Origin of the sequence: Ohtaekwangia sp., assembly GCF_036568665.1 — a bacterium.
GTDB lineage: Bacteria > Bacteroidota > Bacteroidia > Cytophagales > Cyclobacteriaceae > Ohtaekwangia.
Genome location: NZ_DATCSD010000050.1, coordinates 1 through 57671 on the forward strand (window position 1 = coordinate 1; position 57671 = coordinate 57671).

The following is a 57671-nucleotide window of genomic DNA, read 5'->3' on the forward strand; positions in this document are numbered from 1 at the left end:
GCTCCCCATGTACCAGTCCATACGTTGTGATCGTCTTCCAACAGAACGGACATGATATCGTCTATATCTAAACCGTTAGATTCATTATATGCCTTTACTTCATTATGATCGAAGAAATATAAACCACTCCAGCTTACAAACCAGATATTTCCTTTTGAATCAAATTGAAAATCACCTGCCGCCCAGACTCTTGCTCCGTTTAAATCTTTCACATGCGTAATCTCATCGCCATGCATTTTGATCAGTCCAAAAGTTGAAGACATCCATATATCCCCTGTAACAGGATGCTCTAAAATCTTATAGATCGTTGGCGGAAAAGGAAATGGATCTTCCGGGTCTTCTATATTTACCTCGCTGATAACACCATTCTCAAATTTATTAAGACCTTCCAATGTACCGATCCACATGGCTCCATTGGCATCCTGATAGAAAGCATATACATAATTCGATAGCAGGCCATCGCCTTCTTTATAGTTAACTTGTGTATTGTCGTCAAAAACCGTTACACCGGCTCCGTATGTACCGGCCCATTTCTTTTTATCCTTGTCAACATAGATGGCATTTATGCGTGTTGACTGAGCAATCTCTATCGCGGGATAATAGTCGGCAGTTAAATCTTTATACCGGAAGATTCCATTTTCTGTGCCGAACCAGAATATACCGCTTCCAGGTTCTTCCGCTATATCCAATACACCGGCTTCAAACTGACTAGAAAAAGGTTTCGACTGAGGAATCACCTCCCGGTTGTTATCCAGTATACTATATCCCGTCCATGTACCTATATAATATCGGCCATCGGTACCTTTAATCATTTTCCAAATGAGATTTCCCTTGATCTCATTTTTCGGCAGCACTTCATTCCAGTTCTGCCCCTGCTGTATATATAGATGCTCACTTCCGATCCAGAGATGATTGTTCTTGTCCCGAAAAGTAATGTTAGCCTGGTGCTCGGTTGGATAATTGGTAAGTATACCATTCTGCATGACGGTATAGCCCCCTTCTGCACCAAAATATAGTGTCCCTTTATCCTCGCTGGTTGTTATGCGATCGTAGATAGTAAACAGCACTTCATTCTTCTCCCAGCTATAATGTTTCCAGGTTGTATAAGCCGATATTTTTGCAATTCCGCCATAGCCTAATGTTACCCATATATTTCCATCTTTGTCGCCATTGATATCTTCAAAACCGAAGGGAGAAACCCAGGACGGATTGCTAAGGTTTGTCCATTTTGTTCCATCAAAAAAGCTTACAGAAAAAGTGGAGATAACCCACACAACATCATTCGTATCGACATATACTCCTTTGATAAAATTATTACCCAGCCCGGTGGTTGCATCATAGAGCGTCCAGGTACCATTGGTATATTTATATAATCCGGACGATGAACCTACCCATAATGTTCCGTGACTATCTGTAGCAATCGCATTAAATATATTGGGCTTATCTATAAACTCCCAGTGAAGTCCGTCATAGCGTGCAGCCCGGTTAGCCGAAGCCATCCACAGGTTCCCTTGTTTATCTTTCACCAGGTCAGTCGGGATTAATCGTTCAAACGAATCGTCATCAGCAAATCGTTTCAAAACATTGCCTTCCAGGTCTGCCAACACAATCCCTCCGCCTGTGGTAATCCAGAGTGTGTCATGATAAAATTCGATGTCTTCAACATCTCGTATGGAATAGATTTTCTCCTGGAGACACTGCGCTGTTAACGAAAGAGAACACATCATCAACAGAACAAAAGCTAACACGGGGGTAATTACTTTCATGGATAACAGGGGGATAGCCGGATAAAGATTAAGGGTATATCGATCTAAGATACAAAAATGAAAAATCAAAAAGAGATTTGCTAACGCATTACGATGCAAATGATCTATGGATGGCGAAAGAAAATTGAATTATGGAAACAACGAATGGATAAAACGGGCATACCTTTTTAAGATGCACCATGCTGTAACGACCGATGATCAAAGCTTTCATCCCTTGTGGTAAAGTATAATTACCGGTGAACGCTTCTATCACGTAATTTTAGGTCTTTGTTTTCCATGATTGCCAAGACACTTCGCGCTTTTCAGAGTAGAAATTACCGGCTATATTTTTCAGGGCAATCGCTGTCGCTGATCGGAACATGGATGCAGCGCACGGCTGTGTACTGGCTGGTTTATGAGCTTACCTCGTCTGCGTTTATGCTGGGGCTTGCTGCGTTCGCGGCCCAGTTTCCTTCGTTTATGTTTTCGATCATCGGTGGGGTTATCTCCGATCGCTTTAACCGCTATAAAGTTTTATTGCTTACGCAGATAGCATCGCTGGTGCAGGCTGTTATTCTTACTGCGCTGGTTTTATCCGGCCACTATACCGCGTGGCAGATCTTGATACTGAGCGTTGTGCTGGGAACGATCAATGCCTTTGATGTACCCGCGCGGCAAGCATTGGTTTACGACATGGTTGATAACAAAGAACATTTACCCAACGCCATCGCGCTAAATTCTTCGATGGTACACCTCGCGCGACTGATAGGCCCTGCGTTGTCGGGTATTGTGTTGCACCAGTTCGGAGCTGCCATCTGTTTTTTATTGAATGCTTTCAGCTTTATTGCTGTGATTACCTCGCTCCTCTTTATGAATCTGCCGCCCTATAAAAAGCCGGAGCGTCTCACCAACGCCATGACGGATCTGAAGAACGGATTTATATACCTGAAGAACACTCCATCAATCAGTACCATTATGCTGATGCTGGCATTGGTAAGTCTTTTCTCGTTGCCCTATATAACGCTGCTGCCTATCTATGCCAGGGAGATCTTTCACGGAAAGGCTACTACCTTTGGTTATCTCAATAGCATGGTTGGCCTGGGTGCGTTGGGCGGTGCTATATTTCTGGCTTCGCTTAGCCCGGGCGTTGGTTTGAAACGTATATTGTTTGTGAATACAATTCTCTTTGGCGTGGGCCTCATGTTGTTCTCTCACCTTACCACACTCCATTTTGCTTTGCCTTTCCTGGTAATTGTCGGATTCGGAATGATGTCGCAGACGACCATCAGCAACACATTAATTCAAACCATGGTAACGCCAGCTATGCGCGGGCGTGTACTCAGTTATTATGCCATGGCATTCTTTGGCATGCAGCCTATTGGTGCACTTATGATCGGGGCGCTGTCGCACTATATCGGAGCGCCTAATACATTTCTGATACAGGGTATAATTACCTGCCTCATTGCGTTGTTGTTCAGTCCTTATCTTCGTCAGCGTGCGTTAAAGCAAACGGATAAGATGAAGATCGGACAACTCGAAGAACGCTCTGCCGAAACTACCTGATATATACTTTGCAGTATCTATAGGCATTCCATCAAATTATCTTTGCAGCTTCTTCCTTTTATAGGGAATAATTATTCCCTACCCGAACATCTGGTCCCTGTCTTGATCAGCGATTATTCATGATTGATTTTTGTAGTGTCATTCTCGCGGGATGAAAAAACAAACACATTTAACTACAGATTTATGACAGAGAAAGCTTATATACCATCGGCCTTTACGAATTACGTAACCGGTGTGGATAAGAAAGACGTTGCCGGGATCGCAGCATGCTTTACACCGGATGCAGTTGTGCAAGACGAAGGTCATGTATATACCGGCAGAGAAGCTATCAGAAATTGGGTTGCCCGGGGTTTCGAAGAGTATCAATATACATTGGCGGTGAAAGATATACAGGAGAAGAAATCAGAATGGATTGCCACCACCCTTGTAACCGGAACGTTTGACGGAAGCCCGATTCAACTGCGGTTTATCTTTACATTGAAAGATGCCCTGATGGCAACATTAACCATTCGATCCTGATCAGGTATATATCTATGCAAAACGTAATGAACAATTATGCTACCGAACTTTCGGGTAAGAGAGTTCTGGTTACGGGTGGAACAAAAGGAACCGGCAAAGCCATTGTACAGCGACTACGCGCAGCCGGTGCAACGGTGATGGCTACTGCACGTTCTGTGCCGGCAGACCTGACTTCGTCTGAACTATTTATACCGGCTGATATAAGTACGATAGAAGGTGTTGAAGTGGTTGCACGTGAAGTCTTAAAATACATGGGCGGTGTAGATATACTGGTGAATAATGTAGGCGGTTCTTCTGCTCCTGCCGGTGGCGCACTGGCATTAACAGATCACGACTGGATGCAAACCATCAACGCTAATTTGCTGGCTGCCGTACGACTCGACCGGGCGTTGCTGCCTTCTATGTTGCAGCAAGGTAAAGGTGTAATTATACATATATCTTCTATTCAACGGGTGTTGCCATTGCCCGATGCTACGCTGGCGTATGCAGCGGCTAAAGCAGCATTGAGTAATTATAGCAAGGGGCTTTCAAAAGAAATGTCGCCACGGGGTATCCGGGTAAATTCAGTTGCTCCCGGTTTTATCCAAACTACCGCTGCCGATAATCTTATTGATCGCATTGCGCAGAATGCCAACACCGATAAAGATGGCGCACTCAAATTATTGATGGATTCATTGGGAGGTATACCAATGGGACGACCGGCAAAGCCGGAAGAAGTTGCTGAGCTTGTTGCTTTCCTGGTATCCGATCGTGGCGGTTATCTCAGTGGCGCAGAGTATATAATTGATGGTGGTACGATTCCTACTATCTAAATATAGTATAAATGTAAAAGGGCTCTTGTGAGCCCTTTTATTGTTCATTGTTTTAAATGTTCCGGCAATCGCTCGCCCTTTAAAATTACTTCCTGTAATTTAGTTTTGTTGTCGTCTCCCCACTTTCCCATTTCTGCTATTACGGGTATAATACTTTCTCCGAGTGGTGTTAAGCTATATTCCACCCTGGGCGGCATTTCGGCAAAGATCTTTTTGCGGATCAGCTCGTGTTCTTCCAGTTGAGACAATTGCATGTTGAGAACTCTGCGTGCTGCATCGGGTATCTTTCTATGAATTTCGTTCGGGCGTTTTACACCCTCTGATATATAGTATAGGATACTGATCTTCCATTTTCCATAGAGAACTTCTCGGATAAGATCAAGGCCGCAGTTAAGCGTGATGGGTGTCTTTCGGGTATACATAGTCTGGAGGGGGATGTGTTTGTGTATACATTTGCCGCAGCGAAGGTGCTCCGGTGGTATCGAAGTTACGCTTTTCGTTGGCAAATAAAAAAGAGCCCTGCATGGCAAGGCTCTTCTTTATATATAACTGTTATAAATTAATGCGTGTCGTGCGCAAGGTCTGTAGCAGGTGTTTTGGGTTTGTTTTTGTAGGCGATCTTCGTAATGAATACGAATAATACAGGCACTACAAATATAGCCAGCGAACTTGCCGCGACCATACCTCCCGCCACTGTCCAGCCAATTGTTTTACGCGCTTCCGCTCCTGCACCGGCAGCAAATGCCAATGGCAACACACCGAGGATAAACGCCAGCGAAGTCATGATGATTGGTCGCAAGCGCAGTGAAACTGCTTCGAGTGTCGCTTCCACAATTTCCATTCCACGGTCTACACGTTCTTTGGCAAACTCCACGATCAGAATCGCGTTCTTGGCCGCAAGACCAATCAGCGTTATCAACCCGATCTGTGCATAGATATTGTTTGTCAGATTCGGTAACAGTGTCAAGGTAAGAATTGAGCCAAAGGCACCGATCGGTACAGCAAACAATACTGAGAATGGCACTGACCAGCTTTCATATAGTGCAGCGAGGAACAGGAATACGAATATTACAGATATACCGAAGATAAGACCCGTACTGTTACCAGCCTTGATCTCTTCACGGCTCATACCACCAAACTCGTAGCTATAGCCCACAGGCATAGTCTGCGCAGCTACTTCTTTCAAGGCATCAATGGCTTGTCCGCTACTATAGCCAGGTTTCGCTACACCCATAATTTCCGCAGAGCGGTATATATTATAGTGCGATACCACAGCCGGAGTCTCGATCATTTTGGAAGTGATGAGCGAACTGAGCGGGACCATGTTGCCTGCACTGTTGCGTACAAAATATTTACCTATATCCTGGATGTTTTTTCTGTAAGAAGTATCCGCTTGTGATACCACGCGGAAATTTCTTCCATAGATATTAAAGTCGTTCACATACGTACTACCGAGATAAGTCGATAGTGTGCTATAGGCATCGGATACAGAAACACCGAGTTTCTTCGCTTTCTCTTTATCCAGCTCTACCTGGTAACTTGGTGTGCGTGCCGAGAAGAATGAATAAGCCATGGCTATTTCCGGACGCTGGTTAGCAGCCATCAGGAACTTGCGCATAACGCCTTCAAACTGTTTTATATCATCGGTACTGGTAGTTTGCTGTAACTCGAATGTAAATCCGGATGATTGCCCGAGACCCGGTATAGCGGGCGGAGCAATGGTAAGTATACGTGCTTCTTTAATATCAGCCGTACGCTTCTGTATCTCTCCCATTACAGCCTGCACACTTTCTGTTTTCAGATCGCGTTCATTCCAGTGCTTCAGGTTTACGAAGAGTGTTCCTACGTTAGACTTGTTTGAGAAAGTCAAAATGTTCAGACCGGCAAGACCACCCACTACCTGTACTGCATGTATAGACTCAATGCGCTTCTGGATCTCAAGTTGCATCTCGATGTTACGCTTGGTCGAAGTACCTTCCGGCATTTCGTAGGTAACATACATACGCTTCTCATCTTCTGTTGGTATAAAGCCGGTTGGTTTATGTTTGAAGAGCCAGAACAAACCAACGAACAAACAGATCATCATGACCAATACATACGGTGTACGTTTTATCCAGGTGTTCACACCACGGGTATAGGAACCGGTAACTTTGCCAAACCAGTTGTTAAAGCTATCGAAGAAACGATCGAGTATATTTTTCCTGGTCTCTCCGTTGTGCGGCTTCAGCAGCAACATACTCAGTGCCGGTGTAAGTGACAATGCTACGAAAGCCGAGATCACTACCGATACGGCAATGGTAATAGCGAACTGCTGATAGAGTTTACCTACTATACCGGGTACAAATCCTACTGGTACGAATACGGCCGCGAGGATCAAGGCGATAGCAATTACCGGAGCAGAAATCTCTTTCATCGCACGGCTCGTTGCTTCCTTAGGCGATAGTTTATAGTGATCCATGTTATGCTGGATCGCTTCCACCACCACAATCGCATCATCCACCACGATACCAATCGCCAACACAAAGGCAAACAATGTCAGTGTGTTGATGGTAAACCCAAACGGTATAAAGAAGATGAATGTACCAATGAGTGATACCGGTATAGCAAGCACAGGTATCAATGTAGCGCGCCAGTTCTGCAGGAAGAGGAACACCACCAATACCACCAGTGCGAGTGCTTCCAACAGCGTATGCACCACTTCTTCAATAGAGATCTCTACCACCGAAGTTGTTTCGAGTGGCACAAGGAAGTCTACATCTTTCGGGAAGCCTTTCTTCAGTTCAGCCAGTGCTTTGGTTACACCTTCGTTTGTTGCCAGCGCATTGGCACCCGGTGCTAAATATAGCAGCATGAAGGCGGCCGGCTTGCGCATTACAAACGGGTTGTTACCATAGTTAAACTTGGCCAGCTCTACGCGTGCTATATCTTTCAAATATACCAGGTTGCCCTGTTGTGGATTGTTGCGTACTACAATGTTCTCAAAATCTTCTACGCGGTTGATACGGCTATTGGTAAGTACGTTGTACTCAAATGCCTGCAGGCGTGGCTGCGGACTGGCACCGATAGAACCGGCTGCTATCTGCAGGTTTTGTTCTGCCAATGCTGCATTTACTTCTGCGGGAGTTATACCCAGGCTGGCAAGCTTCTCCGGGTTAAGCCATATACGCATACCAAAGTCGTCACCCACCATTACGATATCCCCTACTCCGCTTACGCGCAGCAAGGCATCTTTCAGGTATATATTTCCAAAGTTACCCAGGAAGGTTGCATCGTGTGTGCCATTCGGAGAATATAGCGCGAGCGCCAGAAATATACTGGGGTTACGCTTGCGCACCGTGATACCGAGACGTTTTACAATCTCGGGCAATGCAGGTTCAGCAACACTTACGCGGTTCTGTACATCCAGCGTGGCAATGTTTATATCCGTTCCTATATCAAAGGTTACGGTAATAGCACTGGCTCCACTGCTGGTACTGTTACTCGACATGTACGACATGCCGGGAGTACCGTTGATCTGCGCTTCGATGGCGGTGGTTGTAGTCTGTTCAACCGTCTGCGCATCGGCACCTATATAGGTACTGTTAACGTTCACCGTGGGCGGTGTAATATCAGGATATTGCGAAATAGGCAATGTCGTCATCGCAATGATACCCACAAGTACAATTACTACGGATACCACGATAGACGTAACAGGCCTTTTTATAAAAACATCTGAGATCATTTGTTCTCGGTTATAAGATGAATGTTATCGGTTATTTTTTAGCAGCTTGCGGGGCATTGCCTGCCGGTGCCGGAGGTGCTATATTGATCGGTGTGCCCTCGCGAAGATTCTGTATACCTTCGGTAATGATCACATCGCCTTCTTTCAAGCCTTCGCGTATAATGATGTTGCGACCTATCTGCTTGCCCAATTTTATCTTTACCTGTGTGGCTTTAGCACTGTCGGCTACATATACATAAAATTCACCCAGTTGCTCATTCACAGCTTTGTAAGGTATAATTACCGACTTGCTTGTAGTGGACTGCACCAGCAATGTACCGCTCATACCAGAGCGCAGGCTATGATTCACGTTCGGAAATTCGATACGCATTTTTATAGTACCGGTTTGCGGATCAACAGCACGGTCTATTACACTGATCTTGCCGGGATAGGGGTATAATTCTCCTTTGAATGACAAGCGGAATGTTGAATCACCTTTGGAAACTTTTCTCCCCAGTAATTCGGTGAAGCGGTATATTTCCTGTTGATCAACCGTGATATCTACAGCGATCGGATTATCGGAAGATATAGTATTCAATACCGTCTGACCAGGTGTAACGGCTGCACCTAAACGCACAGCAGATATACCAATGGTTCCATCGAACGGAGCAACAATGGTAGCATAGCGCACGCTGGTTTGTACCGAACGCACTGCTGCTTTGGCTGCTTCTACTTGTTTCTCGGCAGCAGCATACGTTGCTTCAGCATAATCAACCTGTTGTTTCGCGATAGCATCTTTCTTGTCGAGCTCGCGGTAACGATCTACATCGCGCTTTGCTTTGTCGAGGTTAGCTTCCTGTACAGAAAGATTGGCCAGTGCCTGATTATAGTTAGCAGAAGTTTGCTGCGGATCGATCGAGTATAACTTCTGTCCTTTCTTTACCTGTTGTCCTTCTGTAAAGTGAATGCCGGTAATATAGCCACTCACCTGCGGGCGCAGTTCTACTTCCTGCAAGGCTCTTACAATAGCCGGGTACTCATCATAATACGCGGCATCGCCTGTTGATACAGTTTGCACGGCAACATTTACAGGTGGCGGCCCCTGCATACCCTGCTGGTTTTTATTTCCGCAGGCGAATGCTGCAAGCAACAGCGTTACAGAGGCATACGATAGTATATTCTTCAATGACATAGTGTAATAGTTTCTGAATTAGTAATTGATTTGTCCAAGTACACGCAGCACATCCATTTTGCTGGCCAGTACCAGGTTAAGGGCGTTGAAGTAATTGATGCGGGTAGTACGCAGATCGGTTTCTGATACTGTTACATCAAGATACGGACGCACACCATTTCTGTATTGCAGGTTAATGATGTCGTATACCTCCTGTGCGAGGTCTACATTTTCCTTCTGCGCCAGGTAGTTGCTCAGGTTGCTTTTATAGGCCGCGAGTGCGCGTACATACTCGGTGTTCAGCGAGTTCTCCATATTCTTCAAACTCACATCGATGCGCTTCTCCGCCCACTTCTGCTCCTGTATCTTCGCGATACGTTTTCCTCCCTGGAAAATCGGAATAGCGAGCGTTGCTCCTACATATGAGTATGGATACTTCTTGTTATAGAGCTCACCGAAATTGTTGTTCTGATAGTTGAGTATATAGGAACCGAACGCGTTGAGTGTTGGCAGGAAAGCCCAGCGACTATATTTCACGTTGGCATGCTGTAACTCTTTGGATATAAAGAGAAGTTTATAGTCGATGTTCTGCGAGAAGTTGATCTGCTGCAGTGTATCAAAAGGAATTTCGCCTTCCATTTGTGCGGAGTCGTACTGAACAGCCAGATGACTATGTACGGGATACCCCATTAACAACTTGAGATATTCCTCTTTATAGAGTAATTGTTCCTGTGTTGTTTTAAGAGATGCTTTGGCATTGTTCAGCGATATAGTAGCACGCTTATAGTCAGTCTTGTCTGCCACGCCACTGGTATAGCGGCTATAGGAATCTTTCAGACTTCGCTCGAGACGCACGATGGATTCTTCGTTTACCTTTATCTGCTGTGTAGTTGCCAGCAGGTCATAGAAGGCTTTGGTAACATTTACCACCACATCGATTTTACTCTTGGCGGTATTCTGTTCTGCCTGTATCCTTACTTTGGATGCTGTGCTGCTGGCCAGCAGTACATCGCGGTTAAAGATCGTCTGTGTAGCATTGATCTGTCCGGATGATGTATTATCAACCCCGAATCGGATGATGTTCCCTCCTATCACGCTCGACTGCAAGTCGAAGTAACGCTGATAGTTATAGGTGAAGTTTACTTGTGGGTACCAGTCCGCAAGTTTACCCTTGATTACTTTGTTCGTGATTTCCTGATCGATGATCGCTTGTTGAACAGCAGCCTGGTGCGTAAGCGCATACTGAACAACTTTGTCAAGCGTGGCGACCTGCAATGTGCTGTCCGAAGACGCATCCTGCTTTTGGGCACGACTTATCAACGGGAGAACAAGTGCAATCACGACAATCCATGGAAAGCTTTTTCTTTTGGTTAAGGTCAATTGCATAGTGTGTTTAAAATATGTAAGTAAATGCGGGGTGATTGGTTTTTTAAGTGGCTTGATTTTATCAACCACTACGGTGATTGTCGGGGAAAAGGTTCAATCAGATTTCTATCATGCAAAAAAAATTAGTTAAGGTTATGGAATTATAGTTTGGTTATATAATGTCAGGAGTAGTGTCGTCACGTCCGGTATAATATTGTGTCGTTTACCTAAACCTTTTCCGGACACAACTGGTGTTATTTTCTTTTAACAAATTTGTTAACACAAAGTAACGCCAATAGAGTTCAATAATCCCAAAGAAAAATCATCATTTTAAACAAACCATTGCATATGCAAAGGTTTGCATACATGCATCATTGTGTACGTTGAACACAAGAAATATACTGACCCTGTTATCTTTAGATAGGATTTGCAGTAAGTAACAGCAGAGTAATTTTTGACACGTAATGATGCGCCAGGTATAGGCTTGCGTTCACCAGATAAGAGTAGCGCCTGCGTTAAAGGCAAGATGTTCTTTTCGTTTAACATAACCTAACTGGTTTGTTATCAACGAAGTGTCACCAATCTTAAACGCTGGCACAGGCTGATGGTGATGTCCATAGATCCAATAGTCAGCGTGAGAGTTTTCGATCAGCTCAAACAGTTCTGTAGCAAAAGCTTCATTTAGTATACTTTCTCTATATCGTTCAGGATAATGAAGAAAGGTTGGGATGTGATGTGTTATCACAACCGTCTTGCCCGCTGCTGATTGTTGAAGCGTCTCTGTCAAGAATTGACGACAGTGCTGATGTTGCTCATTATAGTGATGCGCCGTAAAGGGCTGACTTCTATATTGAATGGTATGAAAGTCAAACATCCCTCGCTGAATCTCCCGTTGGTTTACCGGAGATATATGTGACCAAAGTGTACTGAATATAAACCTGACGGATTCATGTTCTATTGCTAAATTGTTTACCAGAAAAATGTTATCGCGGATTTTCTCATGTATACATCCACTTCGTTCTGCGAGGTCCGAACCATAGTATTCGTGGTTGCCCGGTAGCCAGTACGTTGTATGATAGTGATCGGACAGGAAATCGAAAAAAGTTTTATGTTTTTTCATTTCTGCGAAAGGAACAATATCACCGGCCAGTAACAGAACATCACTACCGGTTTGTAACGGGTGTTCCTGCAGATAACGTGCATTGTCGCGAAACTCGATGTGAAGGTCCGAACAATGTTGAATTGTCATGACTATATACAGGATGGTGCGGACCTATACGTAGCGCTAAAGTTTTTGATACATGATATAGGCATTGGTGAGCCCGCGGGTTTTATGCCTGAAGGCCTCGGGTATTTCTCCAATGATAGTAAAGCCCAGTTGTTGCCACAGCTTTACGGCACGCTCGTTGGTTTTGATAACGATGTTGAACTGCATGGCCGTATAACCTAAACGCCTGGCTTCGTGCAGCGAGAACTCTCCCATTGTTCGGCCAACGCCCTGGCCATACGCACGCGGAGACGTCATATACCCGGCATTGGCGATATGCGAACCGAGATCAGGCTGATTGTCCTTCAGAAAGAATGTGCCAACCACTTCATCATTTTGCCATGCGGTATAGGTGTGCTTGTCTGCACTGCACCAGAAGGCCAGCATCTTCTCGCGCGAAGATGCCGGGTCAAACACATACGTATCACCGGTTGCTATAACTTGCTGAATGATCTCCCAGAGAGCATCGTGATCTGCGGGCAACGTCTTTCGAATCTGTATCATAAGTAAGCAAGATACAATAACCAACTGGTATATTTACTTCTTTACAGCCACCACTATACCGGTAGCCCATGCCTGGCGTGTCAGTATCAAATCACTTCGTGAGTCAAGAACCTTTAGCAGGTTGGTTGCTTTTTCGTGGTGACCTTCGGGCCAGTTGGGTTGTGGCAGCATGTCGTCAATTATATACAGGCCACCTGCGTTGAGCATGGCGAGCACTTCATCCAGCATCAGGTATTTACCGTGCCAGGTATCGGCAAATATATAGTCGAACTTGTTATCAAGATTGTTGTTTACCCATTCGCCTCCGTCAGATGCTATAAGCTCCAGGCGATTGTCTGTTCCAAGATAGGTCTCCGCTATATTCAGAAATGTTTTGTCATTATCAACCGAAAGCAACGTAGCTCGATCATCCATGCCATCCAGTATCCATGAGGTTGATAATCCGGTGCCTGTGCCGAGTTCCAGAAATTTACCGCCCGGCTTGGATGCAGCCAGTGTACGCAACAGTGAGCACGTAAGTATATCCGATGCCATGGTAAAACCGGAAGCTTCCGTTGCCTGTTGAATCTGCGTGTAGGCATACGGTAGTGGCTGATTGATTTCTTCTGTCATGTTTGGGTTGTGGTTTGATTGTAGTTTTATCGAACGTTAGTTTTTTCGTTGCGTTAGTCAACAATAAACATAGATACACAAATAATTTTCAAATGATACGAATGACTATATATTTTTCTTCAAACTATATATATCGCAAAGCGAACGTTCGCTGTTGATCGTGTCGATACGCTTCAGGAAAGTATATGTTTTATGGCGGGTATTCTATATCTTTCGTTATACAAACTATATATCAATGCCCGTATTATCAGCCGGATTGTTAATGTGTCGCAAGACTACCCGTGATGTGGAATTCTTCCTGGTGCATCCGGGCGGACCATACTATATAAAGAAGAATGAAGGTGCCTGGAGTATCCCCAAAGGTATAGCAGATGCAAATGAAGATCTGCTGGCAGCAGCACAACGTGAGTTCAACGAAGAAACAGGATTGACTTCTTTGCCTCCTTTTCATTCGCTGGGTACAATCAAAACAAAGGGAGGTAAAATTGTACATGCCTGGTGTTTTCTGGGAAGCTGGGATGAGCAACATCAACCCATTGTGTCCAATACGTTTGAGATGGAGTGGCCACCGCGTTCGGGTAAATATATGGCTGTGCCCGAAGTGGATTGCGCTGCATGGATGTCGTTTGAACAAGCATCGGTCATGATCAATCAACAACAATTGCCTTTTCTGGAGCATGCACAGGCTATATATAGTCGCTAGAATATTATTTTACCATTCCTCTAAATGCAGTCGATCGTATTTATAGATACACCCCTAAGCGCTATAAAATTGGCTGCGTATTGCAGTCGACAAATGTCATTTTTTTAAGAACTGAATCCGGTTAATTTTGCTTTATCGTTCACTTGATACCGGAATGAATTGCAGTAAGGCTTTTGCGTTTTTGTGTTTACTCGGTTTACTATCCGGTAATGCGTTTGGCCAGTCGAAATTAACAGACAGCCTTGAAAAACGTCTTCCTATCGTAAACGGAACCGAAAAGGTTGATCTTCTCAATCAACTTACTTACGAGTTTATCACCAACGACAACGCCCGGGTTATCCGGTATAACAATGAGTCTGTATCGCTTAGCCGGCAGATCGGGTATATAAAAGGTGAAGCAGTTGCGCACACGTATCGCGGTGTATACGATTATCTCTCCGGACAATTTACGCTTGCTCATCAGGATCTTCATAAAGGGCTCTCGATGTCTATACAGGCGGGCGACCGTGCGAACCAGGGATATACCCTGCTTCAACTCGGTGTATGTGCCCTGGAAGAAGTGGAAGATGACTCTGCCCTATTCTATTTCACAAAGTCATACGAGATATTTAAAGACAGTACCAACGCGTTAACGTTATCTAAAATATACCGTAACCTGAGTGCGCTATATGGGCAACGCTACCAGTACGATAAACAACAGCTATATCTTGATCGATCTATCGTTATACGCAGATTATTGCCCGATAAAATGCTGCTGGCAGATGCGCTCGTTCTCAAGGCAGGGAATGTGCTTACATCCGGTGATCTGGCAAAAGCAGAGACCATTTTAAGTGAGGCCGAAGTTCTTGTAAAAGATCATCATAACGATGAAGAAGACCTGAATGATGTGCGTTATCTGCGCGCACTTATACTCTTTCGAAAAGGGCGATTTGAAGAAGCGGTAGTGTTGGTTGATTCTGCGCGTGCGTATTATTTCAGAAAATCGTTGATCCGCAAGTATGTTACATTACTCACCGACATGGGTAAAATATTTTCCGATCGTGGTGAATACGAACTGGCGCTGAACAATCTATACGATGCCTTGAACGTAAGTAAAAGGCAAGGTTTTGAAGCGGATATCTATACTATACGCAATCGCATCGGTTGGGTAAATTTTCATTTGGGCGATACACGGCAGGCGCTGCGTCTTGCCAACGAAGCATTAAAGAGCGGTCCGAAGCGACAGTTACAAGGCGATCAGGCAGATGCGCTCATGCTGAAAGGTGCAGCGCTTACGGAGTTAAATGATTTTTCTTCTGCACATACATGCCTCGATTCTGTTTATGCTATATATACCAGGCTGGATGACGATCGCGGTGTAAGCGATGTGCGATTATACCAGGGTATACTCGGTGTGCGACAAAAGAAATTCCGTGAGGCGCTTGCATTCTATGATGAGAGCATACAACGCGCTGTGGCTTCTAATTACGCGTATGGTCTTGCATGGGCTCAATGGGCAAAAGGCGATCTGTATGTAAAGCTGGGTGATGCAGCCCATGCAGCACAACTGCTCGATCTGTCAGAACAATTCAGTCATCGTGCACACGCGTATGAGTTGCTGATACGAACCTATAACACACGCAGAGATTTACTGGCTTCACAAAGTCAGTATAAAGAATCGCTCAAGTTCTCTATGCTGGCGAGTGTGTTAAAGGATTCTATACATCGTACTGACCTCGCGCGGAGATTTGTGAATCTGGAGAAGACACAAGAGATCGAGCAACGCGATCGCGACATAAAAGTGTTGCAAAAGGATAAACAGTTGGCGCAGGATAAAATTCATTTACAGGAATCCAGATTACGACAACAATTCATTTTGCTGATCGCAGGCATGGCAGTTATTACGTTACTCGGTATACTGGCCTTTTTATACTATCGTTTCTATGCACGTATTAAAACGCTTAACATTATCATAACCGATAAGAACAAGCGTATACAGGCACAGGCAGACGAGCTTCAGCAGATGAATGCAGAACTGAAACATCTATACCGTGAAGTTTCAGAACAGAATGAAGAGATCCAGGCGCAGGCAAACAAGCTGGCGGAAAGTAATAAAGACATCAGCGATCTGAATCGAGGTCTTGAACGGATCGTAGCCGAGAAGACACTGGAGCTGCGCACTACCAATGAAGAGCTGGTAAAGCATAACAATGAATTGCTGCAATTCTCCTATACCGTGTCGCATAACCTGCGCGGACCTGCTGTGCGCTTGATTGGCCTCTCGGAATTAGCGCAGGCTGAAAAAGATATAGAGCAGGTGCAACGCTGGGTTGAACTTATTTCAAAGACTGCTTCCGACCTCGATCTGATCATTAAAGATCTGAACAAGGTGCTTGATCTGCGGAATGAACCCGATCAATACCTGGAGGTAGCGGAATTTGAAAAAGAATGGAAGCAGTGCATCAGCCTTTTACAAGACAGCCTTACCGGTGAAGAAGAAATTATAGTAGACTTCCACGCATTGCCCAAAATAATTACGGTTAAGGCAATGCTGCAAAGCACACTCTATAACTTGTTGAGCAATGCCATCAAGTTTCGTTCGCCTGACAGGAAGCTTAACGTTACGGCTACCAGCCACGCTATAGATGGCAAAGCGATTATTGAGATAAGTGACAATGGTCTTGGTTTCGATACACAACTTCATAAAGAAAAGATCTTCAAGCTCTATAAACGATTTCATACGCACGTGGAAGGACGTGGTATAGGGCTATACCTGATCAAAGCACAGATCGAGGTTCTGCGCGGTACTATCGATGTGGAATCTGTACCGGGCCATGGCTCACGCTTTCGTATAGTGCTGCCGTTGATCCTGGAAGAATCATTACGCCATAGCGGACATTCCGAGCAATCCGACTCTGGTATATCGTCTGATATAAAAAAGTAATCCCATTGCCGCGCTCACTATGTGCAGCACGACAATGGGATTTGTACTTCTGAACGTACTCTGTATTAAAAACTATATCTGACACCTAACTGTCCTTGCCAGCGAGAACTGAATTGATCGATGGAATAAGATGTTGTAGGTCTGGTGAAGGTATAGGCAGGTTGTGCTGTTGAATTGTTAGCACGGGTTACACGAAGGCCCATATCAACCGAAGAGTTCTGGGTGTTCGGTGTAAAATATACTCTTCCCCAATTTTTGTTCAGCATGTTCGAGAAGTTGATCACATCAAAAGTTATCTGTAACTGATGTGTCTTCTGCCCTACTTTGAAATTCACGTCTTGCATCAAACGAAGATCAAGTAAATTATTCCAGGGAGTTCTGGCTGCATTGCGCTCGGTAAATTCTCCTTTGTGTTTGCTCAGGTATGGATCTTTGTTTATAAAGTCAGCCAGGTCAGCATATTGTTGTGCTGCAGTGGTAATAGAACCGTCTGCATTCTTCTTGTCAACGAGGTTTATCTGATCAGCGGATGCCGGTATAAACATCAGGTCTACCTGCTGGCCTGAACGCGACAAGTTGCTGTTCGCTGTATTTACCCATGTGAAAGGGGAACCGGACTGATTGGTAGAGATCAACGAAATATAGGATGTAAGTTTCTCGTTCCACGATTTCTTATACTGCACGGTTGCTACGATGCGATGACGAATATCAAAGTTAGAATACGTTAAGCCCGGATTGTTTGGATTCAACGCCTGGTTCAACTGCCACCCTGATTCCGGTGAGTTGCGTATACCGTTCAATATATCTTTCGATTGTCCGTAAGTATAGGCCGCCATAAACCCTAAGCCAAATGGATATTGCTTGGAGAGTTGCGCAGTTAATGAATACCGTTGGCCTTTAGTTGTGTTCGTGATCAGGTATATACTGGAGAAGTTATTGCTCACGCGGTTGCCTGTTGAGCCGCCTGACAGATATAGCGGTTGCTGATGATTAATATCGGTAGCCGCATAGTATACAGAGTCTTTCAGGTTGATCTGTTTGATCTGTACGTCTTTCAGCGTCTTGGTATATAAAGCTTCCAGTGTCAGTTTATAGCCATTGCCCAACATTATATCCGCGGCAAAGCTGCTTCTCCACATGCGTGGCATCTGGAAATTCTTGTCAATAAGATCAAGTTCGTTTCTATTGGCTGATCCGTTGGCTGCAGCAAAGTTCTTGAATTGTGTAGGGTCTGTTGGTATCGGTGTTCCTGCTTTTGGCGGGTTCAGATCCAGTGCCGAGTATGTTTTGCCATCGTTCACATACGCATATCCCAGCCACGCAAAAGGTATACGGCCGGTAAACACACCGCTACCACCACGCAACACCAGCGACTTATCGCCTTTCACATCGTAGTTAAATCCGATACGAGGCGATATATATACTTGCCCGAAAAACTTGTTGTTGTTTGTAGCTACCGGGTTATTGTAGGTATAGGTGGTACCGTAGTTGGCCGGAGGATTAGGGAACAAAGCATGAGAATCTGTTGGCGGTGTGTTCGGCATGATCGTTATATCTGCACGAAGTCCGTAAGTCAGTACCAGTTTGTTAGTGGCCGCAAATTCATCCTGTATATATATGCTGTTCATCGAGATGTTGAACTTTGCCGGAGAATTAGCCAGGTTATTGCTCAGGCTGTTATCACCGGGGTTATATATAGCGCGCATGCGTGAAGGGTTGTCGGCTAAGAAGTCAGCTAAACTGGCATAATCAAAACGACCGTTGTAAGAGTTGATGAATGTATAGTCAATCTTGTAAAATTCATTGTGTGTACCGAGTGTAAACGAGTGGTTGCCGGTAAACCAACGCAGGTTATCCGTAAACTCAAAAGTTCTCTGGCGCATGTTGAATACGGCTGCTTCGCGGTTTGTTCCGAGTAGCGCATGGCCGCTTCCTATCCCGTTGATCTGAATCTGCGGGAAAATTGTTCCCGTAGGATTACGGCGATCAGTTATATCGGTATAGCCTAATATCAAACTGTTGCTGGTTGTATTTCCGAAACGACTTTTCAATTCAGCCACGGTGCTGATGTTGTGGTTCTTCTGAATGAAGTCGTAGTTACCAAATTGAAATTCTGTTGTGGAGCGTTCCAGGTTGCTGGCTTCGGATATAACAGAGTTATTGCGTATAGCCAGTGAGTGATTTTTGTTGATCACCCAATCCAGACGGTTAAAGAATTTCACACTCTTGGAGTATATATTATAGTCTTGTGTTGCACCCGGATCATAACCTCCTGCCGGATTATAGATTGATGCAGGAAGCGTTTTAAGTTTGTTGATGATCTGGTTGGCTATATCAGTCGTCATGAAATAATTAGGTGCACCTGCCGGGAAAAATACCGGTATCTGGCTGCGGGTAATTTCTTCGTTGGTGAACCAGAACAATTTGTCTTTTACCAACGGGAAGCCTACACGGAAACCGGTTTGATAATCGTGATACGCATTGCTGATAGAGCCATCTCCTACTTTGTCGTTGCCTTTATATTTACCAGTGATCGCAGCGTTTCTTCCAAAGCCATATACCGAACCGGTAACATTGTTGCTACCACTTCGTGAAACGGCATTGACACTTCCTCCGGTAAAATTACCCAGCGTTACATCGTAAGGTGCTAACTGTACCTGCACCTCTTGTATAGCATCCAGACTGAATGAATTGGTGCGTGTACTGCTACCGGGTTGATTGGCTGTGCCGCTCACACCACCAAGTGAAGGGCTGAATCCGATAGCATCGTTATTGATAGCACCATCCAGTGTAATGTTGTTATAGCGAAAGTTAGTACCGGCAAAAGAGTTGTTGCTGGCTTGTGGTGTAAGTCTTGTAAAGTCTGAAAAGCTGCGGCTTAAAGTAGGCAGTGTTTGTATCTGCTCTTTGCTTACGCTGTTACTCGCGCCTGTTTTATTCAGGTCGAGTATATTATCCGCCACTACTTGTACTTCCTGCAGTGTGGTTGATTCTTCTTTTAACTGAACATCCAGTTTTAATGTCTCGCCAAGTTTAAGGTTGATGTTTTCAAGCTTCTCCACCTGGTAGCCAATAAAAGTTATCGTGGCATCATACGGTCCGCCAGGATTCAGATTTCGTAAGGTATAGCGCCCGTCAGCGTTGGTAGATACACCATAAACAGTATTGGTTGGTTTATATACCAATTGTATAGTAGCACCCGGAAGATCTTCACCTTTGGCATCGGTAATTTTACCGCTAATAGAGCTGGTCGTTATCTGGGCATGTATCAGTAAAGGAGTAAATATAAATAAGCAAATAGATAATAATATCGTTCTCATTGAAAGACGAGTTTTGTGATCATAAATAAAGTATACTTTTGAAAGTGTCTGCGAGCGGGGAATGCAGACTATAGCACCGATTGAAAATCAGGCATCGGAATTTACAGCTACTTCTGCAGGAGTAGTGCTATAGCACCGTGGTTCGTGCTGGCTGCTGTTTAACGTGAGTGTTTTATCAGATATAGTATCGGGAGCGACTTGTATAGGTGCTGCCCACGGTCTTCGCCCAACCTGGATTGACAGTTCGTGCGCTGTCTCCAATGCTATATCATAAAATTCAACTTCGTCCTCTTCCAGGCACTGGCTAAAATCTATATTGAGCAGACAGGCGTCTGTTGCAACGAAGAGGATAAGCGCATACAGGAATGGTTTCACTTCTCTTTGAAAAATCTGCCCCAAAGGTCATAAAAAGAATGAAGGCTGTGTGTTGCTAAATCGTTAAATGAGACGAAATGCTTAATATTAAAATAACATTCAATCCTTTACGGAAAGGCGATAATTACCAGTAACGATAGCACTGCATTTTTGAAATACGCTAAATTCCAAAGCGTGAATGACTCAGAACTCAGGAAAAATTTATACGATACAGGGAACGCTCCTGATAAAGGTATAGTTATGCTGTAATTATAAATTCAGACACACTCACACACTCACTTCCTGTACTTAGGGGAGCCGGTAGTTTTTGAAAATAACACGACAACTATTTTTGATGATTGAACTTTACGCTATTTATACTCTATGTCTGAACCGTTGAAAGAGAGACGGTTGGGACTCTTGCAAGCCACCGCGATCAATATGACCGACATGGTAGGGATCGGTCCCTTTATAACCCTGCCCATGGTGATTGGCATCATGAATGGTCCTTATTTTTTATATGCATGGCTGGCCGGTGCTATACTTTCTATTATCGATGCATTAGTATGGAGTGAGTTGGGCGCTGCCTATCCCCTTGCCGGTGGATCCTATAATTTTCTGAAAGAAGCTTTCCCTTCCCGAAAGGTAGGCAAAGTCATGAGCTTCTTGTTTGTATGGCAAACGCTTATACAGGCTCCGTTGGTAATTGCATCGGCAGCGATCGGGTTTGCTTCGTATTTCTCATATCTCACTCCGCTCACTCCGTGGGAAAGTAAAATGGTGAGTGGTGCTGTTGTAATTGTTATCGTGGTTCTGCTGTTCCGTAAAATTGAAGACATCGGTAAGATTAGTGTGCTGTTGTGGATCGTTGTGATCGGCACCATCCTCTGGATCATCGGACAAGGTATGACGCACGGAAATTTTCTATTGCCGCTGCAAACAATCAATAACGGTATTACACTCAATCATGGTTTTGCAGCCGCTATCGGTTTTGCTTCTGTAAAAACAGTGTATAGTTACCTGGGCTACTATAACGTTTGCCACCTGGGGGGTGATATTATAGACCCTTCGCGAAATATACCCCGGAGTATGTTGATGTCGATTGCCGGTATATTTGTGCTTTACATGTTAATGAACATCAGTATCGTTAGTGTTATACCCTGGCACGAAGCGATGCAGAGTGAGTATGTTATCAGCTTGTTCATGCATCGCCTGGGCGGTCCGTTGGCGGGCAAGATCATTACAGCACTCATTTTACTGGTTGCCTTTGCATCGGTGTTCTCCGCTACATTAGGCTATAGTCGTATACCGTATGCCGCAGCAGTAGATGGCGCTTTCTTTAAAGTATTCGCCCGTGTGCACCCACGGGGAAATTTTCCATATGTATCTATCCTGTTCCTGGGCACAGTAGCATTTATATTCAGTTTGCTCTTCCGGTTAAGCGATGTTATCAGTGCTATTCTGGCCATGCGTATACTCGTTCAGTTTATCGGACAGGCGGTAGGACTGCTGTTGCTGGCTAACAATAAGCGCAAACACTTCCCTTATAAAATGCCTTTCTTCCCTGTGCCGGTGTATATAGCTATTGTCATGTGGTTATGCATTCTGATTTCCACCGGTATAAAGATGGTGGCGGCCGGTGTTGGTATTATTACACTGGGTTTACTGGTATATTTTATAAAGGACAAAATGCAACGCCGTTAAGGTCGCTTCCGGAAAGACAAGAGTGTAATAGAATGCTGATTGATTTGAAAGGCTTTATACTTCTGCCAACGGTTCACTAATTAAAGGTTGCAACGTATTTGCTACACGCAATTTGGAACAACGGAGAAGTTCAGTGGTAATTCATTATAAACTGCACCCTGCATTTAGCAGCATCTGCAGTTTTCAATGTTCCAACAATCTGGCTTAACGAGTCCCATAGATTCAGATAATCGAGGATAATTCCTCTTTTACTCCGCTCCCGTTCTTCCGGAGTTTGATTGATCTCATCGATATCGCCCAAATCCTGAAGCAAATAGACAGGGCATAATTTACTTAGCTTGGTTCGGATCTTTTCAAAGAAGTCGATAGCAACAGTAGCTGGTGCAATGGCTGATATAGTTTGCATCTGATCATCGTCATCGTCAGGGAGAAACGCTGCGAAATAGCCACGCTCATCATCCGTCATAATCGACTCAAGCGAAAAAGGAATGCTGGTATATTTAACCAACTCAGACCCGAGCAGGATACTGGCTATAGAATTGTCTTGTTCGGAGATACCGATCTCTGTTATTGACTGAGCGAACTCATCCTCGCCCCAAGATATTCTAATAGTAATTGCTACATCTGCCATATAATTAACGTGGTGGTTTCTCGGTTCAGTTAATATGGAGTATACGTACCCCAGTTGAAATGAGTTTAACTAAAAGTACTACAACGTAAATTATTTTCTAAATAGTATATAGAGATTATAAAGGTTTAATCTGTATCTAATAAATAGATCATTTTACATTAAGAAAATATTAAGATTATATACCTAACTATGGGGGATATAAATTTTCATACCAACACAGTTGTCCGTTGCCGCACAAGTACATCCCAAAACCGGGAAACGGTCAACAACACCACTCATAGCACTATAATTTTTCATTCATCTGAATGAGTACTTATTACGGTATACCTTAAATCAGACAGAGGGTTACAACCCGGAAAATTATTTTTATATAACCAGATATTTATGGATAAAAAGACACCATCAACCTCGATGCCTCCTATACGATTGGAAGGTATTCAACCCATTTTGTACGTGAAGAGCATGGCGATGAGTCGAGCTTTCTATGTTGGTGTGCTCGGCTTTACGGAAGCACCTTGGGGTGATGACAGCTTCACCAGTGTTAATCGGGATGGCACTGGTATCTACTTGTGCCAGGGTGCGCAGGGCAATCCGGGTACCTGGTTGTGGATTGGCTTCGATGGAGATATAGAAGAGCTATATAATTACCTCCGGAAGAATGACGTAACCATACGAATGCCGCCCGGAAATTTTTCATGGGCACTGGAGATGCACATAGAAGATCCGGACGGACATATACTTCGCTTTGGTAAAGAACCTGACTCTTCCCAACCCTTCCTGGATCGACCATCCAGATAATTTTTCAGCGTTATCCTGCTATATTTTTTAGGCTATGCGGATTTGTTCTTATACTCTGGCTGCGGGTAGTTTTCGTTATACCCGGGTTGCTTGAGCAGATGATAGGTTGTTTCCTTCTTTTTCTTTTGTGTAAGATGGAGATAACGTTGCAGTTTCAATTTATAGGCATCGTATACAATTACAATGACCAGCAGAGAGCAGACCACATAGAATAGTTTGAATTGGAGTGACTGGTAAGTAAGACTGGCTATAACGGCCCCCGCTATATATGATACCGTTATAGCAGCAATGAGCTTAGCTTTTCCGGTAAGTTCTGGCGTATTCCGAAATTGTTTCTTCGTAAACATTGACAGTAATATACCCAGATCAGTAGTGGCGCCAGTCAAGTGTGTTGTTTTTACAGCAAAGTTAGAGATGCTGGCAGTCAATCCATTTTGCAATCCCATAGCAAATAGCATCAACGACAATAGAGCTTCAGTTTCGGAGAGTGTTTCCTGGTAAAAGAACTGGCCATATACTCCTACACCAAGCAAGCAAAGTATCTCCAGCACCAGCGGCATAGCGTGCGCTATATATTTATTCCGGTTGATGTGGATGATGATGAGGTTAGAAGTAAAACTGCCAAGAAAGAAAAGTCCGATCCAGCCGGCCACTACCAGCACCTGATAATAATCACCTCTTCCTATTTCTGCCGCGAAGATGGCAAAGTAGCCGGTTACATTCGAGGAGAACGACAGGAAAATAAGAAAGGAAGCAACGTTTACCATACCGGCTGTAAAAGCGGTGAGTATACCCAAGCGGATATTATCAGCCAGGTTTCTGCTATTACTATATCTTCGTAGCACGTTTATCTTTTAAAAGTTAATTTAGCAACACCACGCACCTGCATATCTGAATCAAAGTTCAGCACCATCTGTTCGCTTGTAAGTTCCGTAAGATTATAGTGTTCGATCATGTGATCGTGATACTCCAGTTCGAGTATATGTCCCCGACCCTTGATCTTCCATTTCACCTCGGTCTTTGCAGAGGCTCCTTGCAGAACTAATATTCCGTTCGGACGAAAAAGCCATTGCTCTGCTGAGTGAATGATGAGATGTTTACCGAGTTGATCTTTTACTACCTGCGATATTGGTTCCTGGCGCCTGAGTTTTTCCAGGTCTTTCCGCGCGTGCACCCGCTCGTATTCCCAGGCTTGTTCACGCCACGAACCAACGATCAACTGCTCCGGACTTTGTATCCGTTGTCTGGCCCAAACCAGTCCGGTAATGATAAGCACCAAAACACCTGAAATTATAAAGCCTGCTTTCATAATCTATACTATATATGATTATCTGTAACTGCGTCTATAGCGGGCTTGTGAGTAACCCGGCCAGCAGATCGCTTTCAGAAATATACTCCGTCTGTTCAAGCTCAATAGCTCTAACAGCCACCCCGCTTTTCAGTATGAGAGGAATTGGATTTAAGCTATTCTCATCCAGACGAAAAGTATAAGAACGAGGTATCAATACTTCCTCTACTTTATGCAATTCTGCCAACGTGCGGAAAGCATCTGTGCTTCGTCCATGAAATACTTCGAAACGTATATTCCGAATTTTTTCAGGATACTTATTCTGGATCATTGCACACCCGTCACGAAACTCCTGGCTCATCGCTTCATCGAGCATCTTCTGCGGAGAATAGAATAACAGCTCTGTGATAGAGTCTGGCATCAGTGCACTGTACAGGAACATCACATCGAGTTCCCTGCTTTCAGATACGGCCGCGTGCCTCAGCAGCAACAAAGGCATTACGGTAAAATCGGTTGGTATTAAAATAGTCTTGCGCATATAATTTTTCTTTTGCGCAAGGTGGCATCGAGGCGTTAGGATGGTCTAAGAACGAAATTAGAATGTGATTGAAACAACATTAAAATCTGTTAAGAAAACCATCGGTTCCATATTATGCGTTGATATTCCGGATATTGGCAAAGGGAAATGTTAGCCGTACCGTTGTGCCTTCGTTTACACGCGAGTTAACCACAATAGTCCCCCGGTGCTGCCGTACTATGTTTCTGGCCAACGGAAGACCTATACCATAGCCTTCAAAGTTTTGTGTGTTGGAGGCGCGATAGAATGGATCATAAATATACTTGAGCTCCGACTCCGGTATACCAATGCCAACATCTTTTACTACGATTACCACGTGCTCATCGGTAGTGCCTATAGAAAGCGTAACAACTTTATTGGAAGAATATTTACAGGCGTTGCTTACGATGTTGGAAATAGCCAGGTGCAGCAGTTGCGCATTTCCCAGTATCTTTAGCTTCAGCGGATTATCAGGTATCAGGCTAAGGTCTATATATACTTTGTTTCGGGGATTAAGCCGGTCTATCGTTTCTTTTACATCCCACAACAGTTGGTCTACACGCAGAATCTCCATCTTTTGCTTTTTGCCATCAAAACCTGTTTGAGCAAGGAATAAAAGTGATCGCGTAATCCGTTCCAGCCGTTCGGCTTCCTTCAGAATGATGTTGAGCGACTCGCGATACTCTTCGGGATCGCGGCTCTTGGAAAGTGCTACATCGGCTTCTCCAATAATACCGGTGAGTGGTGTTCCTAACTCATGCGATGCGTTGCTGATAAAATTATTCTGCGTAGCGAACGATGTTTCCAAACGATCCAGCATCGTATTAAAGGTCATCTTCAATTCATTCACATCATCATGAATGCTGGACGTTGTGAGACGCAAATGCAGGTTCTGTGAATTGATCTCTTTTACCTGGTTGGTAATTTCACGCACCGGGTTAAATACATATCTCGAAAAAACAACAGAAACTGAAAACACGAGCAGCGAAACAGAAATGATTGCCAGTAACAGAATACGCCTGAGATTTACCAGGTGATGCGAGTAGTAATAGTTTTCTGCGGATACGATAACAATATAGGAGCGATTATCTTTCTGATACAGGATGCCCGAAAAAAACACATTATCCTTTTGATATCGTGATACCTGCCCCGCTATAATATCGTTGAAGAATGCTTCCGGTAAATGCAGCTCCTCACCTTCCTTCTGAAAGTTTTTGTTTTCGGTAATTTCAAATATATAGTCTTCTTCCTTCGGTAATTTTTCCAGTATACGGTCGCGCATTTGTTGAAATGCTGTGGCTGATTCATTCTCCAGCATAATGCCGGCCGCTACGGCAGCGCGGGTTTCAAGTCGCTTGTAGAAATCGGTAAAAGTATATTTGATAACGAAGTAATAAACTGCACCACTCAGCACAATCATAATGGCAAGCGTTATCAGAAAGAACGTAAGCGCTATGCGTGTCCGGGTCTTCATTCTTCTTTTAAAACATATCCCATTCCTATAACAGTATGAATAACACGCAACGTATTGTTCTGTTCCAGCTTCTTTCGCAGGTAGTTTACATATACATCCACTACATTTGTTCCCATATCAAAGTCTACACCCCATACCTGGTCCAGTATTTCCGTCCGTGAAAGAACACGTGTCGGATTTTTCATAAACAAAAGTAATAGACGATATTCGGTTGAAGTAAATGTAATCACCGAGTCGCCACGCTTTACAATCTTGGTGAGATCATTCAACTCAATATCAGCAAACCGGTATAGGTAAGGTTCGGTTGTTGGAGTGAGTTGTGCCGGATCTGTTCTTCGCAGTAATGATTTTATCCGCGCCTGTAACTCAATGAATTTAAAGGGCTTTACGAGGTAATCGTCAGCTCCTGTTTCAAGTCCCAGCACTATATTTTCGGCGGTACCCAACGCGGTGAGAAACAGTATGGCCACTTTTTTATTATAGCTTCGTATCTCTTTGCATATCTCCAGGCCGTTCTTATCCGGCAGCATAATGTCGAGTATAATAACATCATACTCGTACGTCATGGCCATATGGGCTCCCTGACTGCCGTTGAGCGCGACACTCACTTCGTAGCCCTCTTCCGAAAGTCCTTTCTTGATGAAAGATACCACGCTACTCTCGTCTTCTATTAACAGAATCCGTTTCATGTATTACTGTTCAGTGATGCCAAAATAAGTAAAATACTTTTTATTGATTCATTTTCCGTGCGGGGCAGCGCTCGCCTTCCGCTAAATGATATGCTTCGCTCCCTCTGTTGACCAGTTGAAGAATGCCGGATTGTATTGTAAAAAACTACCGGCTCCTGTTGAATAAAGAATCATCAACGAGTATCAAACCAATATACCTGTCCGATAAATTTACATCCGGTGAAAAACGAGAATTGTAATCGACAAAATTCGTTAGTAGATTGTTGCCTGGATCACAAACAACTCAAACTATATTTTACATTAACTAAATGTTATCACTATGAAAAGAACAGCAAGTGCACATTGGAGTGGCGATCTTAAAGCCGGTAAAGGAGATATAACCACCCAAAGCACAACCCTTAACAAAACACAATATTCATTCAACACCCGCTTTGCCGATGGTGTAGGAACCAACCCTGAAGAACTGATCGGTGCAGCACACGCTGGCTGCTTTACCATGGCATTGAGCGCTGCCCTGATGCAGGCCGGCCATACAGCCGGTAACCTCGACACGAAAGCTACTGTAGAGTTTGATACCAATGCACTCAAGATTACAGGTATTACACTCGACCTGGTGGCAGCGCCCATCGCTAATCTGTCGGCTGATCAATTCAAAGTTATCGCTAACGGAGCGAAAGAAAACTGCCCTATATCCAAGGCACTTAGCAGTGTACCGATTACTCTCAACGTTACTTACTAATGCCGAAAAGCAGATGCTGGTATAGCTGACATAAGAAGAAGGCGATCACTCCAATGATCGCCTTCTTTATTTTTGAGCAATAACTATTCTCAGTATATCTTCTTTATTCTCTTCATTCGCAGTAAGGCCTTTAGGTAATAGTAGTCTGCATAGATGATGGAAGAAAGCTGTGTAAAACTATATTTTGATTGCTCTGAAATTTCGATGTTATGCAGAGATATCTTGAAAGGACAAACGCGCGTACGGATAACGAATAGCAAATATATAGTATATGCGCTTCGCGGAAATATTAATGCAGAATCGTAACAATGCCTTTGTATTTATTAGTGAGATAGGTCAGGTTCAGATCAATAGTATAGTAATAGGTATCGGGTGGTAACAGTTCGCCATTCCATCGTCCATCCCACTCTTTGGTAAAACCTGTTGTTTCAAACACAAGCGAGCCTCTTTTATTATATACCCGTATCTGGGTTCTTTCAAATCGCTCGGGGTGTTTGGTTGGCCTTACATGCCAGGTATCATTGGCCGCATCGTTGTTGGGAGTAAAGCCATTGGGTATATCAAAGCTGATCTCTTCCAGCAGAACAAGCTCGCGTTCATACTGGTTGCTGAAGGCCTTGCCATCGTTCAGACGGATATATATCTTCTTCGATTCAATTTGAGGATCGTCTACATTCGCATAATTATATTTTACGGACCGGATTGCATCGCGGTATGCTTCGAGGGAAGCTGTACCAATCAGTGATAACACTCCTTTCAGAGAATCATATATACCATGGATCGCACTGGTGTTTTGAAAGATCAATTCATCGGCTCCGCTATGATAGGTTTCGGCTGGAAAGCTGATCTCCGCCAGCACCAGCGATTTGTCATCAACATCCTGTATATCCAGCGTCTTGGAGATAAGAACAGGTTCATGTGTAACCGTATAAAGCAATGGGTCTGTTTCCCATGCAACAATTTCAGGAGGATCGTTTACCGGGTTAACCGTGATCTTTACCTGGTATACTCCGCTGGTAGCCGTACCGTTGCTTACCTTCACACCTACCGACAAGTTGCCATTAAAGTTAGCAGCGGGTATAATTTGCTGATCAGTCACAGTATAATTTTCTCCGGATGAGAGTTGAATAGTGAAACCGTCCGGATATGTATTGGAAGGATCGTTCACCACGAGATCGGACAGCTTGAGTGTAATGGCCTGATCTTCGTTGGTGGCGAGAGTAGCCTGGCCGGTAATTACCAACTCGTTGGTTACATTGATCTTTACGCTATAAGGATCACTGTTCGTCTGTCCGTCATTTACCGTAACAGGCACAGAAAGTGTACCCGTAAAATTCTGCGCAGGTGTAACGGTTTTACCAGACACACTATAATTACTGCCGCCTGCTACAGTCATGGTAAAACTGCCCGGATATGCATCATCCGGATCAGTTACGGTAAGGTTCGATAGCTGCAGCGTAATTGCTTTATTTTTAGCAGTGCTCAATGCCACCTGCCCGGTAATAACAGGTTTTACGTTTCCAGGTACTACCGTAATCTTCAGGTTGTAAAGATTGCTGCTAAGGGCACCATCGCTTACGGTAACACCAACGGTAAGGCTACCGGTAAATCCGGCAGCGGGTGTTACGGTGTTTCCGCTTACTGTATAATCAGAACCTGCTGCTATAGCCAGTGAGAAACCGGTTGGGTAACTATTGTCTGGATCAGTGACGGTAAGATTGGCCAGCTTGATCGCGATGGCTGTGCCTGCAGTAGTTTGCAACGCTGTCTGACCGGTGATAACAGGCGCATCGTTTATCGGATTTACGGTAATCAGGAAGTTATACTTTTCGCTGTCTTGTTTACCATCGTTTACCGTTACGGGTACCGACAACGTTCCGGTGAAATTAAGAACGGGTGTTACGGTACTTCCTGTTACTGTATAGTTATTACCGGGATATACAGCGAGGGTAAATCCCCAGGGATATAGAAAATCATCTTTGTCTGTTACATCCAGATCCGTTAACTCAATCGTATAGGATTGTTCTTCGTTTGTGCTGGCCGGATCCTGCCCGGTTATTTTTGGCCTTTTGCCCTGTGCCACGGCAACAGATATATAGGCAGATCCAATAAGAAACAGGAAGCAGATAAAGATATAACGCATAGTAAATGATATACTAAAATATTATTCCCGCACCATTTCACTTTCTGTCAAGGGTCTAGTGATGCATCATAGCAATCGATCGATTATAAAAGGCTTTATATATCGGCATACTTTTTTTAGATATACCTATAGCGTAGACTATTCCACACCCGGAGTTGAATCGTAGAGAATGAACCGGATGCAGTATATATATCACAACTACCATCAGGTTTTTTCGACAATCAGCGAAAACACTTTTCTTCCAGACTCGCTTTGATTGGTAATTTCAATCGGATCAGATACAATCACGGCAGTGGCTTTCATATTCTGATGGGATATACTGATTTGTTTTCCTTTCTCAAATTCACGCTCCTGTCCCGGTGATGCTACGGCCCGCACCTGTACAGGATTGCCTTCCTGAAACTCTCTATAGCTCACGGAATCTGCTTCGGGTATATTCACGGTCGACATATCTCTTTATTTACTATACCGGTGAAGGGTATAAAACCATGCCATGCGAATATCGCTCCTGATGTGTACCGATACTACTATTCCACGGGCTTCTCAAAGAATGAGCGTGGACGCAGACAGATGAGCTATTGCGAATTATCCGCACATCCTGTTATATTTCACTCCGTGTAATACATTGTTAATAAGCGACTGGATTACAATAGCTTGTTTTAATCAATCAACTCAACCCCAAACACTCATGAATTCTCGCAGAGACTTTCTTCAAAAAATTACTGCTTCTGCTCTCGCACTACCGTTGCTGTCGTCATTCAAATCAGAGAACATCGGGCAACCGTATGATCGTGCTTATGAAGGACCCGTTTTGCGCGTAGCGATTATGGGACTTGGCGGCTACGGAACGCGTGTAGCCGAAGCGATGCAGACATGCAAGTATGCCAAGCTTACCGGTGTTATCAGCGGTACGCCCTCCAAGATAAAAGATTGGCAAAGTAAATATGGTATACCCGAGAAGAACTGTTACAACTACGAGAACTTCGACAACATAAAGAACAACCCGGATATAGATGCTGTGTATGTGATAACACCCAACGCTTTGCATCACAGCCAGGTAATACGTGTGGCCAAAGCCGGTAAACATGCTATCTGCGAAAAACCGATGTCGGTAAATGCACGTGAGGCACAGGAGATGGTAGATGCCTGTAAAAAAGCAAATGTAAAATTACTGATCGGCTACCGCATGCACTTTGAACCGAAGACACTGGAAATAATCCGTATGCGCAAGAGCGGTGAGTTCGGCAAGATACTTTTCTTTCAGGGGTTATCCGGATTTACCATTGGTGATCCCAATCAGTGGCGTTTAAATAAACAACTGGCCGGTGGTGGTGCCATGATGGATATAGGTATATATTCTATCAATGGTTCGCGCTATATGGTTGGTGAAGATCCGATATGGGTTACGGCACAGGAAACCAAAAACAATCCGCAGAAATTTAAGGAAGGAGTTGATGAAACCATCCAGTTCCAGTTGGGATTTCCCGGTGGCGCTGTAGCATCGTGTCTCTCAACGTATAGCATGAATAGCCTTGATCGCTTCTTCCTTGATGGAGAGAAAGGTTATGCCGAACTGCAACCATCCACAGGCTATGGCCCGATAAAAGGACGGACACACCTCGGTGAACTGACACAACCGCACACTACCCACCAAACCATACAAATGGATGAAATGGCAGGTATTATTCTTCAGGGTAAACAACCCGTTGTGCCGGTAGATGGTGAGGAAGGATTAAAGGACATGAAGATTGTAGATGCTATTTATCAGGCAGTGGCAAGTGGAAAGAAAGTAGACCTGAAGCTTTGATGTTCATTCATCGTTCAACGTTTCATGTTCAAGGTTGCGCAACGAGTGACTTTTGAGAGGAGAACCAGTCATATATCGTAATAGCGCCATGATGGGTGGAATATATCCTTTTGTCTAATTTAAGGATTTTTAAAGGACAGTTAACATTCCAATATATAGTTTTGACCTATTCTTTTACCTCATATGTTTATAGGTAAGGGTTAGGTTAATTAAGATGGAGCATAACCGGACGGGTAATGCTCCATTTTTCATTTATACTGTTTTCTCTTTCTAAATTTCTTGTAAAGGCAGATTATTTGGCATTGAGGGTTGCAGGAGATGTTGCCTGGTAAGCAACAGCAAACTCATTCGCAAAATCTTTCAGATGTATTGTGCCGTATGCCTCATGCTTATTTCTCTGATAATCATCCAGCAGTGTATTTTCTCTCAGCGCCTTACCGATTTCCAGTATATATACCCGCGCCATCTCTTCGGTTAATCCGTTCTGCGTCATGCCCTTCAGCATCTGTTCATCGGTAAAATTTACCCAGGCAAGGTCGGGCTGATCAATGGCATGACCCAGTATTTGTACGATCTCGCTTCCATTCTTTTCATCACCCGCTATATAGCGCACGCTCTTTCCCGTAAAGGAGAGTTTATCCAATGCATCTGCAGCAACATCAGCTATATCGTGTGGATGCGACAGCACCATGTTTACCGATGCATCAAAATTATTGCCCAGTATATTTTGATAGCGGATCATATTGATGGCACCCAGAAAATTAGTATAGAACATTCCGGGTCTGAGATGCAGCACGTTTGTACCCGATAATGCATTCAGTGTTTGTTCAACATAATAGTTTGGTCCTGCGGGGCCTGCTCCGGCAGGCAGATGTGCTCCTATACTGCTGAGGTTTACCACGTAACGTATACCCGCTGTCGCAATTACGCGCGCATATCGTTCACCCATGCTCCGGATATATTGCCGCATATCATTAGCTGCAGGGTCTGGCGGTATCATGAGATATACGGCATCTGCTTCGTTAAAAGCTCGCAACAGGAAGTCGGTATCCTGTAACGAACCGATGGCGGGTATAGCCTGCAATGCTTCAATCTCTTTTGCACGTTCATGGTTGTGGCTTACAACGGTAACCCTATACCCTTTTGCAATCAACGTTTTAGTAAGTCTCCGGCCTATATTGCCCAGAGAACCTGTAATGGTAATGTTCATATAATCTATTTTTATAGTTTGATATGACAAACGTATTCCAGTACTTACTTTTGTACAAGTACTTACCCTGAAGTAGGTTTACCCTGTATATGACAAAAGTAAAAGAAAGCTCTACGATACAAGCCAATAAGAAGACCGCGTTCCAGGAATGTCCTGTTACCTATGTGATGGAAAAGATTGGCGGGTACTGGAAGCCGATCATTCTCTTTCAATTACTGTCGGGCGATAAACGTTATAGCGATCTGCGCAAAGCTATACCCTCTATTACTGAAAAAGTATTGATCCAGCACTTAAAGCAACTCGAGGCCGATAAACTTGTGCGCCGAAAGGCAAAGCCTGTGGTGCCGCCACACGTTACATACAGTCTTACCGAATCAGGTCTTGGTTTCAAACCGGTGCTGTATGCTATGGCGGTGTGGGCTGTTGAGAACAGCGGAAAAAATGCAAAGACCTTTGCCCGAAACCTGAAGAACTTTCCCGGTATACATTGATATATACCTCGTAAAACACCGATTAACGAATGTTGAAGTGAGGAATGCGCTCGTTGAGCATCAACTTGTTTTACAATTAAGGGATAACGGATAACAGTTAACGAATATCGAACAACGCACCGCATTCAGCCTTCCTTTTTGTCGTACTCACCCCTGTTGTGTGCAGGCTCTCTTTTGTAGTTTTGATTTCTCACCCATCAATCATGGAAACAGAAGCAACACTACTCTCCTCGCCTGTGTCTTCGCTCGCAGGCCGCAGGGAATGGACAGGTCTCGCAGTGCTGGCTTTGCCAACCTTGCTGGTATCGATGGACGCTACGGTTACATACCTTGCTATACCTTCGCTCAGTGCATCGCTTAAACCTACCGGTGCGCAATTGTTGTGGATTACCGATATATATACTTTCATGGAAGGTGGTTTTCTTATCATTATGGGCGCGCTCGGTGATCGCATCGGCAGAAAGCGTTTGCTTACCATCGGGTTTGTTCTCTTTGCCATAGCTTCGGTAATGGCCGCCTTTGCCGGTAGCGCTAACCTGCTGATCGCTGCAAGAGCTATACTGGGCATAACAGGTGCTATTATACTCCCCTGCACACTTTCGCTTATACGAAACATGTTTCAGGATGAGCGACAGCGCACAATCGCCTTTGGTATATATACCGCCTGCTACTCGGGCGGCACAATGCTGGGACCATTGATCGGTGGCGTTTTGCTGACACACTTCTGGTGGGGCTCTGTATTTCTGATCAGTGTTCCCCTTATGTTCCTGTTTCTCCTGGCATCCGGCCTGCTGCCGGAATATCGTGATACGGAAGCGAAACAATTCAGCCTGTTGAGCGCTGTATTATTGTTAGCAGGCATGCTATCAGTAACGTATGGCATTAAATATATAGCGGAATCCGGTATAGAAAAATTTGCCGCATGGATCAGTATAGCAGCCGGTATATTACTGATAAGTATATTTCTATATGCTCAAAAAATCATTCGTAATCCGCTGATAAACCTTCGGTTGTTTTCGATACCCACCTTCAGCGCTACACTGGCAACACTCTTCCTCGGACTCTTCTGCTGGTCAGGACTATATTTATTCGTTGCTCAATACCTGCAGTTAGTATTAGGACTTACGCCTATGATCTCCGGACTTCTTACCCTGCTGCCTGCCGCTATAACGATGGCAGGTTGTATGCTCGCCCCCCAGACTCTCCGTTGGATTCCCCGAACGGCAACGATCATATTGGGGAATATCATTATGCTGGCGGGCATGCTGATATTTACGCAACTCGAGGCCGATACAAGTCTGATCGTACTCATTATAGCATCCACCTGTCTTAGCCTCGGCTGTGGATTTATCGTTACGCTGGGTATAGATATGGTTGTATCCGTAGCGCCTCATGAACAGGCCGGTGCAGTATCGGGTATATCAGAGAGCAGCACTACTTTTGGTTCAGCACTGGGTGTGGCATTATTGGGGAGTATAGGAACGGCAGTATATCGCAGTGAAATGCTGCCCGCTTCCGAAGTTGTAACAGAAGAAGCACGCAATACATTGGGCGGAGCATGGGCAGCGTCTCAGCAGATGCCCAACCAGAGCAGCACAACGCTACTGGTACACGCACGATCAGCTTTTCTGGAATCTTTTCATACAGCTGCACTGTTGGCTTCTGCTGCCATTATATTGATGATCGTATTTTTTATCGTGACGACTCTGAACAGATCATCCAACGGCAAGTGATCAGTCTTCGATCGAATCCGCTTTCTTGATTTCTTCAAAGGGAAGAATAGCGTAATCCTTTATGCTGTACTGGTCTGCCCGCGATTCAATATACTGCACCGTGGACTGCAGCAATAACAGGAATATAACAAAGCTGTTATTTGCATCAATACGTTCATCTACCAATAACTGGAACGCACGATTACGCAACACGAACAATTCGAAGAGCATCTTTCGCAATTCATGACCGGTAATCATTTCGGAGTGTGCCTTGTCTCCTATATCAATCACCTTCTTATAGTATTCATCAATCTTGTCTTTCTTTCGCTGTTGCAGCTTGCGATATATGGTTGACACAGCACCACCGGATACCACCAGTATCGTAACGATCAATCCCAGAAATTCCGAGTAACGTTCCCAGAAACTTGGCTGGTTTCTGTTCAAGTAATCCAGAGTACCTTCGTGCAGCGGAAATATAAATGTATGGTTGTTGAAATTTTCCGTGAGCATGCCAAACTCAAAATTATCCTGTGCCAGTCTTGCTTCAGCATGAAATATACTTTTGCTAAGATCGTAGATCACCTCGGGCTGTATATTTTTATGGCAAACCAATACATCGTAGGTGGCAAAGGTATAGATCGGTTTCTCAGGGAACCCGCGAAATATACCGGCCGGAATAACGTGTGGTATTACCTGTGGAAACTTCATGCAAAAACCATTGATCACCGAGCCCTTGTCTTCCTGCGGCTGCGCTATTTCATAGAGTGTAAAATCAGCATGCTCTTTTAACAGAGCAGCGATCTGCGGATTGTTGAGCGAAGAGAACAGTATAATTACCTGACCGTGTTCAACAGCATACTTTATAGTTCTGGGCTCCTGCGAATTTTTAAGATGCGTTACATGCGCTGGTTCCAGGCGTATGTGTTCCAGGAAAGAGTTAATCAGGGGTAGTTCCTCCTGTTTATCAGTAATGATCATAACCTGCCCCTGCTGCATCAGCCCGGTTAATGTCGGGTGAGCTTCATCTTTCTTATACAGGATCAGCAATACATCCGGAAACAACGGCATGACTGTACGCAGATCGGATAGCGAGTCATTAATAACAATATCATTTTTCACAATAGCCATATCGGCCTTGCCGGCACTCACCTGTTCTAAAAGTATACGCTCCTGGCTGGCGGTGTCAACTACTTCCTGCAGATGTATATTAACCGGTTGCAATACATGGGATAACGACCGGACTACCGAATTGCCGGCAGGTTGTTTTTCATAGTGGTCTGTTAATACAGTAAGCTTGTTCTTTTGCTGGCAGCTCGCCAGCAGGCAAAACAGTAAAATGGCCAATATAGGTCTCGGCATAGAGTCAGGTCGTGGGTTATTAAAAGTATTGCAGGAACAGGGCATACATCTATTCTCCGCATCAGCCTATAAAAATCAGATAACCGATTGATTTATAGTGATAGACATCGCGAATGATATGAACATGGATGAATCGTACATATTGGTAAGTTCTTGGTGCAAAGCTGCAGATATTTTATATCGCTGGCAACAGTACGTGGAGTAAAGTTAAAAGGTTGGCTGCCCTGCTTTATTTATATAGTGTTTAGGTAAAAATATTGACGAACGGTATAAAGCTGTATGTAAAATTCTGTTGCTGTAAACGAAAAGGTGTCGTACCTATATAGCGTTTTGTATAATGATGTATTCACCACAACTTCATGTTGGTGTAACCTGTGAGACCGGGAATGCCGCCACGCAAATCTTTGAAATTCATAAACTGATCTTTGTTAACAATAAAATAAACCACGGGTGCCGGTGCCAACTTTGTTTCATCAAACAACAAAAACTAGTACGATTTATGAAAACACCCAAAACATGGTTTATTACCGGAGCCTCCAGGGGATTCGGCTGGGAAATTACAAAAGCAGTATTGGCCGATGGCGACCAGGTTGTAGCAACCGTACGAAACAGTCCGGAAGCATTCGCTGCACAGTTCAATCACGCGAACTTGTTTACGGTTACGATGGATGTTACCAATGAAAGCCAGGTGCGTGAGGCCGTGCAAAAAGCAATCGATCGGTTTGGCAAGATCGATGTACTGGTCAACAATGCCGGGTACGGCTTGCTATCGGCTATAGAAGAGGCTACCGATGCCGAAGTCAAACAGAATTATGAGGTAAATGTATTCGGTTCACTGCATGTTATCCGCGCGGTGTTACCCTATATGCGCAAGGTACGTTCAGGACATATTATCAATGTGTCTTCCGTTGGCGGTCTCTCTGCGTATGTAGGCTGGGGACTATATGGTTCTACTAAATTTGCTATTGAAGGAATTACCGAAGCGCTGGCACAAGAGCTGGCACCACTCGGAATTTTTGCAACGGTGGTAGCTCCCGGCTTCTTCCGCACTAATTTTCTGGATCAGTCATCACTCATTCGAAGCGGTCAGGTAATTGACGATTACGCTGCTACGGTTGGCGCAATGCGCGAGTTTGCTACACAGGTAAACAGAAAACAACCGGGCGATCCGGAAAAACTGGCGCAGGCATTCGTAACACTTGGCAAAAGTAAACGTCCTCCGGTGCACTTGTTCCTCGGAAATGATACACTGGAACGTTACCGTGCTAAAACTGCAGCGCTGGAAAAAGAAATACAGGAGTGGCATGAAGTGATCACCGGAACCAATCATGCTGATGTAGCCACTACCGTAAGCCATTAGTATACCGGTATATATTTCCACTATATATAATCAAAGGCGACCTGTTCATGTCGCCCTTGGTTTATTTATACCTCTATAGTTTGAGCGCTATACTTTCAATTTCACTCCGGTGAGTTCTTCGCTAACGGTCCAAAGACGTTCGGCACTTTCCGGATCGATGGCATATTGCAATACTCCGCGCATCGCAAGTTCGTTCATATCGTTGTTTACTTCCTGTTTAACGGGCGATATATCGCAGTTCTCGCAATATACACCTCCTATATCGTGCAGTATAGCGCTGGTGGCACACCATACACTGGTAGCAGCGCCTTGCGGTATAGTTTTAAATTGTCGCGAAGGATCGATCACCGGATTTCCCTGCTCATCCAGCACTCCGAATTTTCGCAGCTCTTCTTCTTCAATATAGCGACTCAGATCAGTGCTTACGATCGTGCCCGGATGAACCGAGAATGCACGGATGTTATGTTCTTTGCTGCGTGCATCCAATGCCAGTGCAAATAATACATTAGCTGTTTTTGATTGACCATACGCCAGCCAGCGATCGTACTCCCGCTTGTTGAAATGTATATCATCAAAGATCACGGGCGAATAACGGTGTCCCCACGAAGAGAGTGCTACCACTCTCGCACCTTTTGCCTGACGCAGCGCAGCCCATAGCCCAACCGTTAATTGAAAATGCCCCAGATGATTGGTAGCAAATTGAGATTCGTAACCGCGTGCATCGCGCGTAAGCGGGTTGGCCATAACGCCAGCATTGTTTACGAGAATATGCAATGGCCTGCCAGACGCCACGAATTTTTTAACGAAGTTATCAACAGAAGCCGGATCGATCAGATCCATCGGCTCAATCTTCACGCTGTTTAATCCTGCCAGTGCTTGTTTCGCTTTTGTTATATCACGAGCGGGTACAATTACCGTAGCGCCAGCTGCGTGCAGCACCCGTGTTGTTTCAAGTCCTATACCCGCGTAACCACCGGTAACAATGGCTACTTTTCCCTTCAGGTCTTTACCCTTTATAACATCTTCTGCGGTGGACGCGGCTGTGAAGCCGGAATGAATTGGTTGTTGCAATGTCTGCATAACTGTCTCTTTTAAAATCGTAAACTGAATTGCTTACGAATACAAAAGTATAGGTCGTAACAGCCGGCAACTTTGCATGATCCAAACCGATATTTGTATAATTCAAACCGACCTAAAGGCGGTGGGACTGATCTTTACCCGCTTCTTAAAGAAGTTGTTGAAGTGAGCCTGATCTTCAAATCCTAAAGTATAACTGATCTCGGCAATGTTGAGATCGGTGTGCTTGAGCATGGCTTTCGCTTCACCAATAAGTCGTTCAAAGATATGTTCGGTGGTCGTTTTGCCGGTCTCTTTCTTTACGGCTCGATTCAGATAATTTACATGTATAGAAAGGTGATCGGCAAAATCTTTTGGTGATCGCAGTAATTTATGGTCGGGCGACAGATCAACGGGAAACTGACGATCGAGTAATTCCATAAATATAGCAGTGATGCGTGTAGCCGCATTGGTCTGGTGTGCCGTATAGACAAGCGGTTCCAGTTTCATGGCATAGTATATCAGCTGACTCACATAACTGCGGATGAGATCATATTTATATGTATAGTCGCTGTTCATCTCTCCTATCATTCGCTCAAATATACCGGCCACCTCTGTAGCCTGTTCTTTATTGAGCGAAAATACAGGACGCGTACCCGGCATGAACAACGGTATTTCATCCAGCTTTAACCGAAGATTTTGTTGAAAGAACTCGTCTTGAAAAATACAAAAGTATCCGCCTATCGCCTGCGATACAGGGTCGTACGTATAGGGTACCCGCGGATTGAAAAACAATAGCGTATCGCCTTCGATGCGAATACTCTGATCACCATAATGAAAAACACCCGGGCCACGGAAAAACAATATCTTATAAAAATCTCTCCGGATATAGTTGGGATAGACACCTCCTGCCTTCAGCCGGTCTTCTATCCGCAGTACAGAGAATTGATAGCCACGCTTCGCTTCTGTCAGGTCAACTCTGCTCTGATAAAATTCATCGATCGACTGTAACCGGAATGCTGAACTCATACTTTTCAGTAACAAACTCGTTGGTTTAAAGTTCAGGGTTTCAATGTTAGTCCCGCCTTGAACTTTAAACATTGAACCTGAAACATTGAATTTACTCCAATCCCAGATACTTCCGGAAGTATCCGCACTCGTTGATCACTTCTTTGTAGTACTTGGTATTGCTATAGTCAGCTTTCAGTTTCTTAAAGCCACTCCACGCGAGGAAACTTACTTCAGGGTCCGAATAGAAATCGTTACTGCTGTGATACTTCTCTGTATAAAATGCATTGCGCTCGCACTTGGTCATCATATACATACACTTGGCCTTTTGCTCAGGTGTAGTAGCCGCATCAAAGGCTTTCTGATAGTATTGGTTGGCGAGGTTGCAACTTAACAGGATTGACTGATAGTCTTTATCTATATAATTACCATACTGATCCATAATAGCACCGTAGTAGAATACACGCGCATTACCGAAGTACGTCATGTTATAATACGCGTTGCCTAATAAGGAGCTGTTATTATATACATCTTCACCCTTATCTACATGATCCTGCATCTCCTTCATTTTCTTCAGGAAGGTGAGCTTGGTATATTTTACTTTTTGAGTAGCTGCATGATCGCAGTCATGGCAATCCTTGATTTTACCATTGAATGGATTTCCCAGCAGCTCAATGTCTTTACCATTCTGCGAACGTTCCATCAGTGCAATAGCATTATCCAGTTTACCGGCATAAGCTGTTGTTACTGCCTGATATTCATAGATGTCCGATAAGGTTATATCATATATACCCAGGGCCAGTTGTTCCCACGGAGATTTTGTCGGCCTCTCCAGAAATGCTTTCATAGCTTCGAGATTGCTGTTAGTGTTGTAGAATTTTTTGTCGCGATCAAATAATTCCGCCAACACTACATTTTGCTGTTGCTTGTAGAGTGATGCTATATATTGCTGGCTCCAGTTCAACGCATTTTGATAGCGGAATGTAGCATCATTCTTTTTAATGTTATAGAGCCATGTCAGGTCGAGCAGTAATTTATTCTCCACCTGGCTGTCCATTTTGGTAACTGCACTCAGTGTGTTAATCACTCGCATTAAATGTAACTGTAAAAAGGCCAGCTCAGATTTAGGACCTTGCTTCTCTGCCTTATCAAAAAGTTGCGTGGCTATGCTATAATTACCCGCCAATGTATTCATATAGCCTGCTGCTATATTCCACAGGTAAGGCTTGGTTGTTTTTTCTTCTTTTGCAATGGTGGTTACGATCTGCAGTGCATTTTTATCCAGCTTCTCTTTGCGTGTTTTTCTATACTCCTCTGCAGAAGTAAACGCTATAGCATTCAAACGAACTTCTTCCTTGTTTACCAGGCGTGTTACCAGGAAGTCGAGATGTGCACTGGCCGGGTTTAATTTATAAATCTCTTGTATAGCGAGCTTCTCATCGGCATAGTAACCAAATAACGACCACAACGCTGCTTTCTCATCGGTAGTCTTTGCCATTGCCAGCGATGCCTGAAAATCGCTTTGCTCCTGCGGATGAAAATTATAGGTGGTAACTACACGCATCTCCGGGCATTTATCAAACACCACACTATACATATAGTTGGATGCGGCATAATTCTTTTTCTTATAGTGCGCTCCTGCCACATACGCCATACCGCGATAATATAATGTATTCTGTGGCACACTGGTTTTTGTTTTTTCAAAGAAGGCAACGATGCTCTGGTTGTTTTTGCTATAGAAGTATGCCTTCATCGTCTGGAACCAGTAACGATTCTTCAGGAAGGTATCTTTTGTATCGGTATATAGCTTTTCTATTTGTACTATCAGTTTCGGATCCACCGCCGGAATTTTCTTTCCATCGTCATAGTACCAGGAGTATGCCGGTGTGGTACTGCTTACTTCTACGATCCTCGCATAGTGCATAAACTCGATAAAGCCTTTGATCTTTTCATCGGCCAGATTCAGTTTACTGAACCGCGCAGGAGCCGGTGTCTTTTTCCAGACTGCATTATATAATTGGTTGATGGCGGTTACCGCGCTGTCGTTCAGCAACAGATACTGCAGTTGTTCCTTGGTGATTTTATCCTTCAGGTAAGCTGACCATTCCATGACAATATCATCGTTGAATCGCTTCACATAGTCATCGTCAAAGCCAATGCTATAAAATACATCCTGCGGTGAATAGAACAACGGAGTATACGATTCATCTACATATACTTCCGGTGTAAAGCTGGAATCATAATCGTATTCCATAAAACCATCGGCACAAGCCCATACTATACCATAGGTAGCTAACGCAGCCAGGCTAAAAAGCATGACTGATTTTTTGAAAGAACTGTTTTTCTTTCTCATAATTTTTCAGGTTAAAGTAGTCGAGGTCGTAGAATATAATTTCATGCGGTTGTTGTGTCATTTCTTCTGAGAGATCGTCCGCCATCTGTTGCAGATCATCAGGCTGTATGGATTCTATCTTGATCCGGTCGCCCCGCTGAAAATAATGTCCTATTTTAATAACATTCTCCCTCACCTCAAAGAAAGGCGAAGCCTTCTTATTAAAATGCGCATCATGCCCAAACGTTGTATCATCTACTTTGTTCAGTAAGCCGATCACTGTGTTATTACGCACATGTATACCCCATGAGAAAACCGGCAGTGCTACATCCAGTGCCAACGGATATCCGCGCAGGCTGCGTATATAGCGATGTGCCGTTTCACGATCGTAAATGGAGTTGGATGAATCGGCAGTAATACGTCCCATGTTATAGTACATCAGCACACCACGATCAACGGGTGGTATACCCGCCTTCTGATAATATTTTACCTGGTGCAGCCGAATAGTAGCCGAGAGCTTCTTGCCCCAGCGCTTCTTCACGGCTTCTATATAGGAAAAATATGTTTCGCGACTCGTTAGTGTCCAGTCACAATCGATCTGTATTTCCTGACAAGGTATTGCGAGCTTTTCGTTTATCTGGTTGATATAGTCTACCGTTTTTGTCGCCAGGTCGGCTACATCAAGCGCAGGCTGCAGCATTACAGCATTGCGTATATATACCACGGGCACGATCGCTGATGATTGTGGATGTTCATCGAACACCACGGGCGACATCGGTATAGCTTTTCCTTCGTCTAATGCAATATCAAAATACCGTATATACAGGCGATCAACCTGGTTATCTTTCAATACTTCCTTCTCGGCATCGGTGAGCTTGAAGATTGTTTTCCAATAATAAAACGAAACCGTTGCCTTCGGTTCTTGTGAAGATGTGCAAGCAGAAAATAAAACAGCAAAAACTACGAGGGTACTTATTCGATGCATAAACAGGCAACAGACAAATGTACACACTTTATCGGAACGCTTGTGCAACAAATATGAGCGTGATGGCACACTATTTTTAGTCAGGCAGAAAACCATGAGCTATGAAAAAAGGAAATGTAGCAGAAGTAAAAGAATTGACTCCGCGCGAGATTGTATTGAAATTCATAGACGCGTTGAACAAACACGACTATGTTACTGCGCGGCTCTATGCGGATGATTCCATGAAGTTTGAAGGTGTGCTGGGATCACGTTCCGGTGCTGAGGCCTATTTCAAGGATGTGGAAAAGATGCAATTACAATATACCCTTCACAAAGTATTTGCTGACGACAACGATGTTTGTCTGTTATATGATCTGCCGATGTCAGGTGTTACAATATTCTGTTGTGGCTGGTATACTGTAAGAGCGGGAAAGATCACTTCACTAAAAGTAATCTTCGATCCGCGACCGGTGCTGGAGCAAGTGAAGAAGTAAAAATCTAATCCCTCACCCACCCGATCAGGTTCGTGAACGGATTATACTCTGCCTGCGAGGCCTTGAGGTAAATGCCGGCACCTAATACAATATGATCGTGCTCTTCGTGCGATAAAACGGCTTTATCCACCACGCGAAAAACAAGTTCTTTACTCAACGGATTTTCCGTTAATATTTCAACTTGTCCTTTTAGCCGGTGAGCATGTCCGGTTACCTCTCCGGTTTCAAGCACCAGGTGCGAAACCGTTTTTACAATACCCGAAGCCGGTGCTTCTTCCAATTTAAAGATCAGCACATCGCCATGCCGGTATATTCTTTCAAACTTTTCCATGTCGTTTTTAATTATGTTTCTGCGTACATAAAATGCAGGTATTGCTCTTTCGTAAGGTGTGTACCCTGAATCCGAAACGTCCACGCTATGGCTTCAATAGCATCGTTTTTGGAGCCGACCCACTCCGGTATATATTGGTAATAGATACGATCGGTGGATGCACATTTACATTTCACCATATATACCGCAGGAGCTTTTGTGAAGCCCATATTATTTTGACGAATGCCAAAATTCTCAGCAGCAATCCTGTATAAAGTATATACATCATCGTATTCATATTCATACGGCTGAAGCTGCTTGTCCCAGCGGACCTGTTTCTTATGAATGGTTTGCTTGTCGATTAATTCAGCCTTTATGATCTTGAGGAGTTCCTCGTGCGGTATAATGCTCATAGCCATCATACGTTGCTCTGCGTTGGGTAACCTCAATACCTCTCGCACATCAACGGGCGTCAGCGATGCATAGTGCTGCTGTATATAGTTGCGAGCGACCGGGTTTTCAAAATAACTGAGTACTTGTTCCTGCGTCCGGTTCTCTTTCTTGTATAACTTCAGCACCAGTTCAAGATCGTCAAACTTGATTTTATGAAAATAAAATGTCATGCAATTTTTTTCTATAGTGGCAATACCACGGTTTTATTATTATGATATTCTACCTGATCATAGCTCCTCTCAGTCTGAAAATATACTACAGCATCTTGCGTAAGCATACCACTCAGGTATATATTGGATAATTCCTGTCCGGGATGATCATGCGGTTCCTTTATTTTATCCATTGCCAGGTTACGGGCCATGTCTTCATAATATACCAGCTTATCCTTTTTCACTTCTACAGCATCGCCATGAATCGTTGTAATGTTAACCCTCGCTTCTATCTCATTATCTGCTTCCGAGTATGAGCCATGGGCATTGATCGTTACCTCGGCTTTATGCAGGAAAGATCGTAACCCTGCCGGATCTTCCATCGCGACAGGTATCGTTTCTGAGAAACTGTCGCCATACGTATGTTGACGACACGAATATGTCAAAACAATCTCACCTTGTTCATTGAGTGAGATAACACCTTTGCCTTTATCATAATTTTCTGAAGCATTCGGCAACGACAACACATCGATAATGGCGTAGCGAACCCGATCAAAGTCTGCATATACACCATCCACCTTAATGCTGCATAAAGTAGAATCTCCACCAGCATCCCACTCTGCTGTGATTACCTTCGTATCCTTCAGCATTTGGACAATCTCATCCCGGTGATCTGGCGGTTGCCGAGGTTCATCAACATCCGGAATGTCTGGTATCGGTTTACGTATTTCAACCGGCTTTGCTTCCGGATCGCTGCTATTACTGCTACTGAATGATGCCACCAGATTTTTCAACCACTCCATACTATATATTATTGTCCATTTGTTTCAACCATTCAATCTCTTCACGCTGTGGCGTATACTGCCAGCGTTGTGTGAGGTTCACCTTTCTCAAAAAATCGCTCACGCTAGATCCCTTCGGTAATATACCTGTCAGCTTCAGCGCAGCATCTGCACCGTGGAAAATTTCCATCAGCTTAATGCCAAAATCACTGATGGTAATACACAGACTATCCTTTACACCACTTCGCAGATAAGGTCTCCATACAAAACTGTTCAAATGTTCATTCCCCAGATCGGGCACCACATTAAAAAAGGTTCCGGTATCTTCATATCCTGCGAACCAGTCGGCCAGTGTAGGAACTTTACCATCCAGGTCTTCACGGATATGCTCCACTGCAATATCGCGTACCATTACGTTTGCCCGATCGGCATTAACAATTGTTTCACCAAACAGCTCAACAGCAAGTTCAACACCGTAGAGGTTATGCAGGAGTAATCGGTGCTTGATGTGGTAAAAGAAATATTTACTGCTATCGAGAAAGCGATGGATCTCAATATAGTCTTCCGGCTTACCCCCGAACTTTCGTTGTCCAATAACACTGTGTTCCCATGTATTCATCCTCTGTAAAAATATTACTTTTTAAAAATGAAAACATGCTGCTTTCCATTCTTTTAAAAAAGCATGCAAAAATTCCCCGTTGGCAACCGGTAATAACCAGTTTGTCCAAGTGGTGATATAGCCTTTCGCCGGCATCGTGGCCGCATACACTGGCTCCGGACTGGTCTGCATTTATAGCATTTGCCAGTCGTTACCTGCGATAAATATAGCAGCTGATATATAGCGAACAACTGAAAGCAGCCACGCAGAAATAAATATACCGGGGGCTGTAATGTTTTTGGAGGAGGTTACACTTATAGAGAAAACAATGCATGCTTCGGCTTGAGCACTTCCGGAAAACGTATGGCAACACGCCTGTGCTGACCATTGATGCACTGACGCTGGATCGTAGTATCTACTGGATCAAAGGTATAAATGGTTCCGGTAAAAGTACGTTACTGAAAACGATGGCCGGCATTCTCGCATTTGAAGGTAACATTGTACTGAATGGTACAGTGGATATCCGCAAGCAGCCCGTACACTACCGCAAGCGTGTAAACTTCGCCGAAGCAGAGCCGCTCTTCCCCCCTTTTCTTACCGGTTATGAAATGATTCGTTTGTTTGCTGCTGCGAAAGATGCGACTACGAAATACACTATCGAACTGCTGGAGCGTATGAACATGCACGAGTATATACAGGAGCCGATCAGTATATATTCCAGCGGCATGATCAAGAAGCTCTCGCTGGCACTGGCGCTGACCGGTACCCCTGACGTTGTGTTGCTGGATGAACCATTGATTACGATGGACGAAGCTTCACTGGGTGTATTGTATGAATGTATCACAGAGAAATATACCCGCGAAGGCACCAGTTTTTTACTATCGTCTCACCAGCCGTTGACACACAGCCTTCCGCCAGTGAAAGAGTTGTTGGTGCATAATGGTACGGTAACCTGCGAGCCTATATGAGAGCACCTCTCACGCGTGTGTTGATACGCCTGATGGCGATCGGTTTTTATAGGCAGCATGCCGGGATGTTGTCGTTCTTCTTTGGTACAGTGCTCTGCTATTGTTTTTTTATTACACCGGCCGGACATATTCCTCCGGGTGAACTGATCACCAATAACCTCACCTTTACACTGGCGGTGTTGAATGCTCCTATAGTAATGCTGGTGGTGCTGGCTGCGTGGCTATTCTATACCATCAAGAGCTGGCAATATATAGTGCGGCAATTACAGGCTTCCTCCCAGGTATTTCTGTATTATAGCGTAACTTCTTTTTCGCAGATCAGACAGATGGGCAGTTGGTGCCTGGTGCAACTGGTAATATTAATACCTATTATACTCTATGGCATAATGACACTCGTAGTGAGTATATTTTATGGGCAATTTCATATACCTGTTCTGATCTTCCTGTATATAGCATTCCTGACCATCGCCAGCGCCAGTATATATACCTATACGATGAGAAACCTGGGAAGTGCCGGCAGAAGTATAACATCGGTGGTGGTAAAAAGTTGGCCCAAACCACTTTTCAGTTTGCCAGTATACGAATTATTGCACACACAAAAACTTGCATGGCTGATTACCAAAGGATTTTCACTCGCAGCGTTGCTGGCGTTATTCAGCTTCTTTCCCGATATACCCATGGAAGGGCGCTCCGGAGTATATATCATGATGCTGATGGCGAGTGTAGCCCATGCGGGACTAATCTACCAGGAACACCGGTTCACGGAAAACTATATGAGTCTCCTGCGTAATTTTCCTTATAACAGAATGCGTTTATATGGAGAACAGATGCTGCGTTACGCAATTATATTAATACCCGAATTACTGCTGTTATTGGCCCTGGGCTCTGTGAATACTGCGCTTGTGCTATACTTCTTTTCTGTGGGTTATCTGTTGTTACTGGCCAGTATACTATATATTCCGACTATAAACCTGCGTGGGTATTTATGGTTAACTGCTATACTCTTTACCGGCTATTTTATTGCAGTTCTTTTTGGCGGTGGATGGTTGCTCGCTCTGTTGGCAATACCGGCATCGTTCAGTATATACTATAGCAACTATTACCGGAAAGGTTCATAAACAGGTATAAAAGAAGGGACCGCAGAGAGCAGTCTCCTCCAATCAATGAATATAACAAGACACTATTTTTTCTTACTTTCTTCGGATTGTTTCCGCATGTTATCGGCCAGCATGGTATCGGGTATAACATTGCTCATGGTGGATTGTACTTTGTTTTTGAAACCGGATACGACTTTATCATCTCCCCGCATAAGTGCTTCGTAGCCATCACGTGCTACATCAGCCGGGTCTGACAGTTCTGTTTCTTTTACAATCTTTGAGTTTTGCGCTCCGGCTTTGTTGAAGAAATCGGTTTTAGTAGCTCCCGGTTGCAATGCTGTAACCGTAATGTCGGTATCTTTTAGTTCATTTACCAGTGCTTCGGTAAAGGAAAGTACATATGCCTTTGTTCCGCCATATACGGCCTGCAGTGGTGCCGGTATTTCAGATACGATCGAGCCAAGCTGCAGTATGCGCCCTTCCTTGCGTACGATCATATCTTGCAGAAACAGATAGGTTAATGCGGTGAGTGCTACAATGTTTAGTTGCACCAGTCGAAGTTGCCGGTGTATATCTTCCTCAGCAAATTTTCCATACACACCCTGCCCGGCATCATTTACTAGTATACTGACAATCGCGCCCTGCAATTTTACTTCTTCATATATTTCAAACGGAGCATTGGGTTCAAAAAGATCCTTGGCAATGGTGATAACGTCCACGCCATGCAACGCTTTAAATTCGTTAGCACACATTTCAAGATCGCTCTTGGAGCGTGCTACCAGTATAAGGTTGTGTCCGTTCTTTGCAAAAAGTTTAGCGAGTTCATATCCAATACCGCTGGTACCACCGGTTACCAGCACAAATTGCTGTTTTTGTTTTTTCATAGCGTTTAATTTAGTGATCTATTATCAGCAAATAGCATACACGCATGGCTCACAGGATGTATACCTCTCGTTGGGAAAATTTATACTGAAATGAGGAGATACCACCCGTGGAACAAATTGCGCTGTGTAGTGAGCAGGGTGAGTAAAAGTAATGTTACACTGCGTGAGGGATGGAGGCATTTGTTTGAGCCTGTGTGAGCTGTGCGGTGGATGGCGAGTGCCGAGAGCTCGACCCGAAGGGGCACGCCCTGAAAGACCTATATATACCGCACGGTATCGGCTGCCAGCGACAGATACAGCATATCACCTGCAGACAGATTGTTGGCATCGGTGCGAATAAGCAGTAACACATCGTTCACGAGAACAACGGCTTCGCTATAGCTGCCAAAGTAATATATAGTTTGAATGCGACCGGACAGATTATGCTTTCCTTTCTTTACAATTTTTATATTTTCCGGGCGGATGAAGAGATTCTTTTTACCGGGTTTTAGCCGGAGTAGTTTTACAAGTATTTGTGCTTTTGCCGGAACCAGTAAAGTATATTTACCTAGCAGTCCTGCGGCATATTCATTTACCGGGCTGGTATATACTTTTGCGGGAGCTCCCTTCTGCACGATTTTTCCATCTTTCATCAGGAAGATTGTATCAGCCCAGGGAAGTATATCCAGCGGATCGTGCGAGATGAGCATGCACGTAATACCGAGACGATCGTGTATATCTTCAATTACCGCCTTGAGTATATTTTTGTGAACCATATCGAGATTCGAGAATGGCTCATCGAGCAGGAGTAAACGTGGTGATGTAATGAGCAATCGTGCGAAGGCTATACGCTGACGTTCGCCACCGGAGAGCTGATCGGTTTTGCGCTTGAGCAAGTGTGTGATCTGGCATACTTCGTAAATGGCAGTGGCTTCCTCTTCGCCTAATGTATTGGCATAAGTTAATACCTGCTCTACACGTAAAAACTTGGGTAACTCAAAATGCTGTGAGAGATATGCGATGCCGGGATGACCGGGTACTAACCGCTCGGCCGGTCCTTCAACAGGTTGATCTTCGAAGCGAACTTCACCGGTATCCGGTTGTATAAGACCGGCTATAATTTTGAGCAAGGTACTTTTACCGGAGCCTGTTTCACCGGCAATGGCAATGCGCTGGAGACGCTTCATCGAAAAACTGATGTCTTGCAATACAGGGTTCTGTTCTTCTCCGTATTTACCAATTCCTGATACCTGTATAAAAGCCATTCCGTGTCGATTGAGGCGCAATCTAGAAAAAATTTACTTTCCATCTTTACCAGCTCGCCAGAGTATATCTGTCATGGAGATTGTTCGGTTGTGAACATTTTTTAAGAAGATGAAGATTTTTTCTGTCACTGATGCAACCTCGTTCCCGCGAATGAGTCTTAGTCTTATAATCTATCTTCTATAGATGGACACTAAATTGTAATCATTAACCAGACTTATGAAAACATATCTTCTGATCTTCACCGGCCTCTTTATAGCCGGCATCTGTCATGCACAAGGTGAGTTCTCTTTTAAAGAGCACTATGATGTTTCAACACCTGCTAAACTTATCCTGTCATCGTCTGACGGAAACATCAGCGTATCGCCTGGCAACGGTAACAGTATTGATGTAACCTATATTGTAAAAAAACGCAACAAGGTATTGAATATAAGCCGCAAGGAACTGGAAAAGGAAGTAACGGTGAATGTTACCAATACCAGCAACTCGTTAGACATCAGTATAAAATATCCCCTTAACTATAACAATTTTAAAGACAGGTACCAGGTGAGCTTCATTGTTACAGTGCCCAAGGAAACAGCGTGCGAGCTGCAATCTTCGGATGGTAATATAGCGATCAGCGGACTGACAGGCGACCAGAGCTTCAAGACGAGCGATGGTAATCTGGATATATCAGATATAACGGGCAAAGTAAATGGCAAGACCTCGGATGGAAATATAGATACGAATGATGTGAACGGTGCTGTAGAGGTACGCACCAGCGATGGCAACATTACGATGAAAAATATAAAAGGCGATGTGAAGGCGGCCACCAGCGATGGTAATATAGGTTTGAATAAAATTACCGGTGATGTTTCGGTCAGTACTTCAGATGGTGAGATTTCGTTTAACGGACTGTCGGGTTCCTTTAGCGCCTCTACCAGCGATGGCAATGTGCATGGCACCATCATCGCACTGCAAAAAGCATTGTCGGTAAAAACGAGTGATGGCAGTATAGACATTACTATACCGGATCGCCTGGGGCTTGACTTGGATGTGCGTGGCGAATCGCTGCACGTGCCGCTCTCTAATTTCTCGGGCACTTCGGAAGAAAAATATATACATGGCACGGTTAACGGAGGTGGCATTGCTGTGAATCTCTCGGCCGATGGCAACATTACACTCGCCTACCGGTGAGTAAATTGATTACTTGTATGAGAGGATAGCGCTGCACACCAGCGCTATTTTTTTATCTCTTTCGCGAAAGCGAATATACATTTTAGAAGCAGCCCTTTCGTTGTTATTTTTACACACTATGCGACAACTGGCTGCTATACTTTTTGCTGATATGACGGGCTATACTGCTTTGATGCAGGAAGACGAACAACTGGCCCGCCTGAAGCGCAGGCGACTGAAGGAAGTACTGGATAGTACTATACCGGAATTTAACGGACGTATCCTTCAGTTCTATGGCGATGGCTCGCTCAGTATTTTTAAAAGCGCAATTGATGGTGTTCATTGTGCCATGCGTATACAGCAGGAGTTGCAACGCGATCCGAAAGTGGATGTACGCATCGGTATACATACCGGAGATGTAATAATGGAAGATGAAGCCATCTATGGCGATGGTGTGAACCAGGCTTCGCGTGTTGAGTCGCTCGCGGTATCGGGCAGCATTCTTGTATCAGAGAAAGTGTTTGACGAGGTACGCAACCAGGCCGATATACTAACGCGTGAGCTCGGCTATTTTGAAATGAAGAATGTAAAAGAGCCGGTGCGTGTATTTGCGATTGCCAATAGCGGTATCGTTGTGCCGGACCGTGCTGCATTGCAAGGTAAAACACGACAGCCGGTAAACCGATTGGCGGTGCTGCCTTTTGTGAACATGAGTGCCGACCCGGAGAATGAATACTTCAGCGATGGCATTACAGAAGAACTGCTCAATGCGCTGACCAAGATCGATGGCCTGCAGGTAACTTCGCGCACTTCGGCCTTTGCGTTTAAAGGCAAGAATGCCGACATACGGGATATAGCGATCCAGCTAAATGTAGATAAGGTATTGGAAGGCAGTGTGCGCAAGGCCGGGAACCGCGTGCGTGTAACCGCCCAGTTGATCAATGCGGCCGATGGCTATCATGTATGGAGTGAGAACTATGATCGTGACCTGACGGATATATTTGCCTTGCAGGATGAGATCAGCGGTATAATTGCCAATAAGCTTCGTGAGAACCTGGTATCATCGCCTATATCTTCGCGTATAAAAACATTACCAACACAAAATATAGAAGCCTATACGCTGTACCTGAAGGGACTTCATTACTGGAACAAACTTACTCCGGCTGATTCACGTAAGGCGATCGACTGCTTTGAACAGGCAATTATCATCGAACCGGATTATGCATTGGCGTATGCGATGACGGCCACGGCGTATAGTCAGCTGGGATCGTCCGGACAAATGCTACCGGCTACGGCTTTTGAAATAGTGCATCGCTATGCCGACAAAGCGCTGCAACTGGATGACTCGGTAGCGGAAGGATATATAGCGAAAGGTGCTGCCTACCTGCTCTACGATTGGAAATGGAAAGAAGCATATGAAGCGCTGCAAAAAGGTTTAAACCTTAACCCCGGGGCTACTGCTGTATACCGCTGGCTCGGGTTCTACTATATATTGATGGGACAAAAGGAACAAGCCATTACCATTATGGAAGAGGCGCTGAAGATCGATCCGCTGTCAGCCATTATTAACCAGTCGCTGGGAAATATATATGCATTTGCTGCGCGTTATGACGATGCCATTCGCCAGGCGGATAAACTGCTGGAGATCGATCCGCAGTTGCGCATGGGCATTGAACTGAAAGCATGGAGCATCGGCATGAAGGGTCACTGGCCTGCAGCCAAAAAACTTTTTGAAGAAGTACACCGGCTTACCAACCATCCACTGAAAGGACTCATGGGACTCGGCTACGCTCACGCGATGCTCGGAGAACGTGATGCCGCACTGGATTGTATAGCACGCATCGAAAAAAGACAAGCCGAAAATCCTGATCTTGTATTGGATGCTGACCTCGTAGGCATCTGGTACGCATTAGGTAACATGGACAAAGCTTTCTATCACATTAACCAGTGTGTAGAGAAACGCATCGCTCCTGTAAATTATTTTCTGGAATACCCGATACTATCTGATTTGAAGAAAGATCCGCGGTATGAGCAACTGAGGGAGAAGCTGAAAGCGTAAGGCTTGCGTTACTTATTCGTTAACAGTTAACCGTATATTTATCATCCGTGCCGGATAGGCAAACAAAGAAGCTACATGATTCAGATCTTGAACGGTTTTACTGCCCAAGATATACTATAAAATGTTCTGTCTCCAATCGCTTCAGTATTTCAGAAAATTTATCCATGGATAGTCTATTATCAGCAACGATTTCTATCGTTATATTCTGTCGCCTGTATTTTTGACATATAGAGTCTAGCGTAATCGAGTTATTGTCTATAGACAAATTACCGTTGATGTCTGCTCTGACGATAAGATTGGCAGGTCTTTGGTTTACCTTGCCCAGTGGCAGCGAGAGCTCTGACAAGCATTTGTTGTATACTATAATTTTACCGGGCCTCTTATTCTTCGATAAGTCAATTTGCTCTTTCAGAATATTTTCAGTCTGAGTAATACTTTCCAATACAATATTATCGGGGCACTCAATTACAAACTGAATAGAGTCGGTACTATTTGCTGCTAACGCTGTTTCTATATATTTTCTAAATCTGGCAGTATCGGTTGTAATGGAATCAATTTTTAATTCAGGGAAATTATCACAAAAAATGTGTACTTCTTTTTTCTTCTCGTTCTGTTGTTGACAACCAGTCGGTAAGAAGGAATAAGAGAGGAAGCAGAGGAGTATGGCAGAATTTTTCATAGGTTATTTAAGGTCTGAAATTTAGGACGATTTAGTGGCTTGTCAAAAAGCTGTGAGCTGCCAGCTAGGAGTCGCCAGACGTGTGTAAGTGGGAATAGAGTGTGCATTTTACTTCGACATTCCTTGATCGGTGTTCCTTGTTCGATATTCCTTGAACAACCCAAAAGTAAAAATATGCCCTCGCTCCCGCTTTACACTTTCAACTTTAGACTATTTGCTTTTTATCGCATTTTCACCCAGTACGGATATACCGGCTTTTGTGCGCTGGCTTTATCGAGCCGCTCGATCTGTGCCGGTGTAAGGTTCCAGCCGGTAGCCTCCAGGTTGTGAATCAGTTGTTGTTCGTTGCGTGCGCCAATCACTATATTAGAGACTGTAGGACGCTGCAGCAGCCAGTTAATTGCTACCTGCGGAACAGACTTGCCTGTTTCAGCAGCAACTTCATCCAACGCTGCTATTACAGTATATAAATGTTCATCCGAAACTTCTGGACCATTGGCTGCCCCTCCGGATTGGATACGTCCTTCCGACAACGGTTGGCCTGGGCGAATCTTTCCGGTTAAACGTCCCCAACCCAGCGGGCTCCATACCATCAGCCCTATATTTTGATCCTGTGCAAGGGGCATTAACTCCCACTCATATTCACGACCGATGAGGGAATAGTATCCCTGGTAGATCACATATTTAGCGAGGCCATACTTCTCGGATATAGCAAGCGACTTCATTACCTGCCACCCGGTAAAGTTAGAGCAACCTATATAGCGGATCTTGCCACTGCTCACAAGACTATCCAGTGCAGCCAGTGTTTCCTCCATAGGCGTGAGGGGATCGTAGCCGTGAATGAAGTATACATCTATATAATCTGTTCCCAATCGTTTCAGGCTGGCTTCGCAGGCTTTGATGAGGTGATAGCGCGATGCACCTTTGTCGTTGGGACCATCCCCCATTGCGAAAGTGCCTTTGGTAGAAATCAATGCGCGGTCGCGTCTTCCCTTTAACGCTGCACCCAGTATTTCTTCGGATGCCCCCTGTGAGTATACATCCGCTGTGTCGAAAAAATTAGCGCCATACTCCAGGCATATATCTACCAGGCGAGTGGCTTCCTTTACATCGGTCTGTCCCCATTTCTTGAAAAAATCATTTGTGCCACCAAAGGTAGCGGTGCCATAACTAAGTACAGGAATTCTTAATCCCGAATGTCCTAACTGACGGTGTTCCATATTGTTCTCTCCTTTCTAAGTAAAATTGTTTCTTCTACTGATGACGTTATCAGCTTATAATACAAAGTTGCTTTCTGCTTCTATGGCAATGCAGGAGATACTACGGATATACCGGTACTTTTTACAGGTATAGCAAGTTGTTCAGGAGGGTTGATAATCTCAGCTGGTGTGTTCGTTTGCCAATGCACGATACGCTGCCGGTGTAAGTCCGGTCTGGCTTTTATAGTAGCGGGTAAAATACGATGGATCATCATAGCCGAGGCGATAGGCAATTTCGCTGATGCTCTTCGAGGAATGCTTCAGGCATATCGTTGCCTGTTTGATGAGATGATTTTTGATAAGCTGCCCGGCTGAACGACCTGTGATTGATTTGATGGTATCGTTCAAATGATTTTGAGAAACGCCAAGTTCTTTGGCATACGCGGCTACCGATTTTACCTGCAGATTGTTGTTGACACGAATCAATTGAAAGTCGCGCATATATAGCGCAGTAAATGCTTTTAGTAAACGGATACCAGCATGTGTTGAAAAAATATTTGGATGATGCTGTTCGCTATATAGTCCGCAGGCTTTGTTGAGTATAGCGTGCAGGTATCCGCGCAGTATATGATCGGAGTATTCGTTTCGATGATCATATTCTTTATGCATCAATTGAAATACAGTGAGATATTCCTGCGCCTGCTCATCCGTAAGATGCAGCACGGGTGTTCCATCGATCTGGAAAAACGGAAGCTCACTCAGAAAGTTTTTATTCTCGCGCCCTATATTATAAAAGTCGTCTGAAAAAGAACAGAAGTATCCGCGTTGCTCTTCGGCTTCCGACTTCCAGGAGTTGATCACATCACGTCCTATAAAGCAAAGCATGTTCTTGCTGAGGTAATGTTCCTGTGCACCGAAGGTGTGTCGCCCCTCGCCTTGCATGACTAAAAATACCATATAAAAATCCAGACGGTGTGAAGCTATAGCATGCTTATAGTTGCATCGCTGATGTATATCGAAATGCTGAATGCCGGGTATACTTATTTTGGAAGAAGGTATGTCGTTTTCAAAATACGACCTGGTATAGGAAGTTGTCTGAAGTACAGGAATATTCTGACGGTTCGGCATAAGGATGGGTATGGGATTTACAGGTAACGGATAGAGTATCCGGAAAATTCCGAGACTCCGTTGAAATTTACCTGCCGGCAGTAATTTTCCAAATCACGTTGCTTACATCATCGGTAACGAGCAGACTTCCATCGGGAGCAACCATTACACACACGGGGCGACCGCGTACTTTTTCTTTACCGAGTTCGGCAATAAAGCCTGTGAGAAAATCTTCTCCCTTGTTTACAGGTCTACCCTCTTTAAACGGCACGAAGATAACTTTGTAACCCGACAGTGTGGAGCGATTCCACGAACCATGCTGCGCTATAAATACACCGTTATGATATCGCTGTGGAAAGCTTTGCTTGTCATAAAACGTTAATCCCAACGAAGCTGTGTGCGAACCTAAATCTACATCTGGTGTAATATAGCTGGCAACAACGGCTGGCCTGGGCGCTGTTACGCGATCATCAAACCGGCCATGATACATCCAGGGCCATCCATAGAATCCGTTCTCCTGCACATGCGTGAGGTAATCAGGAACGAGGTCATCGCCTAATTCATCGCGTTCATTTACTACTGTCCAAAGTGTATTGGTGCCTGGTGCCCAATCCAT

General features: G+C 44.3%; 51 protein-coding genes (1 of these 51 running past the window's edge). 17 read left to right on the top strand and 34 right to left on the bottom strand.

Features of this window, described 5'->3' with window-relative positions:
* A partial coding sequence (locus VIN08_RS02440) for a ligand-binding sensor domain-containing protein (protein WP_331959683.1) occupies window positions 1–1766 on the bottom strand: 1766 nt, incomplete at its 3' end.
* Window positions 1767–2042: 276 nt separating this feature from the next.
* On the opposite strand from VIN08_RS02440, the gene VIN08_RS02445 reads away from it, so the two are divergent.
* From VIN08_RS02445 to VIN08_RS02455, 3 genes are all read left to right on the top strand, one after another.
* The gene (locus VIN08_RS02445) at window positions 2043–3308 is read left to right on the top strand and encodes an MFS transporter (protein WP_331959686.1); all 1266 of its coding nucleotides are present in this window, start codon (window positions 2043–2045) and stop codon (window positions 3306–3308) included.
* A 183-nt stretch (window positions 3309–3491) separates the two neighbouring features.
* Window positions 3492–3827 carry a nuclear transport factor 2 family protein gene (locus VIN08_RS02450; protein WP_331959689.1) on the top strand — a complete coding sequence of 112 codons (336 nt, stop codon included), beginning with the start codon at window positions 3492–3494 and terminating at the stop codon, window positions 3825–3827.
* Window positions 3828–3841: 14 nt separating this feature from the next.
* Window positions 3842–4639, top strand: coding sequence for an SDR family oxidoreductase (locus VIN08_RS02455; protein ID WP_331959692.1), 798 nt, complete (start codon window positions 3842–3844; stop codon window positions 4637–4639).
* Window positions 4640–4683: 44 nt separating this feature from the next.
* Here the strand turns inward: VIN08_RS02455 and VIN08_RS02460 are convergent, their stop codons facing one another.
* The 7 genes from VIN08_RS02460 to VIN08_RS02490 form a co-directional block, all read right to left on the bottom strand.
* Window positions 4684–5061, bottom strand: coding sequence for a helix-turn-helix domain-containing protein (locus tag VIN08_RS02460; protein WP_331959695.1), 378 nt, complete (start codon window positions 5059–5061; stop codon window positions 4684–4686).
* 137 nt (window positions 5062–5198) lie between these two features.
* Complete coding sequence (locus tag VIN08_RS02465; protein ID WP_331959698.1) at window positions 5199–8360, bottom strand: multidrug efflux RND transporter permease subunit; 3162 nt, start codon at window positions 8358–8360, stop codon at window positions 5199–5201.
* Window positions 8361–8391: 31 nt separating this feature from the next.
* Window positions 8392–9531: an efflux RND transporter periplasmic adaptor subunit gene (locus VIN08_RS02470; RefSeq protein ID WP_331959701.1), complete on the bottom strand. Its 1140-nt coding sequence runs from the start codon at window positions 9529–9531 to the stop codon at window positions 8392–8394.
* A gap of 18 nt (window positions 9532–9549) precedes the next feature.
* Window positions 9550–10896, bottom strand: coding sequence for a TolC family protein (locus VIN08_RS02475; RefSeq protein ID WP_331959704.1), 1347 nt, complete (start codon window positions 10894–10896; stop codon window positions 9550–9552).
* A 469-nt stretch (window positions 10897–11365) separates the two neighbouring features.
* On the bottom strand, window positions 11366–12124 hold the full coding sequence (locus tag VIN08_RS02480; RefSeq protein ID WP_331959707.1) for a metallophosphoesterase: 759 nt from the start codon (window positions 12122–12124) through the stop codon (window positions 11366–11368).
* A 36-nt stretch (window positions 12125–12160) separates the two neighbouring features.
* Window positions 12161–12646 carry a GNAT family N-acetyltransferase gene (locus VIN08_RS02485; protein ID WP_331959709.1) on the bottom strand — a complete coding sequence of 162 codons (486 nt, stop codon included), beginning with the start codon at window positions 12644–12646 and terminating at the stop codon, window positions 12161–12163.
* Between the two features lie 33 nt (window positions 12647–12679).
* Complete coding sequence (locus VIN08_RS02490) at window positions 12680–13258, bottom strand: O-methyltransferase (RefSeq protein WP_331959712.1); 579 nt, start codon at window positions 13256–13258, stop codon at window positions 12680–12682.
* Between the two features lie 235 nt (window positions 13259–13493).
* Here VIN08_RS02490 and VIN08_RS02495 point away from each other — a divergent pair, with 235 nt between their 5' ends.
* Together VIN08_RS02495 and VIN08_RS02500 are read left to right on the top strand one after the other, a co-directional pair.
* The gene (locus VIN08_RS02495) at window positions 13494–13961 is read left to right on the top strand and encodes an NUDIX domain-containing protein (RefSeq protein WP_331959715.1); all 468 of its coding nucleotides are present in this window, start codon (window positions 13494–13496) and stop codon (window positions 13959–13961) included.
* Between the two features lie 154 nt (window positions 13962–14115).
* Window positions 14116–16884: an ATP-binding protein gene (locus VIN08_RS02500; RefSeq protein WP_331959718.1), complete on the top strand. Its 2769-nt coding sequence runs from the start codon at window positions 14116–14118 to the stop codon at window positions 16882–16884.
* A 65-nt stretch (window positions 16885–16949) separates the two neighbouring features.
* On the opposite strand, the gene VIN08_RS02505 is transcribed toward VIN08_RS02500, so the two are convergent.
* Window positions 16950–20204, bottom strand: a complete 3255-nt coding sequence (locus tag VIN08_RS02505; RefSeq protein ID WP_331959721.1) for a TonB-dependent receptor — start codon at window positions 20202–20204, stop codon at window positions 16950–16952.
* A gap of 87 nt (window positions 20205–20291) precedes the next feature.
* The gene (locus tag VIN08_RS02510; RefSeq protein ID WP_331959724.1) at window positions 20292–20579 is read right to left on the bottom strand and encodes a hypothetical protein; all 288 of its coding nucleotides are present in this window, start codon (window positions 20577–20579) and stop codon (window positions 20292–20294) included.
* A 363-nt stretch (window positions 20580–20942) separates the two neighbouring features.
* Between VIN08_RS02510 and VIN08_RS02515 the strand changes: the two genes are divergently transcribed.
* On the top strand, window positions 20943–22262 hold the full coding sequence (locus VIN08_RS02515; RefSeq protein WP_331959727.1) for an APC family permease: 1320 nt from the start codon (window positions 20943–20945) through the stop codon (window positions 22260–22262).
* Window positions 22263–22392: 130 nt separating this feature from the next.
* On the opposite strand, the gene VIN08_RS02520 is transcribed toward VIN08_RS02515, so the two are convergent.
* Entirely contained in the window at window positions 22393–22893 is a 501-nt protein-coding gene (locus VIN08_RS02520) for a hypothetical protein (protein ID WP_331959729.1), read from the bottom strand.
* A gap of 384 nt (window positions 22894–23277) precedes the next feature.
* Between VIN08_RS02520 and VIN08_RS02525 the strand changes: the two genes are divergently transcribed.
* On the top strand, window positions 23278–23691 hold the full coding sequence (locus tag VIN08_RS02525) for a VOC family protein (RefSeq protein WP_331959732.1): 414 nt from the start codon (window positions 23278–23280) through the stop codon (window positions 23689–23691).
* Window positions 23692–23723: 32 nt separating this feature from the next.
* On the opposite strand, the gene VIN08_RS02530 is transcribed toward VIN08_RS02525, so the two are convergent.
* From VIN08_RS02530 to VIN08_RS02550, 5 genes are all read right to left on the bottom strand, one after another.
* On the bottom strand, window positions 23724–24536 hold the full coding sequence (locus tag VIN08_RS02530; RefSeq protein WP_331959735.1) for a YoaK family protein: 813 nt from the start codon (window positions 24534–24536) through the stop codon (window positions 23724–23726).
* Between the two features lie 2 nt (window positions 24537–24538).
* Window positions 24539–25000: a hypothetical protein gene (locus VIN08_RS02535; protein ID WP_331959738.1), complete on the bottom strand. Its 462-nt coding sequence runs from the start codon at window positions 24998–25000 to the stop codon at window positions 24539–24541.
* 34 nt (window positions 25001–25034) lie between these two features.
* Window positions 25035–25517 carry a hypothetical protein gene (locus tag VIN08_RS02540; RefSeq protein ID WP_331959741.1) on the bottom strand — a complete coding sequence of 161 codons (483 nt, stop codon included), beginning with the start codon at window positions 25515–25517 and terminating at the stop codon, window positions 25035–25037.
* Between the two features lie 112 nt (window positions 25518–25629).
* A complete protein-coding gene (locus VIN08_RS02545) occupies window positions 25630–27009 on the bottom strand; it encodes a HAMP domain-containing sensor histidine kinase (RefSeq protein WP_331959744.1) in 1380 nt (459 codons plus the stop codon).
* Window positions 27006–27698, bottom strand: coding sequence for a response regulator transcription factor (locus VIN08_RS02550; protein ID WP_331959747.1), 693 nt, complete (start codon window positions 27696–27698; stop codon window positions 27006–27008). Before VIN08_RS02550 ends, VIN08_RS02545 begins: the two co-directional genes overlap by 4 nt.
* A 313-nt stretch (window positions 27699–28011) precedes the next feature.
* On the opposite strand from VIN08_RS02550, the gene VIN08_RS02555 reads away from it, so the two are divergent.
* Window positions 28012–28437 (top strand): OsmC family protein, encoded by a 426-nt coding sequence (locus tag VIN08_RS02555; protein ID WP_414693235.1) that lies wholly within the window; start codon window positions 28012–28014, stop codon window positions 28435–28437.
* A 289-nt stretch (window positions 28438–28726) separates the two neighbouring features.
* On the opposite strand, the gene VIN08_RS02560 is transcribed toward VIN08_RS02555, so the two are convergent.
* Together VIN08_RS02560 and VIN08_RS02565 are read right to left on the bottom strand one after the other, a co-directional pair.
* Window positions 28727–30580, bottom strand: a complete 1854-nt coding sequence (locus VIN08_RS02560) for a tandem-95 repeat protein (protein WP_331959753.1) — start codon at window positions 30578–30580, stop codon at window positions 28727–28729.
* 204 nt (window positions 30581–30784) lie between these two features.
* Window positions 30785–31030 carry a hypothetical protein gene (locus VIN08_RS02565; protein ID WP_331959756.1) on the bottom strand — a complete coding sequence of 82 codons (246 nt, stop codon included), beginning with the start codon at window positions 31028–31030 and terminating at the stop codon, window positions 30785–30787.
* Window positions 31031–31268: 238 nt separating this feature from the next.
* Here VIN08_RS02565 and VIN08_RS02570 point away from each other — a divergent pair, with 238 nt between their 5' ends.
* Window positions 31269–32387 carry a Gfo/Idh/MocA family oxidoreductase gene (locus tag VIN08_RS02570; protein ID WP_331959759.1) on the top strand — a complete coding sequence of 373 codons (1119 nt, stop codon included), beginning with the start codon at window positions 31269–31271 and terminating at the stop codon, window positions 32385–32387.
* Between the two features lie 292 nt (window positions 32388–32679).
* Here the strand turns inward: VIN08_RS02570 and VIN08_RS02575 are convergent, their stop codons facing one another.
* A complete protein-coding gene (locus VIN08_RS02575) occupies window positions 32680–33597 on the bottom strand; it encodes an NAD(P)H-binding protein (RefSeq protein WP_331959762.1) in 918 nt (305 codons plus the stop codon).
* An 89-nt stretch (window positions 33598–33686) separates the two neighbouring features.
* On the opposite strand from VIN08_RS02575, the gene VIN08_RS02580 reads away from it, so the two are divergent.
* Window positions 33687–34088 carry a helix-turn-helix domain-containing protein gene (locus tag VIN08_RS02580; RefSeq protein WP_331959765.1) on the top strand — a complete coding sequence of 134 codons (402 nt, stop codon included), beginning with the start codon at window positions 33687–33689 and terminating at the stop codon, window positions 34086–34088.
* A 203-nt stretch (window positions 34089–34291) separates the two neighbouring features.
* A complete protein-coding gene (locus tag VIN08_RS02585; protein WP_331959767.1) occupies window positions 34292–35821 on the top strand; it encodes an MFS transporter in 1530 nt (509 codons plus the stop codon).
* On the opposite strand, the gene VIN08_RS02590 is transcribed toward VIN08_RS02585, so the two are convergent.
* Complete coding sequence (locus VIN08_RS02590; protein ID WP_331959770.1) at window positions 35822–37159, bottom strand: TAXI family TRAP transporter solute-binding subunit; 1338 nt, start codon at window positions 37157–37159, stop codon at window positions 35822–35824. It lies immediately after the preceding gene.
* A gap of 499 nt (window positions 37160–37658) precedes the next feature.
* Here VIN08_RS02590 and VIN08_RS02595 point away from each other — a divergent pair, with 499 nt between their 5' ends.
* Window positions 37659–38519 carry an oxidoreductase gene (locus VIN08_RS02595; protein WP_331959773.1) on the top strand — a complete coding sequence of 287 codons (861 nt, stop codon included), beginning with the start codon at window positions 37659–37661 and terminating at the stop codon, window positions 38517–38519.
* 87 nt (window positions 38520–38606) lie between these two features.
* Here VIN08_RS02595 and VIN08_RS02600 read toward each other — a convergent pair whose 3' ends face one another.
* The 4 genes from VIN08_RS02600 to VIN08_RS02615 form a co-directional block, all read right to left on the bottom strand.
* Entirely contained in the window at window positions 38607–39599 is a 993-nt protein-coding gene (locus tag VIN08_RS02600; protein WP_331959776.1) for an oxidoreductase, read from the bottom strand.
* 102 nt (window positions 39600–39701) lie between these two features.
* A complete protein-coding gene (locus VIN08_RS02605) occupies window positions 39702–40604 on the bottom strand; it encodes an AraC family transcriptional regulator (RefSeq protein WP_331959779.1) in 903 nt (300 codons plus the stop codon).
* A 91-nt stretch (window positions 40605–40695) separates the two neighbouring features.
* Window positions 40696–42936: a hypothetical protein gene (locus VIN08_RS02610; RefSeq protein ID WP_331959782.1), complete on the bottom strand. Its 2241-nt coding sequence runs from the start codon at window positions 42934–42936 to the stop codon at window positions 40696–40698.
* Window positions 42890–43900, bottom strand: coding sequence for a hypothetical protein (locus tag VIN08_RS02615; protein ID WP_331959785.1), 1011 nt, complete (start codon window positions 43898–43900; stop codon window positions 42890–42892). Before VIN08_RS02615 ends, VIN08_RS02610 begins: the two co-directional genes overlap by 47 nt.
* 101 nt (window positions 43901–44001) lie before the next feature.
* Between VIN08_RS02615 and VIN08_RS02620 the strand changes: the two genes are divergently transcribed.
* Window positions 44002–44373, top strand: a complete 372-nt coding sequence (locus VIN08_RS02620; RefSeq protein ID WP_331959788.1) for a nuclear transport factor 2 family protein — start codon at window positions 44002–44004, stop codon at window positions 44371–44373.
* Window positions 44374–44377: 4 nt separating this feature from the next.
* Here VIN08_RS02620 and VIN08_RS02625 read toward each other — a convergent pair whose 3' ends face one another.
* From VIN08_RS02625 to VIN08_RS02640, 4 genes are read right to left on the bottom strand one after another with little or no spacing between them, the layout of a single operon-like run.
* Window positions 44378–44704, bottom strand: coding sequence for a hypothetical protein (locus VIN08_RS02625; RefSeq protein ID WP_331959791.1), 327 nt, complete (start codon window positions 44702–44704; stop codon window positions 44378–44380).
* A gap of 11 nt (window positions 44705–44715) precedes the next feature.
* Entirely contained in the window at window positions 44716–45306 is a 591-nt protein-coding gene (locus tag VIN08_RS02630; RefSeq protein ID WP_331959794.1) for a hypothetical protein, read from the bottom strand.
* 11 nt (window positions 45307–45317) lie between these two features.
* A complete protein-coding gene (locus VIN08_RS02635) occupies window positions 45318–46088 on the bottom strand; it encodes a hypothetical protein (RefSeq protein ID WP_331959797.1) in 771 nt (256 codons plus the stop codon).
* A 1-nt stretch (window position 46089) separates the two neighbouring features.
* Entirely contained in the window at window positions 46090–46686 is a 597-nt protein-coding gene (locus VIN08_RS02640) for a DUF6915 family protein (protein WP_331959800.1), read from the bottom strand.
* A 311-nt stretch (window positions 46687–46997) separates the two neighbouring features.
* On the opposite strand from VIN08_RS02640, the gene VIN08_RS02645 reads away from it, so the two are divergent.
* Together VIN08_RS02645 and VIN08_RS02650 are read left to right on the top strand one after the other, a co-directional pair.
* Window positions 46998–47633: an ABC transporter ATP-binding protein gene (locus VIN08_RS02645; protein WP_331959803.1), complete on the top strand. Its 636-nt coding sequence runs from the start codon at window positions 46998–47000 to the stop codon at window positions 47631–47633.
* Window positions 47630–48751, top strand: coding sequence for a hypothetical protein (locus VIN08_RS02650; protein ID WP_331959806.1), 1122 nt, complete (start codon window positions 47630–47632; stop codon window positions 48749–48751). The genes VIN08_RS02645 and VIN08_RS02650 overlap by 4 nt, the downstream gene beginning before the upstream one ends.
* Window positions 48752–48813: 62 nt before the next feature.
* On the opposite strand, the gene VIN08_RS02655 is transcribed toward VIN08_RS02650, so the two are convergent.
* A complete protein-coding gene (locus VIN08_RS02655; protein WP_331959809.1) occupies window positions 48814–49614 on the bottom strand; it encodes an SDR family oxidoreductase in 801 nt (266 codons plus the stop codon).
* Between the two features lie 257 nt (window positions 49615–49871).
* A complete protein-coding gene (locus VIN08_RS02660) occupies window positions 49872–50858 on the bottom strand; it encodes an ABC transporter ATP-binding protein (RefSeq protein ID WP_331959812.1) in 987 nt (328 codons plus the stop codon).
* Between the two features lie 217 nt (window positions 50859–51075).
* Between VIN08_RS02660 and VIN08_RS02665 the strand changes: the two genes are divergently transcribed.
* Both VIN08_RS02665 and VIN08_RS02670 read left to right on the top strand, forming a co-directional pair.
* On the top strand, window positions 51076–52032 hold the full coding sequence (locus VIN08_RS02665; protein WP_331959815.1) for a DUF4097 family beta strand repeat-containing protein: 957 nt from the start codon (window positions 51076–51078) through the stop codon (window positions 52030–52032).
* Between the two features lie 118 nt (window positions 52033–52150).
* Window positions 52151–54070 (top strand): adenylate/guanylate cyclase domain-containing protein, encoded by a 1920-nt coding sequence (locus VIN08_RS02670; protein WP_331959818.1) that lies wholly within the window; start codon window positions 52151–52153, stop codon window positions 54068–54070.
* A 97-nt stretch (window positions 54071–54167) separates the two neighbouring features.
* Here the strand turns inward: VIN08_RS02670 and VIN08_RS02675 are convergent, their stop codons facing one another.
* The 4 genes from VIN08_RS02675 to VIN08_RS02690 all read right to left on the bottom strand — a co-directional run.
* Entirely contained in the window at window positions 54168–54749 is a 582-nt protein-coding gene (locus tag VIN08_RS02675) for a hypothetical protein (RefSeq protein ID WP_331959821.1), read from the bottom strand.
* Between the two features lie 221 nt (window positions 54750–54970).
* Window positions 54971–55969, bottom strand: a complete 999-nt coding sequence (locus VIN08_RS02680) for an aldo/keto reductase (protein WP_331959824.1) — start codon at window positions 55967–55969, stop codon at window positions 54971–54973.
* A gap of 159 nt (window positions 55970–56128) precedes the next feature.
* Window positions 56129–57076 (bottom strand): helix-turn-helix transcriptional regulator, encoded by a 948-nt coding sequence (locus tag VIN08_RS02685; RefSeq protein ID WP_331959827.1) that lies wholly within the window; start codon window positions 57074–57076, stop codon window positions 56129–56131.
* A 67-nt stretch (window positions 57077–57143) separates the two neighbouring features.
* Window positions 57144–57671 carry the 3' portion of a sorbosone dehydrogenase family protein gene (locus tag VIN08_RS02690; RefSeq protein ID WP_331959830.1) on the bottom strand. It continues 756 nt past the right edge of the window, so only the last 528 of its 1284 coding nucleotides appear in the window; its start codon lies beyond the right edge, outside the window; it ends in the stop codon at window positions 57144–57146.

Bases quoted from the DNA above. Each gene is read 5' to 3' on its own strand.
- VIN08_RS02445 (WP_331959686.1), top strand. From the start codon at position 2,043: ATGATTGCCAAGACACTTCGCGCTTTTCAGAGTAGAAATTACCGGCTA.
- VIN08_RS02450 (WP_331959689.1), top strand. From the start codon at position 3,492: ATGACAGAGAAAGCTTATATACCATCGGCCTTTACGAATTACGTAACC.
- VIN08_RS02455 (WP_331959692.1), top strand. From the start codon at position 3,842: ATGCAAAACGTAATGAACAATTATGCTACCGAACTTTCGGGTAAGAGA.
- VIN08_RS02460 (WP_331959695.1), bottom strand. From the start codon at position 5,061: ATGTATACCCGAAAGACACCCATCACGCTTAACTGCGGCCTTGATCTT.
- VIN08_RS02465 (WP_331959698.1), bottom strand. From the start codon at position 8,360: ATGATCTCAGATGTTTTTATAAAAAGGCCTGTTACGTCTATCGTGGTA.
- VIN08_RS02470 (WP_331959701.1), bottom strand. From the start codon at position 9,531: ATGTCATTGAAGAATATACTATCGTATGCCTCTGTAACGCTGTTGCTT.
- VIN08_RS02475 (WP_331959704.1), bottom strand. From the start codon at position 10,896: ATGCAATTGACCTTAACCAAAAGAAAAAGCTTTCCATGGATTGTCGTG.
- VIN08_RS02480 (WP_331959707.1), bottom strand. From the start codon at position 12,124: ATGACAATTCAACATTGTTCGGACCTTCACATCGAGTTTCGCGACAAT.
- VIN08_RS02485 (WP_331959709.1), bottom strand. From the start codon at position 12,646: ATGATACAGATTCGAAAGACGTTGCCCGCAGATCACGATGCTCTCTGG.
- VIN08_RS02490 (WP_331959712.1), bottom strand. From the start codon at position 13,258: ATGACAGAAGAAATCAATCAGCCACTACCGTATGCCTACACGCAGATT.
- VIN08_RS02495 (WP_331959715.1), top strand. From the start codon at position 13,494: ATGCCCGTATTATCAGCCGGATTGTTAATGTGTCGCAAGACTACCCGT.
- VIN08_RS02500 (WP_331959718.1), top strand. From the start codon at position 14,116: ATGAATTGCAGTAAGGCTTTTGCGTTTTTGTGTTTACTCGGTTTACTA.
- VIN08_RS02505 (WP_331959721.1), bottom strand. From the start codon at position 20,204: ATGAGAACGATATTATTATCTATTTGCTTATTTATATTTACTCCTTTA.
- VIN08_RS02515 (WP_331959727.1), top strand. From the start codon at position 20,943: ATGTCTGAACCGTTGAAAGAGAGACGGTTGGGACTCTTGCAAGCCACC.
- VIN08_RS02520 (WP_331959729.1), bottom strand. From the start codon at position 22,893: ATGGCAGATGTAGCAATTACTATTAGAATATCTTGGGGCGAGGATGAG.
- VIN08_RS02525 (WP_331959732.1), top strand. From the start codon at position 23,278: ATGGATAAAAAGACACCATCAACCTCGATGCCTCCTATACGATTGGAA.
- VIN08_RS02535 (WP_331959738.1), bottom strand. From the start codon at position 25,000: ATGAAAGCAGGCTTTATAATTTCAGGTGTTTTGGTGCTTATCATTACC.
- VIN08_RS02540 (WP_331959741.1), bottom strand. From the start codon at position 25,517: ATGCGCAAGACTATTTTAATACCAACCGATTTTACCGTAATGCCTTTG.
- VIN08_RS02545 (WP_331959744.1), bottom strand. From the start codon at position 27,009: ATGAAGACCCGGACACGCATAGCGCTTACGTTCTTTCTGATAACGCTT.
- VIN08_RS02550 (WP_331959747.1), bottom strand. From the start codon at position 27,698: ATGAAACGGATTCTGTTAATAGAAGACGAGAGTAGCGTGGTATCTTTC.
- VIN08_RS02560 (WP_331959753.1), bottom strand. From the start codon at position 30,580: ATGCGTTATATCTTTATCTGCTTCCTGTTTCTTATTGGATCTGCCTAT.
- VIN08_RS02565 (WP_331959756.1), bottom strand. From the start codon at position 31,030: ATGTCGACCGTGAATATACCCGAAGCAGATTCCGTGAGCTATAGAGAG.
- VIN08_RS02570 (WP_331959759.1), top strand. From the start codon at position 31,269: ATGAATTCTCGCAGAGACTTTCTTCAAAAAATTACTGCTTCTGCTCTC.
- VIN08_RS02575 (WP_331959762.1), bottom strand. From the start codon at position 33,597: ATGAACATTACCATTACAGGTTCTCTGGGCAATATAGGCCGGAGACTT.
- VIN08_RS02580 (WP_331959765.1), top strand. From the start codon at position 33,687: ATGACAAAAGTAAAAGAAAGCTCTACGATACAAGCCAATAAGAAGACC.
- VIN08_RS02585 (WP_331959767.1), top strand. From the start codon at position 34,292: ATGGAAACAGAAGCAACACTACTCTCCTCGCCTGTGTCTTCGCTCGCA.
- VIN08_RS02590 (WP_331959770.1), bottom strand. From the start codon at position 37,159: ATGCCGAGACCTATATTGGCCATTTTACTGTTTTGCCTGCTGGCGAGC.
- VIN08_RS02595 (WP_331959773.1), top strand. From the start codon at position 37,659: ATGAAAACACCCAAAACATGGTTTATTACCGGAGCCTCCAGGGGATTC.
- VIN08_RS02600 (WP_331959776.1), bottom strand. From the start codon at position 39,599: ATGCAGACATTGCAACAACCAATTCATTCCGGCTTCACAGCCGCGTCC.
- VIN08_RS02605 (WP_331959779.1), bottom strand. From the start codon at position 40,604: ATGAGTTCAGCATTCCGGTTACAGTCGATCGATGAATTTTATCAGAGC.
- VIN08_RS02610 (WP_331959782.1), bottom strand. From the start codon at position 42,936: ATGAGAAAGAAAAACAGTTCTTTCAAAAAATCAGTCATGCTTTTTAGC.
- VIN08_RS02615 (WP_331959785.1), bottom strand. From the start codon at position 43,900: ATGCATCGAATAAGTACCCTCGTAGTTTTTGCTGTTTTATTTTCTGCT.
- VIN08_RS02620 (WP_331959788.1), top strand. From the start codon at position 44,002: ATGAAAAAAGGAAATGTAGCAGAAGTAAAAGAATTGACTCCGCGCGAG.
- VIN08_RS02625 (WP_331959791.1), bottom strand. From the start codon at position 44,704: ATGGAAAAGTTTGAAAGAATATACCGGCATGGCGATGTGCTGATCTTT.
- VIN08_RS02630 (WP_331959794.1), bottom strand. From the start codon at position 45,306: ATGACATTTTATTTTCATAAAATCAAGTTTGACGATCTTGAACTGGTG.
- VIN08_RS02635 (WP_331959797.1), bottom strand. From the start codon at position 46,088: ATGGAGTGGTTGAAAAATCTGGTGGCATCATTCAGTAGCAGTAATAGC.
- VIN08_RS02640 (WP_331959800.1), bottom strand. From the start codon at position 46,686: ATGAATACATGGGAACACAGTGTTATTGGACAACGAAAGTTCGGGGGT.
- VIN08_RS02645 (WP_331959803.1), top strand. From the start codon at position 46,998: ATGCTTCGGCTTGAGCACTTCCGGAAAACGTATGGCAACACGCCTGTG.
- VIN08_RS02650 (WP_331959806.1), top strand. From the start codon at position 47,630: ATGAGAGCACCTCTCACGCGTGTGTTGATACGCCTGATGGCGATCGGT.
- VIN08_RS02655 (WP_331959809.1), bottom strand. From the start codon at position 49,614: ATGAAAAAACAAAAACAGCAATTTGTGCTGGTAACCGGTGGTACCAGC.
- VIN08_RS02660 (WP_331959812.1), bottom strand. From the start codon at position 50,858: ATGGCTTTTATACAGGTATCAGGAATTGGTAAATACGGAGAAGAACAG.
- VIN08_RS02665 (WP_331959815.1), top strand. From the start codon at position 51,076: ATGAAAACATATCTTCTGATCTTCACCGGCCTCTTTATAGCCGGCATC.
- VIN08_RS02670 (WP_331959818.1), top strand. From the start codon at position 52,151: ATGCGACAACTGGCTGCTATACTTTTTGCTGATATGACGGGCTATACT.
- VIN08_RS02675 (WP_331959821.1), bottom strand. From the start codon at position 54,749: ATGAAAAATTCTGCCATACTCCTCTGCTTCCTCTCTTATTCCTTCTTA.
- VIN08_RS02680 (WP_331959824.1), bottom strand. From the start codon at position 55,969: ATGGAACACCGTCAGTTAGGACATTCGGGATTAAGAATTCCTGTACTT.
- VIN08_RS02685 (WP_331959827.1), bottom strand. From the start codon at position 57,076: ATGCCGAACCGTCAGAATATTCCTGTACTTCAGACAACTTCCTATACC.